At 69.5% G+C, this 57,671-nt stretch carries 45 protein-coding genes and 3 pseudogenes (2 of these 48 only partly in view); 23 read left to right on the top strand and 25 right to left on the bottom strand.

Annotated elements, in window-relative coordinates; translation table 11 throughout:
* The 5 genes from IE177_RS21840 to IE177_RS21825 all read right to left on the bottom strand — a co-directional run.
* Positions 1-2,009, bottom strand: partial view of an NAD(+) synthase gene (locus tag IE177_RS21840; RefSeq protein WP_190017049.1) — the 5' portion only. Its footprint begins 97 nt before the window's first position; the window shows 2,009 of its 2,106 coding nt (coding positions 1-2,009); its start codon is at positions 2,007-2,009; its stop codon lies beyond the left edge, outside the window.
* A gap of 209 nt (positions 2,010-2,218) precedes the next feature.
* The gene (locus IE177_RS21835) at positions 2,219-4,885 is read right to left on the bottom strand and encodes a tetratricopeptide repeat protein (RefSeq protein WP_190017048.1); all 2,667 of its coding nucleotides are present in this window, start codon (positions 4,883-4,885) and stop codon (positions 2,219-2,221) included.
* Positions 4,886-4,986: 101 nt separating this feature from the next.
* Complete coding sequence (locus IE177_RS21830; protein ID WP_190017047.1) at positions 4,987-5,865, bottom strand: hypothetical protein; 879 nt, start codon at positions 5,863-5,865, stop codon at positions 4,987-4,989.
* Between the two features lie 295 nt (positions 5,866-6,160).
* Positions 6,161-6,292, bottom strand: coding sequence for a DUF397 domain-containing protein (locus tag IE177_RS35140; protein ID WP_229816206.1), 132 nt, complete (start codon positions 6,290-6,292; stop codon positions 6,161-6,163).
* Positions 6,246-7,163, bottom strand: coding sequence for a helix-turn-helix domain-containing protein (locus IE177_RS21825; RefSeq protein ID WP_190017122.1), 918 nt, complete (start codon positions 7,161-7,163; stop codon positions 6,246-6,248). The genes IE177_RS35140 and IE177_RS21825 overlap by 47 nt, the downstream gene beginning before the upstream one ends.
* 179 nt (positions 7,164-7,342) lie before the next feature.
* On the opposite strand from IE177_RS21825, the gene IE177_RS21820 reads away from it, so the two are divergent.
* Together IE177_RS21820 and IE177_RS21815 are read left to right on the top strand one after the other, a co-directional pair.
* Complete coding sequence (locus IE177_RS21820; protein ID WP_190017046.1) at positions 7,343-7,807, top strand: ATP-binding protein; 465 nt, start codon at positions 7,343-7,345, stop codon at positions 7,805-7,807.
* 82 nt (positions 7,808-7,889) lie between these two features.
* Positions 7,890-8,963, top strand: coding sequence for a medium chain dehydrogenase/reductase family protein (locus IE177_RS21815; protein WP_190017045.1), 1,074 nt, complete (start codon positions 7,890-7,892; stop codon positions 8,961-8,963).
* Positions 8,964-8,993: 30 nt separating this feature from the next.
* Here the strand turns inward: IE177_RS21815 and IE177_RS21810 are convergent, their stop codons facing one another.
* From IE177_RS21810 to IE177_RS21795, 4 genes are all read right to left on the bottom strand, one after another.
* Positions 8,994-9,482 carry a hypothetical protein gene (locus IE177_RS21810; RefSeq protein WP_190017044.1) on the bottom strand — a complete coding sequence of 163 codons (489 nt, stop codon included), beginning with the start codon at positions 9,480-9,482 and terminating at the stop codon, positions 8,994-8,996.
* Between the two features lie 180 nt (positions 9,483-9,662).
* The gene (locus IE177_RS21805; protein WP_190017043.1) at positions 9,663-9,875 is read right to left on the bottom strand and encodes a DUF4287 domain-containing protein; all 213 of its coding nucleotides are present in this window, start codon (positions 9,873-9,875) and stop codon (positions 9,663-9,665) included.
* 51 nt (positions 9,876-9,926) lie between these two features.
* Entirely contained in the window at positions 9,927-10,499 is a 573-nt protein-coding gene (locus tag IE177_RS21800; RefSeq protein WP_190017042.1) for a dihydrofolate reductase family protein, read from the bottom strand.
* Positions 10,500-10,660: 161 nt separating this feature from the next.
* Positions 10,661-11,233: a dihydrofolate reductase family protein gene (locus IE177_RS21795; RefSeq protein WP_190017041.1), complete on the bottom strand. Its 573-nt coding sequence runs from the start codon at positions 11,231-11,233 to the stop codon at positions 10,661-10,663.
* 161 nt (positions 11,234-11,394) lie between these two features.
* On the opposite strand from IE177_RS21795, the gene IE177_RS21790 reads away from it, so the two are divergent.
* Positions 11,395-12,039: a TetR/AcrR family transcriptional regulator gene (locus IE177_RS21790; protein ID WP_229816205.1), complete on the top strand. Its 645-nt coding sequence runs from the start codon at positions 11,395-11,397 to the stop codon at positions 12,037-12,039.
* A 185-nt stretch (positions 12,040-12,224) separates the two neighbouring features.
* Here the strand turns inward: IE177_RS21790 and IE177_RS21785 are convergent, their stop codons facing one another.
* A complete protein-coding gene (locus IE177_RS21785) occupies positions 12,225-12,680 on the bottom strand; it encodes a tellurite resistance TerB family protein (RefSeq protein ID WP_190017039.1) in 456 nt (151 codons plus the stop codon).
* Between the two features lie 319 nt (positions 12,681-12,999).
* On the opposite strand from IE177_RS21785, the gene IE177_RS21780 reads away from it, so the two are divergent.
* Positions 13,000-13,869 carry an SDR family NAD(P)-dependent oxidoreductase gene (locus IE177_RS21780; protein ID WP_190017038.1) on the top strand — a complete coding sequence of 290 codons (870 nt, stop codon included), beginning with the start codon at positions 13,000-13,002 and terminating at the stop codon, positions 13,867-13,869.
* On the opposite strand, the gene IE177_RS21775 is transcribed toward IE177_RS21780, so the two are convergent.
* Together IE177_RS21775 and IE177_RS21770 are read right to left on the bottom strand one after the other, a co-directional pair.
* Positions 13,856-15,316, bottom strand: a complete 1,461-nt coding sequence (locus IE177_RS21775) for an FG-GAP-like repeat-containing protein (protein WP_229816204.1) — start codon at positions 15,314-15,316, stop codon at positions 13,856-13,858. The two genes, IE177_RS21780 and IE177_RS21775, sit on opposite strands and share 14 nt — an antisense overlap.
* A 238-nt stretch (positions 15,317-15,554) precedes the next feature.
* Positions 15,555-16,781 (bottom strand): esterase/lipase family protein, encoded by a 1,227-nt coding sequence (locus tag IE177_RS21770; protein ID WP_190017037.1) that lies wholly within the window; start codon positions 16,779-16,781, stop codon positions 15,555-15,557.
* A 271-nt stretch (positions 16,782-17,052) separates the two neighbouring features.
* Here IE177_RS21770 and IE177_RS21765 point away from each other — a divergent pair, with 271 nt between their 5' ends.
* Entirely contained in the window at positions 17,053-17,907 is an 855-nt protein-coding gene (locus IE177_RS21765; RefSeq protein ID WP_190017036.1) for a hypothetical protein, read from the top strand.
* A 217-nt stretch (positions 17,908-18,124) separates the two neighbouring features.
* Here IE177_RS21765 and IE177_RS21760 read toward each other — a convergent pair whose 3' ends face one another.
* On the bottom strand, positions 18,125-18,553 hold the full coding sequence (locus IE177_RS21760; RefSeq protein WP_190017035.1) for a hypothetical protein: 429 nt from the start codon (positions 18,551-18,553) through the stop codon (positions 18,125-18,127).
* A 106-nt stretch (positions 18,554-18,659) separates the two neighbouring features.
* On the opposite strand from IE177_RS21760, the pseudogene IE177_RS35615 reads away from it, so the two are divergent.
* From IE177_RS35615 to IE177_RS35605, 4 genes and pseudogenes are all read left to right on the top strand, one after another.
* Positions 18,660-18,803: pseudogene (locus tag IE177_RS35615) on the top strand (hypothetical protein); the annotation flags it as partial.
* Positions 18,804-19,127: 324 nt separating this feature from the next.
* Positions 19,128-19,694 carry a hypothetical protein gene (locus IE177_RS35130; RefSeq protein WP_229816203.1) on the top strand — a complete coding sequence of 189 codons (567 nt, stop codon included), beginning with the start codon at positions 19,128-19,130 and terminating at the stop codon, positions 19,692-19,694.
* A pseudogene (locus tag IE177_RS35610) lies at positions 19,684-19,833 on the top strand (helix-turn-helix domain-containing protein); the annotation flags it as partial. The gene IE177_RS35130 and the pseudogene IE177_RS35610, both read left to right, overlap by 11 nt.
* A gap of 357 nt (positions 19,834-20,190) precedes the next feature.
* On the top strand, positions 20,191-21,126 hold the full coding sequence (locus IE177_RS35605) for a hypothetical protein (protein ID WP_308431585.1): 936 nt from the start codon (positions 20,191-20,193) through the stop codon (positions 21,124-21,126).
* An 85-nt stretch (positions 21,127-21,211) separates the two neighbouring features.
* Here IE177_RS35605 and IE177_RS21745 read toward each other — a convergent pair whose 3' ends face one another.
* A complete protein-coding gene (locus IE177_RS21745; protein ID WP_190017033.1) occupies positions 21,212-21,802 on the bottom strand; it encodes a DUF4232 domain-containing protein in 591 nt (196 codons plus the stop codon).
* Between the two features lie 519 nt (positions 21,803-22,321).
* On the opposite strand from IE177_RS21745, the gene IE177_RS35125 reads away from it, so the two are divergent.
* Positions 22,322-23,647, top strand: coding sequence for a hypothetical protein (locus IE177_RS35125; protein WP_229816202.1), 1,326 nt, complete (start codon positions 22,322-22,324; stop codon positions 23,645-23,647).
* Between the two features lie 657 nt (positions 23,648-24,304).
* Here the strand turns inward: IE177_RS35125 and IE177_RS21735 are convergent.
* On the bottom strand, positions 24,305-24,679 hold the full coding sequence (locus IE177_RS21735) for a hypothetical protein (RefSeq protein WP_229816201.1): 375 nt from the start codon (positions 24,677-24,679) through the stop codon (positions 24,305-24,307).
* A gap of 322 nt (positions 24,680-25,001) precedes the next feature.
* On the opposite strand from IE177_RS21735, the pseudogene IE177_RS35120 reads away from it, so the two are divergent.
* A pseudogene (locus IE177_RS35120) lies at positions 25,002-25,210 on the top strand (site-specific integrase); the annotation flags it as partial.
* A 340-nt stretch (positions 25,211-25,550) separates the two neighbouring features.
* Here the strand turns inward: IE177_RS35120 and IE177_RS21730 are convergent.
* The 8 genes from IE177_RS21730 to IE177_RS21695 all read right to left on the bottom strand — a co-directional run bounded on the left by IE177_RS21730 (position 25,551) and on the right by IE177_RS21695 (position 37,975).
* Positions 25,551-26,231, bottom strand: coding sequence for a hypothetical protein (locus IE177_RS21730; RefSeq protein WP_190017032.1), 681 nt, complete (start codon positions 26,229-26,231; stop codon positions 25,551-25,553).
* Positions 26,228-26,788, bottom strand: a complete 561-nt coding sequence (locus IE177_RS21725; RefSeq protein ID WP_143665466.1) for a hypothetical protein — start codon at positions 26,786-26,788, stop codon at positions 26,228-26,230. Before IE177_RS21725 ends, IE177_RS21730 begins: the two co-directional genes overlap by 4 nt.
* An 82-nt stretch (positions 26,789-26,870) precedes the next feature.
* Positions 26,871-28,271 carry an MGMT family protein gene (locus IE177_RS21720; RefSeq protein WP_190017031.1) on the bottom strand — a complete coding sequence of 467 codons (1,401 nt, stop codon included), beginning with the start codon at positions 28,269-28,271 and terminating at the stop codon, positions 26,871-26,873.
* Positions 28,272-28,475: 204 nt separating this feature from the next.
* Positions 28,476-29,747, bottom strand: a complete 1,272-nt coding sequence (locus IE177_RS21715; RefSeq protein WP_190017030.1) for a TIGR02679 family protein — start codon at positions 29,745-29,747, stop codon at positions 28,476-28,478.
* On the bottom strand, positions 29,744-33,982 hold the full coding sequence (locus IE177_RS21710; RefSeq protein ID WP_190017029.1) for a TIGR02680 family protein: 4,239 nt from the start codon (positions 33,980-33,982) through the stop codon (positions 29,744-29,746). The genes IE177_RS21715 and IE177_RS21710 overlap by 4 nt, the downstream gene beginning before the upstream one ends.
* Positions 33,979-35,304, bottom strand: a complete 1,326-nt coding sequence (locus tag IE177_RS21705; protein WP_190017028.1) for a TIGR02678 family protein — start codon at positions 35,302-35,304, stop codon at positions 33,979-33,981. Before IE177_RS21705 ends, IE177_RS21710 begins: the two co-directional genes overlap by 4 nt.
* Positions 35,301-36,941 carry a TIGR02677 family protein gene (locus tag IE177_RS21700; protein ID WP_190017027.1) on the bottom strand — a complete coding sequence of 547 codons (1,641 nt, stop codon included), beginning with the start codon at positions 36,939-36,941 and terminating at the stop codon, positions 35,301-35,303. Before IE177_RS21700 ends, IE177_RS21705 begins: the two co-directional genes overlap by 4 nt.
* Positions 36,942-37,174: 233 nt before the next feature.
* Positions 37,175-37,975: a hypothetical protein gene (locus IE177_RS21695; RefSeq protein WP_190017026.1), complete on the bottom strand. Its 801-nt coding sequence runs from the start codon at positions 37,973-37,975 to the stop codon at positions 37,175-37,177.
* A 319-nt stretch (positions 37,976-38,294) separates the two neighbouring features.
* On the opposite strand from IE177_RS21695, the gene IE177_RS21690 reads away from it, so the two are divergent.
* The 7 genes from IE177_RS21690 to IE177_RS21660 all read left to right on the top strand — a co-directional run bounded on the left by IE177_RS21690 (position 38,295) and on the right by IE177_RS21660 (position 51,668).
* Positions 38,295-40,493: an N-6 DNA methylase family protein gene (locus IE177_RS21690; protein ID WP_190017025.1), complete on the top strand. Its 2,199-nt coding sequence runs from the start codon at positions 38,295-38,297 to the stop codon at positions 40,491-40,493.
* A gap of 5 nt (positions 40,494-40,498) precedes the next feature.
* Complete coding sequence (locus tag IE177_RS21685) at positions 40,499-42,139, top strand: class I SAM-dependent DNA methyltransferase (RefSeq protein WP_190017024.1); 1,641 nt, start codon at positions 40,499-40,501, stop codon at positions 42,137-42,139.
* Positions 42,132-43,304 carry a restriction endonuclease subunit S gene (locus IE177_RS21680; protein WP_190017023.1) on the top strand — a complete coding sequence of 391 codons (1,173 nt, stop codon included), beginning with the start codon at positions 42,132-42,134 and terminating at the stop codon, positions 43,302-43,304. The genes IE177_RS21685 and IE177_RS21680 overlap by 8 nt, the downstream gene beginning before the upstream one ends.
* Entirely contained in the window at positions 43,301-46,561 is a 3,261-nt protein-coding gene (locus tag IE177_RS21675) for a type I restriction endonuclease subunit R (protein ID WP_190017022.1), read from the top strand. Before IE177_RS21680 ends, IE177_RS21675 begins: the two co-directional genes overlap by 4 nt.
* Before the next feature lie 363 nt (positions 46,562-46,924).
* Positions 46,925-49,405 carry an AAA family ATPase gene (locus IE177_RS21670; RefSeq protein ID WP_190017021.1) on the top strand — a complete coding sequence of 827 codons (2,481 nt, stop codon included), beginning with the start codon at positions 46,925-46,927 and terminating at the stop codon, positions 49,403-49,405.
* A complete protein-coding gene (locus tag IE177_RS21665) occupies positions 49,402-49,836 on the top strand; it encodes a hypothetical protein (protein WP_190017020.1) in 435 nt (144 codons plus the stop codon). The genes IE177_RS21670 and IE177_RS21665 overlap by 4 nt, the downstream gene beginning before the upstream one ends.
* 146 nt (positions 49,837-49,982) lie before the next feature.
* On the top strand, positions 49,983-51,668 hold the full coding sequence (locus IE177_RS21660; protein ID WP_190017019.1) for a TIGR04141 family sporadically distributed protein: 1,686 nt from the start codon (positions 49,983-49,985) through the stop codon (positions 51,666-51,668).
* A gap of 60 nt (positions 51,669-51,728) precedes the next feature.
* On the opposite strand, the gene IE177_RS21655 is transcribed toward IE177_RS21660, so the two are convergent.
* Positions 51,729-52,901 (bottom strand): serine hydrolase domain-containing protein, encoded by a 1,173-nt coding sequence (locus IE177_RS21655; protein WP_190017018.1) that lies wholly within the window; start codon positions 52,899-52,901, stop codon positions 51,729-51,731.
* A gap of 71 nt (positions 52,902-52,972) precedes the next feature.
* Complete coding sequence (locus IE177_RS21650) at positions 52,973-54,316, bottom strand: NsdA family TPR-like regulatory protein (protein WP_190017017.1); 1,344 nt, start codon at positions 54,314-54,316, stop codon at positions 52,973-52,975.
* A gap of 254 nt (positions 54,317-54,570) precedes the next feature.
* Between IE177_RS21650 and IE177_RS21645 the strand changes: the two genes are divergently transcribed.
* The 5 genes from IE177_RS21645 to IE177_RS21625 form a co-directional block, all read left to right on the top strand.
* Complete coding sequence (locus IE177_RS21645) at positions 54,571-55,065, top strand: ATP-binding protein (protein ID WP_229816200.1); 495 nt, start codon at positions 54,571-54,573, stop codon at positions 55,063-55,065.
* 44 nt (positions 55,066-55,109) lie between these two features.
* On the top strand, positions 55,110-55,397 hold the full coding sequence (locus IE177_RS21640; protein ID WP_229816199.1) for a hypothetical protein: 288 nt from the start codon (positions 55,110-55,112) through the stop codon (positions 55,395-55,397).
* Positions 55,398-55,528: 131 nt separating this feature from the next.
* Positions 55,529-55,696 carry a hypothetical protein gene (locus tag IE177_RS21635; RefSeq protein ID WP_004939628.1) on the top strand — a complete coding sequence of 56 codons (168 nt, stop codon included), beginning with the start codon at positions 55,529-55,531 and terminating at the stop codon, positions 55,694-55,696.
* 94 nt (positions 55,697-55,790) lie between these two features.
* Entirely contained in the window at positions 55,791-56,987 is a 1,197-nt protein-coding gene (locus tag IE177_RS21630) for a JmjC domain-containing protein (protein WP_190017015.1), read from the top strand.
* A protein-coding gene (locus IE177_RS21625; RefSeq protein ID WP_190017014.1) for an aldo/keto reductase crosses the window boundary here: on the top strand, positions 56,921-57,671 show its 5' portion. It continues 107 nt past the right edge of the window; 751 of the gene's 858 nt are visible here — the first part of the coding sequence; the start codon lies at positions 56,921-56,923; its stop codon lies off the right edge, out of view. Before IE177_RS21630 ends, IE177_RS21625 begins: the two co-directional genes overlap by 67 nt.

Below are 57,671 nucleotides of genomic sequence, written 5' to 3'. Positions count from 1 at the left end.
TGCGCGTTGCCGTCGGACGGGGCCCGCCAGTCGCCGCGCGGCGAGAGGGAACCGCCGGCCGACACCTTCGGCCCGTTGGGCATGGCCGACCGCTTGAACTGCGAGAACGCGAAGAACCGGCGGCAGAACACCTCCAGCCAGTGCCGGATCTCCGCCAGGCGGTACGCACCCCGCTTCGCCTCGGGGAAGCCGGGCGGCCAGGCGCCGGCCTCCGGGTCGTGCCAGGCGTGCCAGGCCAGGAAGGCGATCTTCGAGGGCCGGAAGCCGTACCGGAGCACCTGGAAGAGAGTGAAGTCGTGCAGCGCGTACGGGCCGATCTTCGACTCGGTGGACTGCATCTCCTCGCCCGGCACCAGTTCCGGGCTGATCTCCGTGTCCAGGATCGCGGCCAGGATCCCGCCGGTCTCCGCGTCGAACTGCTCGCTGCTGATGACCCAGCGGATCAGGTGCTGGATCAGCGTCTTCGGCACGCCGGAGTTGACGTTGTAGTGGCTCATCTGGTCGCCGACGCCGTACGTGGACCAGCCGAGCGCCAGCTCGGACAGGTCGCCGGTGCCGAGCACGATGCCGCCGCGCTGGTTGGCCAGCCGGAACAGGTAGTCGGTGCGCAGACCGGCCTGCACGTTCTCGAAGGTGACGTCGTACACCGGCTCCCCGGCGGCGAACGGGTGGCCGATCTCCTTCAGCATCAGCCGCGCCGTCGGCGTGATGTCCAGCTCGGCCGCGGTGACGCCGAGCGCGCGCATCAGCTTGTGGGCGTTGTCCTTGGTGTGGTCGCTGGTGGCGAAGCCGGGCAGGGTGAAGGCGAGGATGTCGCTGCGCGGCCGGCCCGCGCGGTCCATCGCCCGGGCGGCGACGATCAGCGCGTGCGTGGAGTCGAGGCCGCCGGACACGCCGATGACGACCTTCGGGCCGCCGATCGCCGCGAGCCGCTGCTGCAGCCCGGCGACCTGGATGTTGTACGCCTCGTAGCAGTCGAGGGCGAGCCGCTCGGGGTCGGTGGGCACGAACGGGAAGCGCTCGACGCGCCGGCGCAGTCCGAGGTCGGTGACCGGAGGCTCGAGGTCGAAGGACACCGTGCGGAAGTCCCCGGTCCGCGCGGCGTGGGTACGGCGGTTCTCGCCGAACGTGCCCATCCGCTGCCGCTCCTGCCGCAGCAGGTCGAGGTCGACGTCGGCCACCGCGTAACTCTCGTCGAGCGGGAAGCGCTCGGTCTCGGCCAGCAGCACGCCGTTCTCGTAGATGAGGGTCTGGCCGTCCCAGGACAGGTCGGTGGTCGACTCGCCGAGACCGGCCGCCGCGTAGACGTACGCGGCCAGGCAGCGCGAGGACGCCGACCGGCACAGCAGCCGCCGGTCCTCGGCGCGGCCGACGGTGATGGGGCTGCCGGAGAGGTTCACGAGCACGGTGGCGCCGGCCAGGGCCGCCTCGGCGCTGGGCGGCACCGGGACCCACATGTCCTCGCACACCTCGGCGTGCACGACGAGTCCGGGCACGTCCGCGGCCTCGAACAGCAGATCCACCCCGAACGGCACGTCGGCGCCGCCGACCCGGATGCTCCCGCCCCGCTCGTCGTCACCGCCCGCGATCTGCCGGCGCTCGTAGAACTCCCGGTAGTTCGGCGGGTACGACTTCGGCACGACACCGAGCACGCGGCCGCGGTGCACGAGCACGGCGCAGTTGTAGATCCGGCCGCGGTGGCGCAGCGGGGCGCCGACGACCAGCACCGGCAGCAGCTCGGCGGACCCGGCGACCAGGTCGGCGAGGGCGGCCTCGACGTCGTCGAGCAGGGCGTCCTGCAGCAGCAGGTCGTCGACGGCGTACCCGGTGAGCCCCAGCTCCGGGAAGACGGCGACGGCGACACCCTCCTGCGAACACCGCCGCCCGTGCCGCAGGACCGCCTCGGCGTTGGCACGCGGATCGGCGATGACGGTGTGACCCGTGCACGCGGCGACACGCGCGAACCCGTGCTGATAGACCGACCAGAAGTTCGACGGGGCTTCCTTCATGACTCCCACCATGTGGCTGCGCGACTGCACGGACCTGGGAGAAGCGGGGCTCCTCCCGGTAGGAAGCCTAGATCTTCGGGGGGTGGGGGTGTCGGGGGGCGGGTCCCACCGCGGTGCGGACGGCGCACGGCCCGGTGCGGCGGGACAAGCACGAGCGAGTTTCGCCCGAAAAGGACGCGCTGTGCGTGGGAGTTCTGGGGAGGAGAGGGCTACGTGGAACAGTGCCGCAGGGTATGGGACAGATTTTCTCGGAAGATCCTAGTCTGCGGGCTGTCCTCACCCAGAATTCGCTCACTGTCGGCCAGGTTTCGCTCCATCAGAGGGATGGCCCGTTTCATATCGCCTACCTTGAGATAAGCGCAGGCGAGGTTGTTCCGGGAGGTCAGGGTGTCGGGGTGGTCATTACCCAGTACCCGCACGCTCTCGGCGAGGTTCTGCTGCAGTAGGGGGATCGCCCGTTTCAGGTTGCCTGCCGTCTGGTAGGCGCCCGCGAGGTTGTTGCGGGAGGTCAGGGTGTCGGGGTGGTCTTCGCCCAGTACGCGTATACGGGCGGCGAGGGTCTGCGCGTGCTGGGGGATGGCTCGTTCCAGGTCTCCTGCCGTCTGGTAGGCGCCCGCGAGGTTGTTGCGGGAGGTCAGGGTGTCGGGGTGGTCTTCGCCCAGTACACGTACACGGGCGGCGAGGGTCTGCGCGTGCTGGGGGATGGCTCGTTCCAGGTCTCCTGCCTGCTGGTAGGCGAGGGCGAGGTTGTTGCGGGAGATCAGGGCGTGGGGGTGGTCTTCGCCCAGTACACGTACACGGGCGGCGAGGGTCTGCGCGTGCAGGGAGATGGCTCGTTCCAGGTCTCCTGCCTGCTGGTAGGCGTAGGCGAGGCTGTTGCGGGAGGTCAGAGTGCTGGGATGGTCTTCGCCCAGTACGCGTATACGGGCGGCGAGGTTCTGCTGCAGCAGCGGGATGGCCCGGCCCGTATCCCCCATCGCTCGGTAGGCGTTGGCGACGTTGTTGCGGGCGATCAGTGTCAGCTGGTGGTCGCTGCTCAAGTGGGCGGTATATGCGTCGACAAGTAGTCCGTAGTCGTGTGCGGCGCTGGCGGGTTGTCCGCTCTCGTAGCCGTAGCGAGCCACGCTCTCCAGCAGCACGAAGCTTTCACCTATGTCGAGTTCCTCGACCAGGGCGCGGGCGTGAGGCATGACGTCGGCCACATCAAGCCTGCCAGGGATGTAGACGGACTGCATGAGGCGGATCGTGGCCTTCAGGGCTGCTCGGCGAAGAATGGGCCTGAGGGCCGCCGCATCGGGTTGCAGGGTCAGCGTGCGGCTCACCAGCGCGTGCACGAACCAGCTCGGTGGCTCGGTTCCGGTCTGACGGATGAGTGAGCGTCTTTGGGAGGCCGACAGCGCCCGCCGGTCCGCGCGCCGCGCCGACCGTTCGTCCCCAGGGCTTAGCGCGGAGCTGATACCCGACAGCAGGCGCTCCGGTAGCGGCGCAGGAGCGAGCAGTGCGGCCACCCGCAGCAAGGTCAAGGCGTGGTCGTCGAGGTGCTGCAGGCTGCGTTTGAAAGTGGCGGCGATGTCCCTGGTGTGGTCGGTGGGCACCTGCATGAACAGGTCGTCGACCAGCTCCTGGAAGGCGTCGCCGTCCTTGGTGTCGGCGAGCTGGTCGAGGAGTTCGGCGTACGTCAGACCGGGCTGGTCGGCGAGGCAGCCGCGGGCCAGGTCGACGGCCAGGGCGTGCGAGCCCAGGCGCTGGACCAGCGTCCGCGCGGCCGTCTCCTCGTCCGGCCCAGCGGGTGCGCGGGCGGTGGTGAGGAGGTGGTACGCCTCGTCGGCTTGCAGCACGTCCACGTCGACGACCGGTAACTGGTAGCCGCGCCAGCGCGAGGTCAGAACCGTCCGGCCCAGCGGATGCGGCGCGGCGAGCTCCCGCACCAGCTCGGCCGGGAGCTGACCGGGAACGTCGTCGACGATCCACAGACAGGGCTGGCCGACTTCCTCAAGGCGGCGGCGCGCGGCTTCCCGGACCTGCACCGGCTCAAGCGCGTTGGTGTCGAGGGCCAGCGCCGCCGCGACCTGCTGGTAGAACTGCGCGCGCACATCCACCTGCACCCCCTCGGAACCGTCCGCCTCCGGGGCGTGGCTCGCGGCCGAGGTGAACCAGTAGATGCCGCCGGGGTAGTAGGAGGCGAAGCGCCGGGCGTACTGCTCGACCAGGAGCGTCTTTCCCACTCCGCCCAGCCCGATGACGACGGCCTGGCCGGCCGAGGCCCCGTCCTGAGTGGCGGGGTACTCGAAGGCGTGCAGCGCGTGATGCAGCTGCCAGAACTCGTCCACCCGCCCGATGAACCGCTCGGACCCCACATGCTCCACCGGCCGCCACACCGGCCGCCGAGCCTCGATGGCATCCCCCAGACACCCGGGGGACTTCGCCGCACGCTCCACGACCCGCTCCACCAGCCGCGTCACGGACTCCGGCTCACCAGCGGTGCAGTACCGGGCGTCCCGCAACTGCACGGGCTGGACGTGATCCGGCGTGGGGTCCGGATTGACGACCAGGATGCGCTCGCTCGCCTGCCCCAGCGCGGTGGCCGCGCGGAACGCGGTCAGCAGCTCCCACTGGCAGGCCGGCCGGGTGGGATAGACGGCGGAGTAGTAGGCCACGAACAACCGTGCCCCCGCGAGCGCCGACCGGATCGTGTCGGTGATGCCCTCGAACTCGTCGATGCCGGACTCGTCGAGGAAGACGCTCAATCCAGCGGCCCGCAACGCCTCCACCAACGGAAGCACAGCGGCCCGATCCGCCCTGGGGTAACTGAAGAACACCTCATCCGCCCCGGCGTCGGCCGAAGCGCGAACACTGCTGCTGTCCGCGAGTCGCATGGAGCCCCCCTGCTCACCGCACACCGCTCATACAAGACGCGATGCGGCACAACCAGGCTATCCAGCCCGCGCTCACACCACACCGACAACGTACGACCGGCTCAGCCGGCCGCACGCCACCCTCCCCGGACGGCGTGGTCCCGGCAGTCCCGGCAGCGCCCCGGTTCCTGTGCGCGGAACGCGCGCTCGCAGCCGTCGCAGGTCTGGAAGGGCAGCACCGCCGGGCGGTCCGTGTGCCCGGTGAGCGCACGTGGGAGTGGAGGCGGTGCGGGCAGGGGCGTCTCGCGGAGCCGGAAGGCGAGGATGCCCGCCGGGCGGGTCAGGAAGCGGTCGGGGAGCCGTGCGGTCAGCAGCGCGGTGATCTGGGCGGGCGCGACGCCGGCCGTGAGCCACTCGCCGACGGCCGGGGCCAGCCGTAGGGCCTCCCGTTCGGACAGGATCAGACGTGGATCGACGCGGCGGAGCGAGGCGAGGACGGCGACTGCCTGGGGATCGGCGTCGGAGAGCCCGGCCGGTTCCGGTTCGTTCGGCTGGTCCGGAGGCGCGGTGGAGGCGGGCGTGATCGTCTCGACTGCGGGCGGCTTCCGGGGCCGGGGCGGCTCCGGCGGGCCGTCCGGGTCCGTTCCGTCGCCCCAGGGAACGTCGTAGAAGAACGTCCGGGTACGGATCTGCCCCGACGGCAACCGCTCCCGGCGGCGTTCCAGGTAGCCGGCGGCCTCCAGTTCCCGCAGTGCTCGCGAGATGAGGATCTCGCCCTCGCTGAAGTGCTCGCACAGGGCGGTGATGCTCACGGAGGAACCGTCGGGGAGGGAGGAGATGTACGCCGCGACGCCCACTGTGACCGCGCTGCCGCGCCGCTGGGCGAGGGCGTTGGAGATCACCGTGAAGTCGGCGGCGAGCCGGGTGCGGATGTGGATCACGCCGGTGGTCGGAGTTCCGGCGGCGGCGCGCAGGCGCGCGTTAGACTGAAGGTCAGCCATCGGGAAGGCGTTCGCTTCCTGATCGGTCAGGCCCTCGATCGGGATTGCCGTCCCGGCCGGGGGCCGAACTTGTCTGTGGTTGTTGCCGTGAACGTAACCGTCCGTATCCCGCCCCCGCAAGCTGGTCACTCGGACGGGTGAACTGGGCCTCCTGGCGGGGAGGGTGGGCGGGCGGGAAGTTCTTTCCCCCGGTTCTTCAAGGAGATCAGCGGCCGGCCGGACCCTCGCGAACGAGGCTCCGGCGGAACGGAATTACGCACCACGGCCGGGGCCTGGCCGACGCGGAGGCGGTGGCTTACCGCCCGGTCTTCAACTCGCCTATGAAGGCGGTCCAGGAGGCGGCTCGGAAGCACAGCGCCGGACCGTGCGGGACCTTGCTGTCACGGACGGGGACGACGGCTGCCCGGAATCCGCCGGCGACCTCCACGCAGTTGCCGCCCTCCTGATTGCTGTAGCTGCTCCTGCGCCACACGACGGCGTTCAGATCGGGACGGGACATTCGCTCCACGGTTGTATCCCTCCATCGCGGACCGGATCATGTCGAGCGACATGAGCGGGGGCAGGGCGTTCGCCCGCAGCCGATCGTAGGTCACTGTGTAGCGCCTGACTTCGGCTGGATCCTCGATGAGTTGGCCGTAATGCGCGCCCTCTGTGTAGGCGACTTCGGAGCCGTCCGGCAGTGTCAGCACCGTCAGTGAACCGCCCATTGCGTCGTGCTCGCCCTGGTCGAACGGCAGCACCTGAACCGTGATGTTGTGTCCCGCTGCCACAGAGAGCAACAGCTCCAACTGTGCGTGCATCACGTCGTGTCCACCGACAGGGCGCCTGAGCACCGCCTCGTCGAGCACTACCCACAACTCCGGCCGGGCGGTCGAACTGAGCCGTTCCTGCCGCGTCATGCGGGCTGCAAGCCGCTCTTCCAACTGCTCGTCACCGCTTAGTGTCAGGCCGACGCTCAGAACGGCTCTCGCGTACTCCCTGGTCTGCAGCAGTCCTGGCACTACGTGTGCCGCGTACTCGTGCATGGCCACGGCCCGCTCGGAGTGCGCGATGAATGCCCGCGACCAGTCCGGAAACGCCTCCCGGTACACGTACGGCCACAGCTCCACCAGCAGGTTGTCCGCCCCCAGCACCGCGTCCAGCGCACGCGCCAGCTCCAGCGTCGGTTTCGCCCCGGACGCCCGCTCGATCTGGGTGATCCGCGTGCTCACCACGTGTGTCCTGGCGCCCAGTTCGGCCTGGGTCAGCCCCGCCGCCGTACGCAGCCGGCGAACCCGTGCGCCGAACAGCGCGGCCATCGACGTGCTGGGGTCAATTCCGTTGGCCAAGGCGTCACTTCCGTTCCTTACGAGGTGAAAGGTAAGGCTGTGTCCTCTTCCGAGCGTAGGGCGGCCGGACGACGCTTGAGTACGGAACGTGACGACTCGCGTACAGCGCGGGTCGTGCGCAAGGCTCGACTCGCAAGGACGGACACGCCGTGCTGACAGGAACGACCACCTCGGCCGAGGACCCGCGACCCGTGCCCGTGCTCGCCGCACAGTTCGCCTCGACTCCCCGGGGCGCGAGCCTCGCCCGGCGTTCGGCCGTGCGGCGCATGGGGGAGTGGGGGTATCCGCCGGAGTCGGACACGTCGTGCGCGGTCGCCCTCGTCGTCGGCGAACTCGCGGCGAACGCCGTGCGGCACGGCCGGGTCGCGGGACACGACTTCCGGCTCCGCCTCGACCTCGACGAGACGCGTCGCCTGGTCCGGATCGAGGTCGCCGACGCCGCCGCCGCGAAACGGCCACCCGCGGCCCCGCCCTCGTCACACCCCGAGGGCGAGTCGGGCCGTGGCCTGCTCCTGGTGGACGTGCTGGCCTCGCGCTGGGGCTCGGCACCCCGGCATCCCCTGGGCAAGACGGTGTGGGCGGAGGTGCCGGCCGACGCGCCGCCGGGCTCGTAGCGGGCCGGCGGGCGGGGACGCGGACCAGTGGGGCCTTCCCCGCGAAATGCCCGATCGGTGCGTGTCCGCTTAGCCTGAGAACGTGAAGCGCGTAGTCGTCGATCACTTCGGCGGGCCCGAGGTGCTGAGGGTCGTGGAGGAGCCGGTTCCCCGGCCGGGCCCGGGCGAGGTGCGCGTCCGGGTGTTGGCCGCCGGGGTGTCGTTCACCGATGCCTTGCTGCGCGCGGGTACCTACCTCGGAGTGCCGGAGCCGCCGTTCACACCGGGTTACGAACTCGTCGGCGTCGTGGAGGAACCCGGCCCGGGCTGCTCGCGGCTGCGGAAGGGCGACCGCGTCGCCGCGCTCACGGTGTGGGGCGCCTACGCCGAGCACGTCTGCCTGCTGGAGGCGGATGCCGTCGAGGTGCCCGACGACCTCGATCCGGCGGAGGTCGTCGGTCTCGTCCTCACCTATGTGACCGCCTACCAGCTGCTCCACCGCATGGCGCAGGTGAAGGGCGGGGAACGGGTGCTCGTGCACGGCGCGGCGGGCAGGGTGGGCACGGCGGTCCTCGAACTCGGGGCGCTGGCCGGCCTGCGCCTCTACGGGACCGCGTCGGCGCGCGACACCGCCGCGGTCGAGCGGCACGGCGCCGTCGCGATCGACTACCGCGACGAGGATTTCGTGACCAGGCTGCGCGCCCTCCCGGGCGGGGGCGTCGACGTGGTCCTCGACGGCCTCGGCGGCGCCCTCTCGCTGCGCTCGTTCCGTGCGTTGATTCCAGGCGGAAGGCTCGTCGTGTTCGGCCACTACGCCATGCTGGAGCACGGGCGCGGCAGCTGGCGGGGCTGGGCCGAGTGGTACGGCGCGACGGCGGCCGTCGCCCTGTGGGGCCTGCTGTCGCCCCGTCGGCGGGTGCTCGCCTACCGCATCCAGAAGCTGCGCGACCGCCGGCAGGTGCTTCCCGTCGGCCGCCGGCCCCCTGCCTGCCCGGTCGGGGGAGGTCCCCGCTACCGGGAGTGGTTCCAGCAGGACCTCCGCACGCTGCTCGAACTGCTGCGTCGCGGCGCGATCCATCCGGTCGTGGCGGAGCGCGTGCCGCTGTCCGACGCCCGTCGCGCTCACGACCTGCTGGCGGAGTCGGCGTCCAAGGGCAAGCTCGTGCTGGTGCCGTGACGGCCGGGCCCGGGTGACCGGCGGCCCGCCTCAGGGGCCCGGCGGGATCCCCGTCCGATCAGGGCCGTCCAGCAACTGCCTGATCTCAGGCCCGTACCACTCGCGGGTCTCGGCCCATAACTGCTGCAACATGGGACTCGTGCCGTAGAGGTCCCGGAAGAACGCCTCCCAGGCGGTGACGTAACCCCCGGGGATCGTTCCTCCCTGCAACAGCGCCGTGTCCATGAAGTCGAGCAGCATCGCCGCCATGATGCGGACGCGGGCCTTGCCCCTGCCCCGACGGGGCGGCGGCTTCCCGTCGTAGAAGTAGGCCCGCAGCCTCGGCTCCCGCAGGAACATCCGGTTGATCTCGAAGAACTGCTGAGTGATGTTCTGGTAGATCGCGGCGTCCGCCGCTTTGGCCGCGTGAACGGACTGGCGGGCCGTCGCGCGCCACTGGAGCGCGGCGAAGAAGACGGCCGACGGGACCAGGACGGCGGAGAAGGCCACTGCCACGGCGGAGACCCATTCCGCCTTCATCGCGGCACCCGGTGAGTGCTGCCGCTGACCGTAAGACGCATGGACCCCCCAGTCCTCGCCGCGCACCGCCTCGTACTGGCCTCACCGAGGCGGAACCACGCTAGAGCGTGAGTGTGTCCGATGGGTCGGCGATGGGACAGCCTCTTCGGCCGCCGGACTCGAAGTCCCCGTCGGGGCGGTTCAGTTGCCGGCGTCCTCGGCGAGGGTGTGGGCGACCAGAGCGTTGGCGTGACCGTGACCCAGGCCGTGTTCGGTCTTCAGCCAGGTGACGAGTTCCATGTGCTTGGTCAGGGGTGAGGAGCGGATGAGGTCCTTCCATTCCGTGATCGGGCGGCCGTACTTCTTCTCGATCGAGGGGAAGTAGCTGGCAGGGCCTTTCGGCGTGGTGGTCATGCCGGGTTCCGTCCTTCGGTCGGTGCGTGCTCCGGGGGTGCGGGGGACTGGTCAGCGGACGACGTCGAAGACGTTCTTCTGCAGGCCGTTGGCGTACGCCTCGTGTTCGACGAGCCTCAGCTTCTGCGCGTCCTTGTCGGTGGTGCTGAACAGGCGCTTGCCGGCTCCGAGGAGGAGCGGGAAGACGAGGAGGTGGTAGCGGTCGATCAGGCCGGCGTCCGAGAGGGCCTGGTTGAGGGAGGCGCTGCCGTGGACGATGATCGGGCCGCCCTCGGTCTCCTTGAGCGCGGCGACGTCGTCGAGCGAGCGCAGGATCGTGGTCTCGCCCCAGTTCGTCACCAGGTCGTCGTCGGTGAGGGTGGTGGAGACGACGTACTTCGGCATCACCTTGTAACCGGCGAAGTCCGCCATGTCCGGCCACACCGGGCTGAACGCCTCGTAGCTGGTCCGGCCCATGAGCATGGCGGTGGCCTCCTCCTGCTCGCGGCCCTTGATCTCGAACGCCTCGGGCAGGAAGTCGATGTTCTTGAAGGTCCAGCCGGAGTTGCGGTAGCCGGGCTCGCCGCCCGGGGAGTCCACGACGCCGTCGAGGGAGATGAAAGCGGTGCTGATCAGGGGACGCATCTTCGAATTCCTCCGGTATGTCGTGTCTGGGTACAAGAAGCTTTAGCCGGTGCGCGCTTCGATCACACGCGCTGCCGAGGCGTACCCGCCGTGGTCTCTGGTTCTGACTGCCGGCCACGGCGAAACTCATCGGTCTCCGCCCGCCCGCCGGGGGAGGGGCCTCAGTGGGCGGTCCGGCCGGCCCGTTCGTGACGGAGGAGGACCACCTGGGAGTCGAAGGTCCGGGTCTCGGTCAGGGTGAGGTCGAACCGCTGCTGGGGGGCGGTGAAGACGCGGCGGCCGCCGCCGAGGACGACGGGGTGCACGAAGATCTGGTACTCGTCGATCAGCTGGTGCTGGGTCAGGAAGCCGGCCAGCGTGGCTCCGCCGAACAGCAGCAGGTGCGCGCCGCTGTCCTTGAGGGCGGTGAGCCGCTCGACCACGTCGGTGCCGATGACGCGGGTGTTCCAGTCGGCCTCGGTCAGCGTGGAGGAGACGACGACCTTGGACGCCTCGCGCCACAGGGGCGCGAACGCGAGGTCGTGCTCGTGGGTGGAGAACTCCTCGGCGCGGGGCCAGAAGCCGGACATCATGTCCCACACCTTGCGGCCGTACAGGAAGATGTCGGCGCTTCCGGTGAGGGCCTGCGAGTGGGCGGACAGCTCGCTGTCCATCCGGGGCCAGTCGAACTCGCCGTTCGGTCCTTCGATGAAGCCGTCCAGCGACTGGTGCACGAAGTGCGTGATCTTGCCCATGAGAAGCGGAATCCCCCTGGTGGAAGTACGTCCGGGCGGTCGGCGACCACCCCTTGTGTACGATGTCCACATTCGAGGGGCGTGGCGATCCACGTCCCCCGGACGAGCAAGCATGAGCCTAGACGACTAAGTGGATGCTGTCCACATTGGAGGCGGTAGCCGTGGCGTCAACCGGCAACGGCAAGTCGAAGCGGGACACCTACCGCCACGGCGACCTCCGCAACGCACTGATCGAAGCCGGTCTCGAACTCGCCCGCCAGGGCGGTCCCGAGGCAGTCGTGCTGCGCGCGGCCACCCGGCAGGCCGGGGTCGTCCCGAACGCCGCCTACCGGCACTTCGCCGACCGGGGCGCCCTGCTGCACGCCGTCTCCCAGGCCGCCATGGCCCACGTCGCCCACACCATGGAGGCCGAACAGGCCGCCCTGCCGCCCGCCGAGGATCCGGCGGCCGGCGCCCGCGCCCGCTTCCGGGCCGTCGGCACCGGCTACCTCCGCTTCGCCCAGGAGGAGCCCGGCCTGTTCCGGACGGCCTTCCACGTCCCCGGCGACATGACCCACGCCGCCGCCGACACCGCCGCGGGCCCCGGCGGCAAGACCCCCTTCGAACTGCTAGGCACCGCCCTCGACGGCCTCGTGGAGAACGGCCTGCTGCCCGAGGACCGCCGCCCCGGCGCCGAGTTCCTCGCCTGGTCCGCCGTCCACGGACTCGCCGTCCTCCTCATCGACGGCCCCCTGCGCGGCCTCCACCCCACCCAGGCCCACGACGCCGGCCAGCACGTCATCGACATGATCGAACGCGGCATCTGACCCGCCCGCCAAGCCCGAAGGGAACGTCTCGACATCCCTGACCCGTCAGACACGCCCTGACCTGCCCGGCCGCGCCATCGTCCCGACGGCGCGTGCCCCGACAGCTGTCGCGCGGGAGCGCGGGGCGGCCTCACTACGATGGCCGCACCGCGGGCACGCGGCGGTGCCCGGCAGTGCGGTCTTCGTCAGAGGTCGAACTCGTGCGGCGGCAGGTCGAGGGCGTAGCACGCCTCGCGGACCACGGCCTGCTCGTCCTTGTCGAAGTCGCCGTCGGCGCCGCCGATGACGATGCCGATCTGGATGACGGCACGCGCCTCGGCGGGCTTCTTCTTCGCCTTGGCGACCTCCTGCAGCACGCTGACCTTGCCGAAGGCGAAGTCGACGGTCAGCTTGTTCAGGTTCTCCTCGAACCGGCGGCGCAGGTCATCGGCGTCGAAGTTCTGCAGCACCTCGTTGGTGGCGATGAGCTGGGCGACGCGCTGCCGCTCGGACGGGTCGACGGTGCCGTCGGCGGCGGCGACCAGCGCGCACATCGCCATGCTCGCGTCGCGGAAGGCGCCGCTCTTGAGGTCGTTCTTCTTCGCCACGAGCTGGGTCTGCATCTGCGATGCGGATTCCCGGATGCGGTCCCACAGGGCCATGAGAACTCCATACGTCAGGTCGAGGGCCCGGACCGCCCCGACGGCGGCCGACCGGCCGATCACTTATGCAGCACCGTAGAAACTAGCGAGGGGCCGGATAAGTTCCGCACGTTCCCCGGACGTTCACCGGCGAGGCGGCGGACCGGCGAGGCGGCGGACCGGCGAGGCGGCGGACCGGCGGGGCGGCGCCTCGCTGGGGCGCGCCGGGGGACTGCCGCATATGGCAGCCGCCGATCCCGGAGTTTCACCCGGGCGGCCGCGGGTCACCCGGCTGCTCCCGGCCGCCGTGCGGCGGAGCCGGCTGGCGAAGGGTCCACTCATGGGACATGAGGAGACGGGACGCGAAGGGACAGCCGGCTCGGCGGTGGTCACCGGAGCGTCGTCGGGAATCGGCACCGAGTACGCCACCCGGCTGGCCCGGCGCGGCTGGGACCTGGTGCTGGTCGCGCGGCGCGCCGAACGGCTCGGCGCCCTGGCGGAACGACTGCGGGCGGAGACCGGCGCCGCGGTGGAGCCGGTGGTGGCCGACCTCGCCGAGGCCCCGGACCTGGCCCGGGTCGCGGAGCGGGTCGCCGCCGAGGACGTGACGCTGCTGGTGAACAACGCCGGGATCAACGGGTACGGCCCCTTCACCGAGGTCGATCCCGCCCTGCTCTCCAAGGTGATCGACGTGAACGTCGTGGCGCCTACGGTGCTGACCCGTGCGGCCGTCCCCCACATGGCGGAGCGCGGCCGCGGCGCGGTCGTCAACGTCGCCTCACTGCTGGCGTTCGCGGGCGCCCAGCCTCCCGGCCCCCTACCCCACCGGGCCGTCTACGGGGGCACCAAGGGGTACATGGTGACGTTCACCAGGACCCTCGCCGCGGAACTGGCCGGCACACCGGTGCGCGTCCAGGTCGTCTGCCCGGGCCTCACCGCCACCGAGTTCCATCTCGGCACGGGCGAGGCCCCCGTGCCCGGGGAGGCACGGGTCCACGACGAGGGCGGGATGCCTGCCGCCGACGTGGTCACGGCCTCCCTGGCCGCCCTGGAGACCGGGGAGGTGGTGTGCGTGCCCGGCCTGTCCGAGCCGGAGGCCGTGGCCCGGCTGGCGGACGCGGAACTCGCCGTGCGCGGCGGCTCGGCCGCCACGCTGGCCCCGCGTTACCGCGCCCACGAGGAGAGCCGGGGACGGGTCACCGGCCGTTGAGGTACCTGCCGTACGCGAGCGCGCTCGACGGGGAGGGCAGCCCCAGCTTGGCGGGCGTGAAGGCGGATGAGCCGTTGACGCCCGCCCGGGGCAGCAGCCACACGCCGCCCGAGCCGGCGTTCTCGCCGGGGGAGCCGACCGCGAGGTCCGCCCTGCCGTCGTGGTTGTAGTCGCCGGTGGCGACGGCGGCGCCGAAGGCGTCACCGGCCTCCGCGACGCCGGGCACGCGCGGGGTGTTCTGCTGGTACCCGACGGAGTGGCCCTCGCCCCACGCGTCGACGAGGCCGGTCGGGCCGCCGAACAGCAGGGTCGCGGCGCCCGCGCCCTCGCGGGCGCCGATCGCCTCGCCGGGGGCGCCGGCGATCAGGTCGTCGCGGCCGTCCTTGTCGACGTCGGCGACGGCGAGGGAGGCGCCGAAGTGGTCACCGTCCTCCGCGATGCCCGCGACGCCGACGGTGTCCTGGTTGAGGGTCTGCCGGCGGGATCCGAAGCTGCCGGGCGTGGCGCTGCCGTAGTGGACGTGGATGCCGCCGCCCTTGGCCGTCTCCTCGGGGCCGCACGGGTCGTCGATGTTCTCGTCGGCGATCTCACGGCACTCGCCGAGGGCCAGGTCGTCGTGGCCGTCGCCGTCGAAGTCGCCCGCGGCGAGGGCGGAGACGCCGGCATTGTCGGTGTTCCAGGTGTTGACCATGGCCTGCTCGGCCGCGTCCCACGCCCACAGGCGCACGTGCGACTGGGTGAAGGGGGTCTTCGACCAGTACCCGACCGCGAGGTCCGCCTTGCCGTCCCCGGTGAAGTCGCCGGTGGCGAGGACGGGGGCGCGGCCGCCCATGGGGGCGGTGACGACGGTGGCGACCATGCTGTCCTCGCCCTGGGCTACCCGGGCGACGACCTTGTCCCTGCCGCCGATCACGATCTCCTTGTTGCCGTCGCCGGTCAGGTCGGCCGCGGCGACCGACAGCCCGTACGCCGCCGACGGTGAGCGGCCGTCGAGGACGACGGACCCCGAGCCGGGGGCGTCCTTGCCGCCGCCCACCGCGAGGACCATGCCCACGTCCTTGCCGAGGCCGGAGATGTCCTCGCCCGGGGCGCCGACGAGGAGTTCCGCGCTGCCGTCGCCGTTCAGGTCCACCAGCGCCACGGAGGCGCCGAAGCGGTCGCCCGCCTCGGGGGTGCCGGGCACCTCGGGCGTGGACTGGCTGATGCGGATGCTGCCGCGGGTGCCGATCCCCTTCGGGCCGCCCCAGACGATGTTGACGTACCCGGCCTTCGCCTTCCCGCCGACCGCCCCGTCGGGCACGCCGACGGCGAGGTCCGCGTATCCGTCGCCGTTGAAGTCACCGACGGTCGGCGCGGGAACGGCGGCCGAGGCCGGCAGGGCCGGCCCGACGGTGGCCGCGGCGACGATGCCGGCTGCTGTGGCGTACATCCGTATCCGTGTGCGCACGGCGGCTCCAAGATGTTCGAGGTGTCCGGGGTCCGGAGTTCACCTGTGGGACGCCCGGAGGCCGCGGAGGGTTGTGCCGGCGCCGAGATCGCGCGCACCGACGCGTCGATCACCGTCTGGTGCGCGGATCTGCGGGCCGTGGGGGGGGAGGAGGAGCGGGCTGACCCGGCGCCGTGCGGCAGCCGACGGACCGCCCGCCCGGGGCAGGCGGCCCGTCGGTGCCCGGAGCGTTCGGGGATCAGTCCGGCAGGCGGTCCAGCAGCCAGGTGCACAGCTCCTCGGTGGCGACGGTGTGCCCGGTGTTGGCCGAGGAGCAGATGAAGTCGTCGACGTCGCTCTCGTCAGGGTTGAGGTCGTCGATGTCGGCGTAGAGGTCCTTCTGCTGGTCGAGGTCGCGGATGGAGACCGCGCTGACCGAGGGGACGAAGCAGACGTGCTCATGGCGCAGGTCGACCTCGGCGCCCAGCTTCTTCAGCGTGTCGGCGAGGATCCCGTACGACCGCAGGGTGCCGCCCGGAGCGCCGTCGATCTCGGGGAAGCCGCTGGTGGTGATGGTCTTCTCGGCCTTGGGGAAGCGCCGCTTGAGCTCGGCGACGACGACGTCACGGCCCTGGGCCTGGGTGGAGAACGTGGTGCCGGGGTAGATCCGCTGGACGCCGAGGGCGGTGTCGCCGGACTCGATCTCCAGTCCCGTGCCGTCGCCGCGGCCGTTGGCGAGGGCCAGGACGCGGGGAACGCGCGGCCACTGACCGACCTGCGCCAGCTTCTCGAGGAACTCCCTGCGCTCGGGGGCGACGCCGATCTCGCCGGTCTCGGGGTCGTAGTGGCGCCAGAGCATCTGCCGGGCCGCGGGGCTGTTCATCTGGCGGGCGAACTTGTTGGCGACCGGGATGAAGTGCGCGAACGCCTGGATCCCGACGGGGACGACGCCGCCGCGGTGCGGGCTGTCGTAGGAGAAGTACATCCGCGCGCGGTGGTCCATGCGCTGCGTCTCCATCTGGGCGAGCGCGTAGCGGGTGATCAGCCCGCCCATGCTGAAGCCGCCCACCGTCAGCGCCGCGTCGCCCAGCTGCTGGGCGTTCGCCCGCATGATGGCGGCCACCGCGGCCTGGGCGTTGTCCAGGACGGAGGCGGAGCGCTCCTCGAAGCCGAGCAGGATCACGTCCCGGCCCCGTCGGCGCAGCTCGCTGATCAGCGGGTAGCCGCCGTCGGCTCCGTTCAGGCCCTGGTACAGCCAGTCCAGGTCGCTGCGGCCGAGGTTGAAACCGTCGGCCATGATGACCGGTCGTGTGATGCCCTGTGGGTGGCCCTCGCCGTAGTAGACGTGGGCGAAGCCGTTCGGCAGCGGCCACTGCTCGTCGGCCTCCGGGACCTCTACGGTGGCCTTCGGCGCGGTGGAGACCCGGGCGCCGAGGGTGAACTCACCGGCCTGCTGCTCGGCCGTCTCTTCCGACTGTGGGGACATGGGTGCGCTCCTCATGTACGTGGGGGGACGCGAGGGACGCCGCCGGCACGGGTGTGTCACCGACTGCCGACGGCGGGGGACACCGAGATGATCACCGGAGCCGGAAGCTTTCATCGCAGGACAGGGGCGGTTTCACCCTTTCGGTGACGGGGGTGGCCGCTCGCGTCCGGCGAGATATCGCACCGCGGGTTGTGTCTGGGCTGTGCTCGGGGGGCCGCCTGGATCGGGTGACCGGGCGAGGATGTCAGTGGCGCGATGTTCACTGAGCATCATGGAGACCTCGGAGTTCGCCGCCGCGATCCGGAAGACGACCGACTCGTCCCTCGCGGGCGGATCGCCGGTCGTTCTCGATGCGCCGGAGGGCACGGTGCTGAAGGAACTGCTCGCCGAAGTGGGCCGGTGGGCGGGCGCGCCCCGCAATCTCGCCATGGGCGGTTTCACCGACCCGTCACTCACCGAGCGCACCGGACTGCCGCTCGTCGAGCCGTTCGGGGACGAGCTGCAGGAGATGCGGGGCTGGCCCTGCGAGTCCCACTGGATCGGCTGCGGCACCGTCGGGACCCCGCACGGGGAACGCGTGGTCGCGGTGATCGCGCATCGTGAGGAACCCGCGGTCACCGGGTTCCCCGAGGGTTCCTCGTGGGCCGAGAGGCTGTGCGTCCTCACCGGCTGGGAACCGGTGCCGCGGCCGGCCGTCGACTGGCGAGCCGCAGAGGCCGAGTTGGGCACACCGCTGCCGAGGGACTACAAGGAGATCGTCGACCTCTTCGGCACGGGTACCTTCGACGACTACGTCGACCTCCTCGTCCCAGGGGCCCGGGGCATGGACATCGTGGTCTGGGCCGGCCTGGGCGGCGACGGCACCGACCTGTACGAGCCCTACGCCGCCTACCCGGCGCCGGGGGGCCTGCTGCGGTGGGGATCCTCGGAGCAGGAGCTCGACTTCGTCTGGCAGACCGGGGCGGCCGATCCGGACGACTGGCCCGTCCTCTGCGGGGAGTACGGCGACTGGCGGCGATTCGACTGCGGTCTGGGCGAGTTCCTCGTCCGCATGCTCACGGACGTGCGGTACGGATTCCCCACGAGCCACCAGCGAACGCACTACTTCGAGAGCTACGACCTGTGATCCGCCGGGACGTGGCCCGGCCGCCCGCTCCTCGCACCGGGCCGGACCGGTGAACAGGCCCTTGAGGCGGGCCGGACCCGTGAACAGGCCCGTGAGGCGGGCCGGACCCGTGAACAGGCCCGTGAGGCGGGCCGGACCCGTGAACAGGCCCGTGAGCCTGGCCGGACCGGTGAACACGCCCGTGAGGCGGGCCGGACCGACGTGACCCGCCCTCGCCTCAGATCCGCCCGCCGGTGAGACGGGTGATCGGACCGAGCGTACGGCGCCCCGCACGACGGCCCGCCAGGTAGGACGTCGCGCTCACCGCCGACAGGCCCGCGCCCACACCGGCGGCGACGAGCTTTCGCTGGGCGATCACCGTCCACGCCGTCTTGGCGAGGGTCACGGCCTGTCCCGAGGCGGTGACGACGGCCTGCCGGCCCGCTTGGACACGCTCGACCGCGCTGTGCACGACCGCGCTGCCCTTCGCACCCGCGCGCTCCGCCGTGTCCGCGGCCGCCGACGCCGCGGCGCCGGACTTCTCGGCCGCCTTGTCCGCGGCCTGCGACGCGGGCGCGGTCGCCTTCGCCGTGGCCCGCCGGGCCTTGGTGGACGCACTCCGCTTGGAAGCGGAACTCTGACTCGTGCCGCTGCTCGATTGACTCATGGAACTTCGCGTTGCCGCTCAAGTCGACGACAAACACGCGCCGTCGGGCCGCTCCGCGCCGTGACGGGACCGGACAGCCCTCCCCGAATCGGCAAGGCCCCCCGACCTGCCGCCGACGCCGGCACACGGCGACCACGCCCATCTCCGGCGTACAACCATCGGGCGTCCGTACCAGTCCAAGGCCGAGAAGGGCGACGACTGGGGAGCCGCTGCCGCCACCGCGGACCTCGACCGTGACGGCTACGCGGACCTGGTCGTCTCCTCGCCGGGCGAGGACGCCGGAGGCGTTTCCCGCCGCGGCGGGCTGACCGTCGTCTGGGGCGGCGCCAAGGGCCTCGGTTCCGGCACCGTCCTCAACTCCCCCGTCGCCCCGGAGTACCCGGGCCAGGGCGACTCGTTCGGGGTCGACGTCGCGACCGGCGACTTCGACGGCGACGGAGACCAGGACATCACCGCGATCAGCAGCAGCCAGACCGGCGTCGTCCTGCTGAAGGGCCCCTTCACCCGCACCGGCGGCCACGGCGGCTGGCAGTCGCTCGGCAGCGGCCACGGCTACCTGGACGCTTCGCAGCTGGTGGCCGGCCGGGTCACCGCCGACGCCGCCACGGACCTGTACATCCTCGGTCGCGACCTCACCGACAGCGACGTGGACCTGCGGGCCTACTTCCACCGCGGCGGCAGCGGCTTCGCCGACGTCGCCGGCCGGCTGCGGGTGCCCGACGACGGCGGGCACCAGATCGGCGGCGGCCCGATCACCGCCATCGGCGACTTCGACAAGGACGGCGACGGCGACCTCGCCATCGGCCGCGGCTACGAGCGGCCGGACGGGGAACGGGGCTACGTCACAGTCCAGTACGGCGGCGCCACACGGCGCGCTAGCCGCTCAGTTCACGCAGAACACGGCGGGTGTACCCGGCTCCTCGGAGAACGAGGACTACTTCGGTGCCGCGGTCGTCGGTCGTGCGGCTTCCGGCGGGGCGGCGCGACCGTGGAACCATCCCGACCGTACCGACGTACAGGTATGGGGGTGCCTGGGCGCCTGGCTTGTCTGGGGCGCCGTCCGGAGGGGGACATGACCGCACAGGGCGACGGACGGATGCGAGTACGGACCGACATGGACGCAATCCACGATGACCGATGACGTAGCGGAGTTCGCGTCACTGCTGAGTCGCCTGAAGGAGCGCACGGGCCGCAGCTATGCGGCGCTGGCCCGCCGCATGGACGTGAACGCCTCCACGCTGCACCGCTACTGCGGCGGAGAGACGGTCCCTTCGGACTTCACCGCGATCGAGCGGTTCGCCGCACTCTGCGCAGCCTCCCCCGAGGAACGCGTGGAGTTGCACCGCCGGTGGATCCTGGCAGTAGCGGCACGGCGCCGAGCACGCCGATCCGATACCCGGCGGCCACCGGCGCCCCACGACACCACGAGTACCGCGAGCACTGCGGCACCGGCCGCATCCGCGAGCCACCGCGGCCCGGCCGGCGAGACACCCGAGCCCCCCACCCCGCCGGCCGACGGACACCCGGAGCCGACCTCGCCGCCGGACGAACGGCCCCACTCCGCACGGCCGCACTCCGGAGGGCCCCACTCCGGAGGGCCCCACTCCGGACGTCCCCGACGACGCCCCGTGCGATCGATGGCACTGGCGGCCGCGCTCGCCGTCACGCTCGCCGGCCTCATCACATCCGCTGCCGGACCCTCCTCCGGCGGCGGTGTACCGTCGGCCGCTGCCCGCACCACGCCGATGCCCTCCGCCCAGGCCGCGCACGGCGGAGGCGACCCGCGACCCACGGCCGGGCCTCCTTCCGGCGAAGGTGAGCCGTCGGCCACTGCGCACACGACACCCAAACCCTCGGCGCCGGCCACGCACAGCGGCGGCAGCCCGCGGGAGCACCGAGCGGACGCCGGCACGGTCCCACCGCCGGCCCCGCTCAGCTGGACGGCCAACTCCCACATCTGGCGGCACGATTGCGACCATGACTACGTCATAGCCAAGCCCCCGCGGCAGGTCCCGCCGCCGCCGACCCCGCAGGACGCCGAGGCGTGGGCCGTGTCCCAGCGGGCGGTGCACGGGCGCAGCACCGATCTGCGGATCTCGGTGCAGGGACGCGGCTCCGCCGCCGTCGTCCTGGAGGCACTGCACGTACGCGTGGTCAACCGCGCCACCCCCGCCGCCGACCGGGGCATCGCCTACTCCATGTACGAAGGCTGTGGCGCGGCCCTCATCCCCCGCCACTTCTCCGTGAACCTCGACGCCCGACGGCCCCTGGCGCGCTCGATGCCCGGCAACGAACCGGACCGGCCGACCCCCGCGATCGACTTCCCCTACCGGGTGTCCCTGCGGGAGCCGGAGGTCCTGCTGGTCTCCGCGCGCACCGGGACCTGCACCTGCGACTGGTACCTCGACCTCGACTGGGCCTCCGAGGGCCGGACCGGCACGGTGCGCATCGACGACCACGGCCGCCCGTTCCGCACCACCACCACCAAGGGACTGCCGCGCTACTGGTACCGCAACCCAAGCGGTTGGATCCCCATGACCACCGCCTACGACGAGGCGGAGACGGGCGACTGAGGAAGCGACGGCCGCACAGGCCGCCCGAAGGACCGGTCGGCCGCTGGGAAGCGGCCCGGAGCGGAGCTGCCCGGAACGGGGTTGGTCACTTCGACATGATGAAGTCCAGGGCGAAGCCGGGGGCGGTCGTCCAGTAGGTGACGAGCTGACCGTCGTCCGCGTACAGCGTGTCGACGGGCATGGGGACATCGATCGGCTTGCCCGCGCTGCTGCCGGGCTTACGGCCCTGGAGACCGAGGGTGATGCTCTTCGCCTCGTACTCGTCCCTGGCGCCGCCGGCGACGAGCAGGGCGGCGTACGCCTCCTCACCCGGAGCGAGGGTGACGGGCACGCCCGGGTTCGGGTCGCTCTCCTTGATCACGGGCACCGTGGTCCGGGCGTCGGCACCGAGCCGCACACGCGGGTAGCGGTAGAGGTTGCACGCCTTGTCGCCGGCGTTCTGGACGGTGATGAGGAGGTGCCTGGCGTCCCTGCTGTCCGCGGGCTCCTTCGTGGCGGACACCCCGAGGACTTCCTGGGAGCAGGCGGCGACGGTGCCCTTGGCGCCGCTGCCACCCGAGCGGTGCGTCACCGAACCGGCGGCGGAGGCCTGAGCCGACACACCACACCCGAGGGCCAGGACGAGACCCGCGGCCACGGCCGCACGACGGCCCACGGTGAAGGACTTCACGTTCATATGCGTGTTCCTTTTCTGATCACTATGAGGTCGCACGTCCCCGTGGCTCGGCACGGTGACCCCGGCACGGATGACCCGGGGCGCTGTGCCCCTGCCGGGCGGTCGGCCACTTCAGCCGGTGCGACGACCACAGCGTCGGACGCCCGGCAGGCCTGGGACAACAGCCGCCCCCGCCCTGCAACGACGGGACGATCCCACCCCTGACGACCTGCGGAAACAGGAGATCCTGGGATACCTGTCCGGGACGGGGCACCGGCCGGACACCCGCCACACCCAACGCCGCCCGCACCGGCGCGCCCACCGCCTCGTCGGCCGACGCCGGCGCCCCGCACGAACCCCGCCCGAGGCACCCTCGGCCGGCGCGAACCGTCGTTGCGTTTGGCCCCCGTCCGGCACTCCGTAGGAGTCCTGTGTTGCTCCTGTGACGTATGCGCCCGCAACACCGCTGTACCTACTGAGCAGCCGTTAGGACAGCCTCGCTGCCGTGGAGTCCACGGCAGCCCTGGAAAGGATGCAAGAGTGGCACCTCAGGCAGTACGTCACCGGCGTTCGGCAAAACGCCGCCTCATCGGCGCAGGCGCCGTGGCGGCCGTGGCCGGAATCGCGCTCACCGCGACGCTCGCTGTGAACGCCGACGCCGCGTGGACGTCCACGTGGAATGTCACCGCGTCCGGCTGGTCCGGCCAGGACGACCCCCAGGTCTCCATCGACCGCTCCGGCGACGCGCTCCTCGCCTGGGCGGCCATGGACAATGCGAACAGCTCCTACTTCCGTGTACAGACCCGGGTGAAGTATGCAAACGGCACCCTGGGTGCGACCCGCACCCTGTCCCCGGACGGCCGCGCCATCAGCTGGGTGCAGGCCGATTCCGATGACACCGGCGACTCGTCGGTGGTGTGGCAGCAGGACAGCACCGTCGTCGGCCGCCGGGTCGCGTCCTCCGGCAGCCTCGTCGGCTCGCTGCAGATGCTTTCCACCCCTGGGTCGCCCGCAACCACGCCCTCGGTCGCCGTGACGCCCGGCGGTAGCTCGATGGTGGCGTGGACGGAGATCCGCGACGGCAGCTGGTACGCGGTGGCTCGTCGGCTGAAGCTCGACGGGACGCTCGGCGCGGTGCACACACTCGGCTCGGGCTCGGCGGAGCCGCCGGCCATCGGTGTGGACCGCAACGGCCAGTTCGTCGTCGCCTGGGTGCGCGGCTCCGACGTGGTGGCCAAGCGGATGACCGCAACCTCGATCTCTGCGGCGAAGGTGCTCACCACGCCGATCGCGGCGTACGGCGGCTTCGGCATGGTTCGGGTCGGCGTGGACCGGGACGGTGACGCGGTGATCAGCTACCGCTCCGGCGGCGGCGACCGCTCGCAGGTCTGGGCCTCGCGCTGGAGCCACACCGGCACGCTGTCAAAACCGCTGCGTATCTCGACATCCACGGAGAACGTGGACGTCCATCACACCCTCGGGACGGATCTGGACGGCGACTCGGTGGTCGTGTGGGTACGCAACAACGCCGGCAAGCGTGAGCTGTACGGCCGCAAACTCTCCGCCGGCGGCACCCTCGGTGCCATCACGTCGCTGGGCGCCGGCGACCGCCCCGACCTCGCCCTGGACGACGACGGCGACGGCATGCTGGTGTCGCAGACCACCACGGCCATCTCCACGCCGCCGTACAGCGTCACGAAGGCCACCGCCCGGCTGATCAGCCGCTCCGGCACCTTCGGCAGCGCGAAGACGCTCACGACGGACGGCCGCGTGCCACAGGTCGCAGCGCGTCCGACGGCCGTGTTCACGGCCACGTGGCAGCAAGAGTCGTACCCGTACACGATCAAGGCGATCACAGGCCCTTGATCTGCCCTGGTCGCAGACCGGTGGCCGCCCGGGTCAGAGTGCTCCCAGCCACATGGACCACGTGCTCAAGCTGCGACGCGCCAAGAAATGATCACTGCGGCTGATGCCGGATCCGGATGCCGAACGCCCCGAAGCATGATCGCTCCGGGGCGTTCCCGCGGCTTTCGCAGCTCGGCTGGTTGTCCGCCACCGAGTAGGTGGGGCCGCTCCCTGGGATCAGCAGCTTCGGCCGGTTGTCACCTGGGGCGGAAGCCAAGCCATGGACGTGATCTCTGCCCAGCGTCGTGAGGCGACCGCCTGCGAGGCCTGATCGGAATCCGTTGGCCCCCGGTTCGGCCCCGAAGCACGCCAGAGGGCCTGGTGCAACTTGCACACCAGGCCCTCTGACCAGCGTCGGGGTGGCGGGATTTGAACCCACGACCTCTTCGTCCCGAAGCAACTTACCCAGGCGTTCGACCTTGGGCTGGTGTGTCTCTCACCTGCTGCGATGGTCCTCAGGTGTGCGCGGTCGTCCGTCGCTGCCCATCGGCGTTGTCACGCAGTCAGACACTCACCGTTCCCTATGGCGGTTCGAAGGATTTGAGTAGTGGCACCGGCCGCCCAGAGATGGCCCAGGGTCGGCTGGCACCAACGCCGGTCGCACCAGGCCTTCCCGTGCTACTCGTCGGTCGGGCGCACGAATTCCAGGGTCCACGTCTGCTGGAACTCCGGCTTAGGTGGGGTGAGTTCGATTTGCGCGCCGCGGTGGCTAGCGGACCAGGCGAGGCCCTTCTCCGAGAGGATCTTGACGCCGCCGAGAACCGGCTCGAAGGTGAACCTCGCCCGCTCGCTGCTGGGGACGCTGTTGACCCAGAGTTTGTCCTCGGCGATCACCAGCCCCGCGATCTCGTGGGCGGCGAGGCGAATCATGTAGGGCGCTCCCGGCTCGGGCTCGACGGGCTCGATGACCCACTCCTGTTCGATCGGGAGGGGATTGAGGCGGTCGGTGATGACGGGGGCGCCGTACTTCACGGCGTACTCGGTGGCAGTCACCAAGGAGCTCGGGCCAACGATGTGGGCGTGAAGCTTGTAGACGCCAGGTTTCAGTGGGATCGGAGGCATGGGCAGGATTCCCTCTCTCACGCTGGGCTGTGAATCAGTGACTTACTGCCACCAATGCAGTCCCAACGTCACCATGCATCCAGCGCCGATGCACGAGGGGGTACGCCATGCTGGGTACGGGCTGCCCAGGAAGAGGCGCCCGACCGTGGGTGATCGCCCCCGTAGACGTCAAAGGCCCCGGACCGTGGGCGGATTCCAGGGGCCTTTGCCCTGGTGCCCCCTGCAGGATTCGAACCTGCGACACCCGCTTTAGGCGTTCGAGTGGACGCCCCGGGAGCTCCGGCACAGCTTCGTGTCCCTGCTGTCCGACCGCGGCGTCCCGCTGGAGTGACCTCCCGGCTCGTCGGACACTCCGGGACGGCCGTGACCGAGGAGGTCTACCGGAAGCAGATCCGACCCGTGATCCGGACCGGCACCGTGGTCATGGACGGGATCTTCGGCGCTGATCCGCAACGGTCGTAGACACGCGGGAACCGGTAGTCACGCAGATAGACACGCAGACGAAACAGGTGAGGCACCTACTCAATTGAGTAGGTGCCTCACCTGGTACTTCTCTGTCGGGGTGGCGGGATTTGAACCCACGACCTCTTCGTCCCGAATGAGGTTCGGTTGGTGAGGCTGCCAGCTTCGATGATGTTTCCGCAGGTCAGATGGGTGGGCTTGGTTGGTGTGGCGTGGCCTGGAAGGGGCTCGGGGAGCGGGTTGGCTCCCAGATGGCTCCCAGCCGCAGTAGCTGAGGCTGCCTGTCCCGCCGTATTGGCCTGGCGCCGGATCTGGTGTGCGCGACGCTCTTCCAGGGGGCTCAGATCACCGTCGAAGGAGCGTGCTTGCTCAGGTAACTCTTGAAGGTCTTCCTGATCTCCGCCTGGAGATAGCCTGCCTGCGGTGAGTGGGGTACCACGTCGGGCTCGAAGCCTCTCTTTCGGGCATCGAGGTACCGCACGATGCTCGACGATCTGGTGTTGGCGACGAAGAGTTCGTTCTGGGTGCGGATGTCGGCGCGCAGTCCCTCGAAGTTCCGCGCAAGGCCGATGCCGAGGTTGGAGACGTAGTACTTGCACTCGACGATGAGGACGCTCTGACTGCCCCGTGGTGCGATGCCCTGCGCTCGGCTCAGAGCGGCTTCCTCGGCTGGTAGCACCAGCACGTCGCACTCATGCAGGACGCCCGACGAGCCGGTCACGTAGACGCCGAGGTGGACTTCAAGGGCGGGAGCGCCGTCGAACTCGATCACGGCGTGGGTGAAGGGCTGGCTGTTGCTGTACAGGTGACCAGGCCCGGTACGGAAGACGAGGTTGCTGGCCTTCGCCCCGTAGACGTCTTCGTAGGTGACAGTGGCGCCATGCCGACTCGCGGTCGCGACGATCAGGGAGAAGATGAAGCCCTCGTAGACGTCGGACGGCTTCGAAGCGGAGTCGTACGACACCGTCCCCGCAGCCAGCAGGCTCTTGATCTCGTTGACCAGGTGATCGACCGTGCTCAACTGGCTACCTCCCTCGTCACTTCGGCCAGTAGTTGACTGACGCGTGTACGTTGCTCAGTTGGGACCCGATCTCCCCGGAACTCAGTTCGGCTGCGGCGCGATCGAGTGCTTTCGTCCGGCTCGAATACGACACCCTCAACCATGCTCCGGCTGCCGGCGTCGCCCTCGGGCTCGGACCGGAGCGTCTTCAGCACCTCCAGTTCCATTTCAGGCAGGTCGACGAGTACGCGCTTTACCGCATCGAGGAGGAGCTGCACACGTTCTTCGTCTGTCATGGCTCGCGTGGCGATGACCAGTGTCCCTCCCTTGCGGGAGGACTCGTACTCTCCGAGGCCAAGCATGCTGCGGTCCACGACCTCGTATCGAGCCGCTGCCGCCGCCGGACTCGTGGCAGGGGAGTCATCGCCGCGGCGCTGCTGGCGTCGGCGGAGGATCTTCTCCTCAGGTACTCCTGCGGCGATTGCCGCGTCGACATCGTCGAGCACCCAACTCAGGGTGGTGTCTTGCAGCGCTTCGCGGAGCTGCTGTTCCAAACGGCGCAGTTCGAACGGATTCATGTCCCCCTCGCATCAGTAGCCTTCGTCTGACGTAGCCGATCGCTTCACGGTCTTCCCCGAGCTGTGTTAGAAGGAACCGCAGTCAGCCGTCGAGCAGACTCCGGAGCACCTCAACCGAAAGGCGGGCTTCCGGGACGGCAGCTCCACCGTCGAATCGGACACCCTCGCCCACCAGGACATCCGCGGGTGCGTCCGTGCGGGACGGATCGGTCCACTGGAATCCTGCGCTGACGCGACCGGACGCAGTGAGGACCCGCCACGCGTTGGGGCACTGGTCGCAGGTGGCCAGGTGGGTGCCGACGGGAACGGCGTGGCTGCCGATGACGGATGCCACGTCACCGTAGGTCGTCCATCGCCCGGACGGGATGGCACTCAGCAGGGTGTGGAGAATCGTCCAGTCCTTGCGGGCGCCACTGAGCTGCTTGGCCAGGTCCGCGAGGCTTGACCCTGCCAACGCCGCCCATTCATCGGGATCGACCGTGTTCGGGACGTCGGTGGTGTCGACGTCCCACCAGGTCGTCCCCTGTATCCCGTCAGGTGTCCGGCCGGTCACGCTCTTGAAGATGTGGTTGGCGAGTCCGGTCGGCGTGTACGGCATGCCGTCTGCACCCCAGGTCAGGGGTTTGGCGGTGTTGTTGTTCCAGACGGCCGTTGCGCGTTCATCATCTTCGCCCACCCAGGCAACGATGGCCTCACGGATGGATTGGGGAGCGCCGTGCCTCGGCGTCAACCGCAGTCTTGTCCCGTCCGGCAACAGGCCAGCGGCGACGAGAACGTGAGCGGCGTTGCGGGCCCGGGAGCGCTCTTCCAGTTTTTTGGCGGCGGCCTTGGCCTCGACCCGGGCAGGAGCGAGGGTGAACTCCTCCACTTCCGGTGTCGGATAGACCTTGGTGAAGCCGACGACGAGGTGGCCTTCCACCTTCCACAGACCTACCTGGACGAGGTCGATGTCAAGGTTCATCTCCGACAGCCACACCACGGTGTGAGTCACCTGCTTGGGGAAGTCAGCAGCGATGATCACCTGCCGGGGGCGCTGGAGCAGTTCCGGACTCCAGTCCCCGTCCACATGGTCGAGGAGACGCTGCCTGCACGCGTCGAATTCGACTGCCTGACCCCTGCCGGTCAGGAAGTCGCGGTGTGCCTGTGCCAAGGTGTCGAGGTCGAACCGGGACACGAGGGCAGCGTAGGTGATCGCCTGGAGATGTACATCCCGGTCGGCCGTTCCCCGCTTCAGCTCGACAACCACGAGACGGCCGGTGGCGTCCAGCCCGAGGACGTCCAGTCGGTCCCGTGCCGGCACACCGTCAGTGTCGGCCCACCGGTCGAACTCGGCGGTGATCACGAGTACCGAATCGCCCAAGACCTGAGGGTTGTCGATCACCCATTCCTGTAGGTGTTGCCGTTCGAGGAGCCCCTCTGCGGCTAGCCCTGTTGGTGAGATTGGTGTTGCCGACCGGCCCGCAACGGCGAAGAGATGATCCATAAGCTCCCCCTCATGCGCCCAGCAATGTCAGATCGGGCGCCCAGAGCCTATGCGCAGGTGAGCCACTTGGGCAGTCGGTTTCTTGGGATTGGACGAGGTCCGGTTGTTCTCATGCGGCCTGGATGCTTTTCGAAGGCCGGCTCCCAAGCGGCTCCACGGACAGGTGCGGTGACTTGAGTAACTGCCGCGCGTCCCGAAGCCTTCCTACGTCCGACCGGAGAGGTCGTCCACCAGAAGGTCGAGGGTGACCTCCTCATGGAGTGCGAGCCCGAGAGCGGTCATCGCAGGGGCGAGACCCGGGTCCCAGGCGGCGCTGACGGGCTGGCCGTCGAGCGGCAGCTGCGGGATTCCCTCGGCTTGGCTGCGAGCGGCCAGATGCTCGTAGTCCTCGGCGCCCATGCGCCATGGCTGGGCTTCGTAACGGAGGATGATCCGGTTCGCGAGAGCGATGCCCGGCCAGTCAAAGTCGCCGTGGTACGCGAAGCGGCAGCCGGTGGCGGCGAGGGCATCGAGGAGGGTGATGACCACCGTGGCGGCGCTGCCGGAGGTACACACCACGGGCCGGACGCAACCAGCGTCCGCAGCAGCCTCCACCACGCGCGGATTCTCACAGATGTGGATCACTATCCCGGCAGGCAGTTGCGGCTGCAGGTCGTGCAGATCGCGCGGCGTGAGGTGAGCTTCGGCGTGATGGTCGGCCCGCTGCCTCAGGGCCTGCTCCCGCCAGCCCTCACCGACGGGCCGCAGCCCGTACGTCAGCACTGTGCTGGAGACCTCGTCCGGTGTGACAGACACCAACCGCCAAAGTGCGCGCCGGCCGGCCGCGTCGCCGGGAAACTCGGTGCCGTGGGCGAGAGCGATGCCTCGTTGGACGAGGCGTGCGAGCCAGGTGCCGTCGTCCAGGCCGTGTGCGGACCCGGTCGCCAGGGCGGCGAGTTCTCCTCGGCCTCGGGCGCCACCCCGTTCCGGGCCGAGCAGTACGGTGAGGACCTGCACTGCCTGCTGAAGCGTGCGTACCGCTGTTTCGGGTGTGACTCCTCTCGGTACGCCGGTGCGGCGCAGCAGGTCGTACCACTGCCCGGTCCAGTCCTGTCCGGCGAGCGGAGAGGCGTCCAGCGCCGAGGCGAGCGACGACCAGACCTGCTCGCGCCGTGCCGCGATACCCGCGCGGACGGCACGGCGGTCGGTGAGCGGAGGGCCGAGTTCCTCCAAGACGTCCCTGAGCCCGAGTCCGGCCGCCGAGGCGCGCAGCCGCGTGTCGAGCGCATCGAGGCGCACAGTCACGTCAGCACGTGTGACAGGTTTGCCCAGCAGGAGCGCCAGGTCGTTGCGTTCCTGGGTGCTCACCGAGGTCAGCCGGAGGGAACCGGTGGCCTGCACGCCATTGCTTTCCAGGCGCTTGCGTACCACTTCCCAGAGCCTGGTCAGCCCGGGACCGGCCAGCCAGTCCCGTGTCGCCGCGGGCAGCTTGCTCATACGGACACCAGACGCCGGTGCCGACCGTTCCAGGTGTAGTGCAGGGTGGCCACCCCGCGCACATGGGGATCGCGGAGGCACTCGTAGATGTGCAGGGACGGCACCTCCGGCCAGTTGCCCATGAGTCGTTCACTGGTGAGGACGAAGTCGAGATCGAGATCGACGAGGATCCGCCCCAGCCTCCCGTGGGTGGGTTCGTCGACCTTGGCGAAGGCGTCGTCGAGCAGGATCAGCCGCGGAGCGTCGGGTGCCGACTCGGCGAGGCTGGTGAAGTGGGCGGCGGCTGCGGCGAAGAGCACGAGGTAGGAGAGCACTCGCTGCTCGCCCTGGCTGAGCCCGGTGCGGCCGGTCAGTTTCCGCCGCCGTCCCGGAGCGGCGTCCTCGACCACGAAAGTGTGGAAGCGGAACCAGTCGCGGTAGTCGAGGGCGGTCCGCAGGTGGGCAGCGTAACCGGCTGACGGATCGGCCCGTCGCGCATCCTCGATCCGGCGTTGCAGCACCTCGCGGAGCTGCTCGGTCTGCTCACGCGTGCGCAGGCTCGACGGACTGCGCAGCAGCTCGACAGCCGCCCGCACGTCCGCGTCGACGTCCTCGTCCAGCTTCCACAGCAGTTCCACGCCGAGACCGTGGGAGGTGCGTACGGTCCGCAAGGTGTTATTGAGAGCCGCCACCAGGTGCGCCGCGGTGATGACCTGGGCCGAGAGATGGTCGCCGAGCTCGCCGGTCAGGAACCGCTGGAACACCTCACGTTCGCGCTCGGTGAGCCGTCCCCGGGCCTCTGCCGCCTGGACAGCGATCCGCTCGCCCACGGCCGCGACGTCGTGGGAACCGTGGTCGTCGATCAGGCGGCACACCTTGATCCCGTCGCGTTCCTCCAGTTGCGCGTCGTAGCCGCCGGCCAGCTGGTCGCGCAGTTCGGTGTGCCGGTTGAGCAGGGTGCTGTCCGACACGTCGCCTTTCGGACGGGCGAGGGACTGCTGTATCGCGTCGGCCAGTGCCTGTAGCGCGCGCAGACGGCTGCGGACGTCCGAGCCGGGATCGTCCACCACGTTCTCGGGCAGTGCGGACCGGTCCAGCCCGGCGCCGCGCACCACCTCCGGCCGGCCGAGTGCGCCGCGAAGGGCGCCGCCGGTTGCGATGACCGCCGTCTCCTGGGCGGCCAGGTCCTCGCGCAGGCGCTTCTCCTCTTCTTCCGCGCGCACGCGCCGGTCGTGCAGATCGTTCCGGATACGTTGTGCTGCCGGGAGGGCCTCGGCGGCGTGCGCGATGCGCTGTCTGGCTTCCTGCTCGCGGGTGAGGATCTCTTCTGCGGTCGCCCCGATGGCCTCCTCGCGGGCACGCAGGTCCTGTTGCGCGGTACGCAGCCCGGTGAGGCGAAGCCGGTAGTTCTCCTCCGCAGCCAGGCGTTCTGCACGGGCGCGTTCGTACTGCTCGGCATCGGCGTGATGGGTGCCGAGCCGCTCGCCCGTGCTGCCGATCGCTCGGCGAAGATGCCCGATGCCGGTGAGAAGGGCAGCCAGCGCGGTGCGTACGCGTTCCAGCTCGGCGGGGTCGCTGGGCAGGTCGTGGGCGGTGGCGGTGGCGTCTGCCTCGGCGCGTGCGGTTACGGCGAGAGCGCGGGCTTCCTCGGCCAGCCGTGCCGCGCGGGTCGCCTTGGTGGTCAGGTCACGCAGTGTCCTCTCGTCCGACTCGGCTCTGCTCCAAGCATCGGCGAGACCGCGTGCCCGGGGGAAGTCCTGCTCCGCGAGTCTGAGGGCCCGACGCCGGGCGTCGGCCTCGGTGAGTTCGTGACGGGCGTCGGCCAGCCGCTGCTCCGTCTGCGTGAGCCGCTGTTCCAGCTCCGCGAGGATGCGCCGCCGGGTCTCGGCGCGTACAGCGGCTCCCACGTACTCGGCGTCACTCTTGTGGTGCCGGCCGCTGAGGATGCCCAGACGCCAGCTTCCGTCGTAGTACACGGCGTCATGAGCGGTCGTTTCCTCGGCCGGTGCGAGCGCGATGGCGGTCAGCAGGTGTTCCACCTGGGCGGACGTGACTCCACACCCCGGTTGCGGCGCTGGGCGCAAGGCCGAAGCGAGGGTCGGCCCATCCGGCAGCGCGGGGCCGGGACGCAGCAGAGTGTCACGGGTGCCGGGATCGACAAGAGCACCGTCCGCGCCGACCCACGCGTCCAGGATTCCGCTGGCCTCAAGCGCTGCTTCCAGACCGGTCCGACGCGCGGGGCTCAGATCATCCGTGAAGTCCACCAGCCGGTAGAACGGCGCTCCGGTGCCCGGTGTCCTTTCGGCGACGCGGTGGTGGGGGACCGGCGGTTCGGGATCTGTACGTTGCTCCCAGTCACGCTTCTGACTCGCCAGGCGGCCGACTTCCTCATCGAGTCGGCCTACGGTGAGTGCGAGGGCGTCGCGGCGTCTGGTGAGTTCCTCGCTGTACGGCTCCAGTGCGGCATGGGCGGCCTGCCACGCCTGGCTGTCGGTGTCGGGCGGGAGCGTGCGGTCCACGAACGGGGCGTCGGGGGAGCTGTCGTAGGCGACCGTGGTGTGGACGGCATCCAGCGGCGGGCAGTCGGACCCGACGGCGGCCCGCGTGCGGGTGACCCACTCGGCGACCCGGCGGGCATAGGCACCGCTCTCCTCGGCGACCTTCTCGCGGCCGACGTCGAGACGGCCAGCGGCCTCTTCCGCCTCGCCCTCCAGCCGTTCCCGCTCGGTGTCGGCCTGCTCCGCCCGGTTTCGGGCCTTCTCGGCCTGCGCGGTGAGGCGCGTCACCTCCTGGACCATCCGGGTCCGGTTCTTCACGACCGTCTCGGCGTCGTCCAGCTGCCCTTGCCAGGACAGCAGTCCGTCCTGCACCACCGTCGTGTCCAGGCGGACGGCCGACCGGTGCTGCACGGTGTGCCTCTCCCCGTCCGGAGCGGTCAGCTCGGTCTCGCCGGCCTGGGAGCGGACCGTGCGGGGCAGAGCGACCGCCTCGCCGAGATGGCCGGGGGAAAGCCCGGCCTTCTCCGCCTGCGTCAGCAGCTCCCGGTGTTCGGTGCCCAGTTCGGCGAGCCGGCTTCCGAGGTGTTCGACACCGCCGGCCAGCCGCTCGGCCGCACCCTCCTCCGCGCCGTGTGCGTTGCTGAGGGCGGTGAAGGCGGCCACGGCAGCGGTGTACAGCGCCTCGACCGTGCTGCGGCGTTCCGACAGTTCGCGCAGGCTGCGGTAGGCGTGGCTGGCGTGCAGGGCGGCGAGGTCGGTCCGGGCGGCTTCTTCCTCTTCGCACAGGGTTTCCAGCCGGGCTTCCGACTCCTCCTCCTGCGCCTTCAGCTCGCTGGTCCGCTGTGCGGAGTCTCCGGCCGCCCGGCGTCGTTGGGCAAGGACGCCCAATTCCCGGCTCACCGCCTGCGCGGAGGTGCGCAGGACTCCCATCAGGTATGTGCGGTAATCGGTGAGGAACGTGCGCAGCGCCGTATCCGTGCGCTCCAGGCGGCCGAGCTCGTCGCGTACGGCGTCGAGATCGTGGAGGTTGCGCGCGACCTTCTCGACGACGTCCTCGTCGAGGCCCGGCAGGGTCTCGCTCAGCAGGGAGGCCAGTCCACCGTGCTCGATCCGGTCCCCGACCGTGGGCCGCCGCAGCCGGTGGAGGAGCTGGGTGAGGTTGCGGTAACGGGTCGCGTCGGTGATGCCGAACAGTTCCCGGGCCACCCGCGAGCGGTGGACGACCGCGCGGTCGGTGACGTTGTCGGCACCGACGATCTCCTTGAGCCGGTCGACCGGCAGGGGCCTTCCGCCCTCGACCAGGGTCAGGTCCTTACCGACGCGCAGCGGGGTGACGAAGAACGTGGGCAGCGCCTTCTGCGTCGACCTTGAGGCGCGGATGGCGGCGCCGAGGGTGAGGTGGCGATGGTCGCCGCCCTCGGTCGCGCCCCGGAATTCCACCCACAGGTAGCCGAGACGGTTGGTCTGCTCGAACCCGTCCAGCATCAGCCACGCGAGCGTGGTCCGGCCGGTGCCCGTCGCGTCCAGTGCCCGTGAGTCACCGTCCAGCAGGTACGGGAGCAGCATTTCCAGGGCCTTGGACTTGCCCGCGCCGTTCTTGCCGCGCAGCAGCAGCCGTCCGTCGCCGAAGGCGAACTCCTGCTCGTCGTACTGCCAGACGTTCTGGATGCCTGCGCGGTGCAGCCGGAAGCGGGTGCCGGCGGTCGTGGCGGGGCCGGAACGCGGCAGCGGGACGAGGCCACGCGCATCGGTGGTCACAGCGGCAACTCCTCCTGAACGTCAGTGCTCTTGCCGACTGCGGTGGCCGGGCGCACGGTCACGTGGGTGGCGTAACGTGCCGCCGCGGCCAGCAGCACCCAGCCGTCACCGCCCGGACGTGCCCCGCGGACATCGGTCACGGTGCGCCCCTCCGGCGCCTCTTCGACGTATCCCTCCGGCAGTCCCTCCCCCTCGGCGCGCAGCCGCCGGGTCCGGGCCAGCAACCGCATGCGGGCCAAAAGGTCCAGCACGGCCTCGCGCAGGGCGGGTATTTCCTCCAGGTAGCCACGCTGCCAGTTGCTGCGCTGTCCGTATTCGGCGACCAGTCCGGCCAGCAGCTCGTCCACCAGGCCGTCCGGGACGGCTACGCCGATGACGAGCGTCCCTCCGGTCGCCGGGTGTCCGGGCTCCTGCGGCCGAAGCCGCTCCACGAGCCGTTCCACCAGCAACAGCGCGGCCTGGGCGACCGTCCCCGTGCCCGGCAGGTGCAGATCCGTCAGTTCGTCCTCGGGATCCGCCAGCGCCACCCCCTCGGCGCGGATCTCCATCTCCAGGCCCAGAAGTTCGGAGAACGCCTGCGCTTCGCGGCGCTGCCGGGTGCGCAACCAGTCGCGCTCGGCGTCGGTCAGCTCGTCGAGGTAGACGACGGGTGTCTCGACGAGCATCCGGCGCACATAAGTGCGAGGTCCGCCGAATCCGGGGTCTGCTGCCCGCCGGACCAGGTCGGCGCCGTCATGGGCCTGGGCGAGCGGGCCGGCGACGACGACGCGGGCCAGCTCGCGGTCCACTGTGATCAGGGCCTCTCCACCCGCATCCTGTGCGAGGGCGGCCACATGCCCCTCGGTCTCGATGAGGACGCCCCACTCGACCAGCAAGCGCAGAGCCGCTACCAGGGTCCGTTTCCCCGCCGCCCTGCCTGTCTCCTCCAGCTCGATCTCCGCGTCGGCCGCGGCTGCCCTGATGTCGGCCGCCAGCTGCGACAGCAGCAGTTGTTCGGGTGCGGTCACCAGCACGGACAGGGCCAGTGCGAGGCAGGCGTACGTGTGTGGGGTGAACGGGGTGCCGGTGGAGCGCTCCAGCCGGTGGCCCGCGCCTGCTCCCAGCCCCGTCTTGAACAGCCGGGCGTAGGAGCTGTCGACCAGCAGGCGGTAGCCGAGAACCTGCTGGAACCGTTTGCCCAGCCAGTCCGCATGCCTGCGGATCAGTGGGAAGAGGTCGGCGTGCGGGCCGTCCGCGGTGACCAGCGGATGGGCGAGCAGCAGTCGGGCGGCGCTGCGGCGCTCGGCGGCCAGGGCGACGTCGTGTGTCGAAGGGAGGGTCATGACACGTTCACCTCCGCGTCGCTGTCGGTAGCGCCGGGGGAGGTACGGCCGACGTCCAGTTCAAGGTCTTCCAGCAGCAGGTCGCCGTCGGCCGAGTGCAGGACGCACCGGGCGCCCGCCGTGCGTCGCACGGTGAGCCGGATGCCCAGCTCGGCGTCCTCGCTGTGCGCCTGGTCGAGATCGAATTCGGTCGCGCCCTCCCCGTCCGTGTCGGCGCGATGCCTCAGCTGCGCGTTCCCGAGTGCGGTGGCCAGCAGCTCCAGGAGCAGACCGAGCGCTGCAGAGGTGAGACGCACCTCGGCGAACCGGCCTGAGGCACTGCGCAGTTCGTCCGCCGCCGCTGCCCTGGCCGCGGCTCGCTCACGGGCTGCCTCCCGCAGCCGCTGCTTCTGCGCGGAGTGGTCCTCCACCGTGGCGGTACGGCCCCGCTGGGCGCGGCTGCCCCTTTCCCGCAGCGCCACCGGCACTTCAACCACCGGCCCGGTCCACCAGCTCGTGTAGGCGGGCACCACCTCGTCGGGGGCCGGGGGTATGCCCAGATGACGGGCGCCGTACAGCCCGAAGGCGGCGACGGCGATGTCGTGCGCATCCTGCGGCGCCGCTTCCTCGAACCACCGGGCCAGCCGTAGCAGATCCTTGCGCCGGGACATCTCCCCGGTGGCAGACCGCAGCATCCGCTTGGCGTTGGCGAGTAGCGACTGCAACGCGCGCAGGGTGGCGTCCCGCAGTTGATCGACCTGGCTGCCCTGCCCGTCGGTGTCGCTGAACCAGCCGCGCAGGCCCTCCCAGTCCGCGAACTCGCGCCCCCGGCTGCGCTGCACCCGTGTCTCCAGGCGGCCGTCGCTCTGCGGTGACAGGCCGGTGAGCCCCTGTGCGTGGGCGTCCAGCCGGGCGAGCAGATCCGGGATGTGCGGCCACAGCTTTTCCAGTGCCGCCGAGATCCGGGGCGCGCGGAACGCCACGTCTTCAGTGATCGCCTCGACGTAGTCGAGGAGCAGCTCCTTGAAGCCCTGGTACTCGGTGCTGTCCAGGTCGTACCGGGCCAGAACCTGGCCAAGGTAGGCGTAGAAGTCCCGGATGGAATCCGCGAACTCGGTGAACTGCACGAACAGCGTGCTGACCCGCTCCAGCCCGTCCTGCGGTTCGATGCCGCCGGGCGCGGTCACGTGCCCGACCAGCTCCCTGAGCCCGCGCTCGACCAGGGCGAGCAGCTCGTTGCTCACCTCCCGGGCGGCGTCCGCCTCGGCCAGGACGCCATCGGCGTCCCGCTGGATGCGCTCGCCCAACTTCGACAGCTGATAGCGGGTACGGGACCGCTGGTACTCGCTGATGCTGGACGCCTTGACCGTGTGGCTGCTGCGCAGCAGGTTGCCCCACTTCACCAGCTGTTCGAGCCGGACGGTGAGGGTGTCGGCGTCGAGCCCGGCGGCAGGGCCCCCGGCCTGGCGCAGCTTCGCCAGGATGTCCGGGACGGCCAGGTCCGCCAGCAGGGTCCCGCAGAAGACCCGCATGATCGCCAGGTGCTCCAGCCGCTCGGGGGCGCTGAGGTAGGTGTAGGCGTCCAGCCGGCGGCGCGCTTCGTACTGGACAGCCTGCGTTGCGGCGTTTTGCGCTGCGCCGGGCGCGGGTGCCTCCATGCCTGCGAGATTACGCGGCGCATCCGGCCGCCGCCGGTGTGTGGCCGAAAATGCCACGGACACCGTCAGGCAACGGCTCTGCTCCCGCTCACGAACCGGATTCGGCTACTCCCGTCGGCGATCGGCCATGTCAGGCACTGTGGGTCGCAGTCTGGGGCTGGGGGGAGGCCCCTGGTGCTGAGCTGGCCGGGCCGGTCTCCAGGGTTGGGGAAGTCAGACGCATCTTGCGCTGATCACTCAGCCTTGGGCGCCCTCAACCATGTCTCGAAGTCGCTCACATACTCGCCCATGGCCCCGAGAGACATCGGCGACGACTCGTACTGCGCTGAGAGGTTGACCTCGTACAGCTTGTAGGCGGGCTCAGTCTCACGTGCCGCGGCCCACGCAGCCGACAGCGCTCGGACAGCGCGCTCGCGGTCGCCGGCTTCCACTGCCTCGACGAGGTCGGGCCACAGCGTGTCACCGATGTAGTCGACGAGTTCCTCGATATGGGCAGCCGCCCGGCGGGCACGGTCCTTGATCGCTTCCCGCTCAGCATCGGCGCGATGCTCGGCCCGGTGGGACTCTCGTTCGTTCGGATCCTCCCAGGTGTCGTCGCCCCAGATCTCTTCCCAGCGCTGATCCGCTCGTGCCAGGACGGCCTTGAACTCGCGGTCCAGATCATCCTGCGTGAGGCGGGGATACTCACCGGCGTCACTGTTCTCGAACGCCGACAGCGGCAGAGTGAGATCAGGAACGGCTTCGTCGTCGCGCAGTGTGGTGAGCAGGCAGACGGTATCGATCGCGGGAAGGACCTCCGCCGGGTTCACCAGTCCTCGCAGGGATGCGGCGGACTGTTCAACGGCCATGTAGTCGTACTCGGCGATCTGGTTGTCGAGATCGCCGTGGAGATCGAGGATGGCGCCGCCGATCGTCTCGATCTCCTCCATGCGTGCCGCGATCTCCATGTCAAAGCGCTCGACGATCTTCCGCAGCTCGCGGACGTCCTCGACCTGCTCTTCAAGCCGCGCCACCGCGTTGGCCAACTCACCCATTACGTGCCCCCTGTCTCGGCAGTCACCGCGTATCCCCGGGAGGCACCCTAATGACGAGGGCGGTCATGCCCTCGTCATTTGGTCATGTGGTCAGGTGCCTCCTCGGCTCTGGCGCATGATTCTCTTTCCACGGGGTGGTCCTGTGGGCTGTGTGTTATCGATAACCCGGCTTATCAAGAACACAGCGCATGCGGACTGGCAACCGTCGTATCGTTCTGTGGCATCGGGCGAGGTGCAACGAGCTTCGGCGCGCCAAGGGGACCGACCTGACGACTGGGACAGCCGCGCTTACTGGAGCGGGAAGGGGGGAGTGCTCCTGATGACCACTGGTCCGCTCAACGTGAGCCTAGGCACTCACGAACCTCTGCTGGTGTCCCTGTCCGATATCGCCGCTTTCGCTCGCGTGAAGCGCCCCGTGGTCTCCACCTGGCGTCGCCGACACCCGGATTTCCCCGCCGCCGTGTCCGAGGACTCAGGACGGCCGCTGTTCGACGGCGCCGAGGTGGCCGAGTGGTTGATCGAGTCTGGGTTGGGCAACGCCGCGGCGGCGGAGCTCCGCTCTGAGGTGGCTCTGTTCGGCATCATGGCGCTGCGAGAGCGGTTCACGCCATGGCAGCTGGTCGAGACGCTGGGAAGTCTGCTGTGCCTGCGCCGGCTCGACGGCAGGCCGCTGACCGACGCCGCGATCGAACCGCAGGGCGGCACGGAAGCGGACGACGCTCTTTGGTCCGCTCTGCTGCGCCGCGCCGAGCGGATCGATGTGGAGGATGACTTCGTCCTCCGGGAGCTGCGCGCCCTGGATGCCACCGCGGCCCCGCTCGCGCGCCTCGCCGAGGACCTTGTCGAGGCCGCCTACGACGAGCGGGGCGCATATGAGTGGCTGCTTGCAGCCCGCTCCCGGCTCGGTCTGGACTCCCTCGCCGCCGACGCAGTAGCCCCCGAACTGCGCCGCCTGATCAGCCAGCTCACCGACCTTCGCCTCCGGCTGGAGCAAGGCGAATCTCTCACCGTCGCCGACCCACATGCGCGCGCCGGCGATCTGCTCGCTGCGCTCCTTGACGACACGGAGGACCGCGAGCACATCACCATCCTTGCCGCTGACCCTGACGCACGGCTGGCCCGCATCACTCGCCGCCGCCTTCTTCTCGCCGGGGTCGGCGAACTTGACCTCGACGTCCAAACTGGCCCGGATCTGGAGGAACGTCTCGCAGACCCGGATCTCGTTATCACCCAGCTCCCCTACCGACCCGGTGAAAACCGCTCCGTGATCGCCGCCCTGGCAGAGGTCGAGCAAGTCGCCGACCTCCTCCGCCCTGGCTGCACCGCCGTTGTCCTGGGACCGGCCGACGCGCTTGTGGACGAGCTCAAGGACACAGGGGCGTCCCAGCTCCGCTCGGCCCTCCTGCGCGGCAACGTCATCGAGTCCGTCATTGCGCTCCCTGGCGGCGTCCTGCCCTTCCGCCCCGGCTACCGTCCCGCCCTGTGGACGCTCACCCGCGGCCCCGTCCCCGAGGCAGAGGGCAAGGTCTTACTGGCCGACATCAGCTCCGAGCAGCTCACGGCAGGTGTGCGCACGCGACTCGCCGAGGACGTCCTCCTCTGGCGGGCAGAGGGTTTCCGGGAACTCGGCGGCCACGATCCGGCCTACGGCCGTGCGGTTCCCGTCGCTGCCCTGGAGCGAACCTTCGGCGGTCCGCTGACTCCGCCGGCGCCGCCCGCTGCCGCGATCTGGTCCGACAAAGTCAAGGAGCGCCCGGCCTTGATCGCCGAGGCCGAAGCGCGCCTGGAGCGTGCGACGGCCGACATCCGCACGTACGAGAACGAGCGGGGCCCCTACCGGGGCGGCGTACTGCGTCGCGTGGGGCTACTGCCCCGGCGCACCACCCTCGGCAAGTTGATCGCCGAACGCAGGGTAACCCGGCTACCCGGCCACCGCATCGATGATCGGCACCTCACTGGCAAGGCTGATGGTCACCACGCCATACTCGGCCCTGAGGAGATCGTCGGTGAGCGGCCCGTCGGCGTGCGTCGCATCGACCGGCTGGTTCTGGCCAGCGAGTATGACCGAGTGGCACTCACCGAGCCGGGCGACGTGGTCTACACCCTTACACCTCGCCTCGGTCTGTACGTCGACCATGACGGCTTCTCGGTGGTCGCCTTCCCGGCACGCATCCTCCGCGTCGAGCTCGAGGCCGCCCGGCCGCTGACCCCGCGCGTCCTGGCTGCTCTGCTGGGCGCGGCCCGGGGCACCGCCCGCAGCCCCGGCGCGGTACGCCCCGCTCGTCGGATCGAGGACTACCAGCTCCCTGACCTCGACCCGGCCGAGGTAGTGACCTTTGATGCTTTGCTGGCCGAGACCGAACACCGAGAACGCCTGCTGCGTGCACAGGCCGATGCTCTCGCCGAGGCCCGCAGCCTGACGATGGCCGGCCTGGCGGACGGCACGCTAACCCTCGCCGATCCGACGGCACTACCCGCCACCGTCCATAGCCCATTCACCGACCGGAACCGGAAGTAGGAACGATGCCTCCGCGCAAGCGAGCCGCGAAAGCCGCCGGACAGGGCGAACTGCCCGGCGTCTCCAGCACCAAGGAGATCCAGGACATCCTGTGGAAGGCCGCGGACAAGCTCCGTGGCTCCATGGATGCCGCGCAGTACAAGGAATTTGTGCTTGGCCTGGTTTTCCTGAAGTACGTCTCGGACGCCTTCGCCGAGCGCCGCGAGGAACTGGCGGCCGACCCGGAGCTGGCCCAGATCCCCGAGCATCGCCGTGCGGCCTTCCTCGAGGAGAAGGATGAGTACACCCGCAAGGACGTCTTCTGGGTACCTCCGACCGCCCGTTGGGACTACATCTCGGAGAATGCGGCCAGCGCGGAGGGCGGCGTCGGCAAGCTCCTCGACGCGGCCATGGACGAGGTGATGAAGGCCAACAAGGCCCTCACCGGCGTCCTTCCGAAGATCTTCAACCGCGACAACGTCGACCAGAAGCGCCTGAAGGAACTCGTCGACCTCATCAGCGACGCACGCTTCACCGGCCACGGTGACCGTCCGGCGCAGGACGTGCTGGGCGAGACGTACGAGTACTTCCTGGAGAAGTTCGCCCGTGCCGAGGGCAAGCGGGCCGGTGAGTTCTACACCCCGGCAAGTGTCGTCCGGCTGATCGTCGAGGTGCTGGAGCCGTACGAGGGGCGGGTGTACGACCCGGCGTGCGGCTCGGGTGGCATGTTCGTTCAGAGCGGCAAGTTCGTCGCGAAGCGGCGCGGCAAGGACCACACGCACGACATCGCGGTGTACGGCCAGGAGGCTAACGAGCGCACCTGGCGCCTGGCGAAGATGAACCTCGCCATCCACGGCATGGACCCCAAGGGCGTCGGCGACCGCTGGGCGGACACGTTCGCGGACGACAAGCTGCCGGATCTGAAGGCCGACTTCGTGATGGCCAACCCGCCGTTCAACATGTCGGACTGGGCCAGGAAGACGGACGACCGCCGCTGGAAGTACGGGGTCCCGCCCCAGTCGAACGCCAACTACGCCTGGCTACAGCACATCGTCTCCAAGCTGGGCGACCGGGGCAGCGCAGGCGTGGTCCTGTCCAACGGCTCGATGTCGTCGAAGCAGTCAGGCGAGGGCGAGATCCGCGCGGCGATGGTTGAGGCGGACCTGGTCTCCTGCATGATCGCGCTGCCGGGCAATCTGTTCCGGACAACGGCGATCCCGGCGTGCCTGTGGTTCCTGACGAAGGACAAGTCCCCGCAGGGCGCGAAGGCAATGGAAGACCGACGGAGCCGGGTGCTGTTCATCGACGCCCGCGCGATGGGCACGATGGTCGACCGCACGGAGCGGATCCTCACGGAGGAGGACCTGGAGAAGATCTCTGACACGTACCACGCGTGGCGGGGCACGAAGTCGGCGAAGGACAAAGGTCTTACGTACGAGGACGTCCCGGGGTACTGCTACAGCGCGACGATCGAGGAGATTGAGAAGCATGACTATGTGCTGACTCCGGGGCGGTACGTGGGTGCGGCGGAGGCCGAGGAGGACCCGGACGCGGAGCCGGTGGGGGAGCGGATCGCCCGGCTGACGAAGGAACTGTTCGAGCAGCTGGACGAGTCGGCTCGGCTGGATGCAGTGGTGCGGGAGCAGTTGAGGAGGATCGATGGCTGAGTGGCCCGTTCGTGAGCTTGGTGATCTTTGTACGCGAGTCACTGTTGGACACGTCGGCTCGATGGCATCGCGCTACGTATCCGAGGGTATCCCCTTTTTGCGGTCGCAGAATGTCAAGCGGGGTCGTCTTGACCTTGCTGGTCTCAAGTATATCGATGATAATTTCCATCGAGAGCTAGCCAAATCTCAGTTGAATGCTGGTGACTTGGTTATCGTGCGCACTGGAGAGCCAGGAGTTGCTGCAGTAGTTCCAGACGGCATTGGACCGTTGAACTGCTCAGACCTTGTCATTGCCAGGCCGGCACCTGGAGTGGATGTTCGCTTTATGTGCTATGCCATCAATGAAACTGCTGAGGAGTTCGTCCGGGCTCATACGGTCGGAGCCGTGCAGCAGCATTTCAACGTTGCGTCGGCAAAGAAGCTGGCTCTAAAGGTGCCATCTCTGCCGGAGCAGCAGGCTATTGCCGCAGCCCTCGGGGCGCTGGATGACAAGATCGCGGCCAATGAGCATATTACGGCCATTGCCGACTCTCTCAGGTCGGCCTGCTATCTGGGTGCGCATGCAGAGGCTCCCAGCGAGTTTCGCCAAGAGGCGCTTTCCGATGCGGCAGAATTCATCAATGGGCGTCCGTTCACTAAAGATGCAACCGGTACGGGACGCATGGTTGTCAGGATTGCTGAGCTTAATTCTGGCCCGGGGGTCTCCACGGTCTACAACGACATTGAGGTTTCTGAGAAGCACCTCGCCCGCCCTGGCGATGTTCTTTTCGCTTGGTCGGGATCCCTCACCGTGGCGCGATGGTTCCGCCCTGAAGCGATTGTGAATCAGCACATCTTCAAGGTAGTACCGAAAGGTGATCGCCCGATGTGGCTTGTTGCGGAGCTTCTCAGGATGAAGCTCGACGAGTTCCGTGCGATTGCCGCCGACAAGGCAACCACCATGGGGCACATCCAGCGTCGTCACCTTGATGAGCCGGTTCTAACTCCGAGCGCCGCGATGACGCAGAAGCTCGACGCTCAAATCGGCCCCCTCTGGAATAGGGCGCTTTCCGCAGAGCAGGAGTCGCTCAAACTAGCTGATCTCCGCGACACTCTCCTCCCCCAACTGATGTCAGGCAAGCTCCGTGTCCGCGACGCCGAGAAGATCGTGGAGGACGCCGTATGACCACCGAAGGCGGTAGCGGGCACACCCCCGCCCACCTCGACGCCAAGATGACCGAGTCCACCTGGGAGCACCTCGCCCTCGACGAACTCGTTGAGCTTGCCTGGGAGAAGAAGGCCGGCAAGGATCTCGCCCCCGGCACCGGCCACCGCCGTGACTGGGACGACCTGATCCTGCACGACGAGCTCCAGGCGGCCATCGAGAAGCTCAACCCTGAGCTGACCTCCACCGCCGTCCACGAAGCCCTTCGCATTGCCACCGACCCTGCCTCCCGCGAGGCATACCCGGAGAATCGGCAGGCGCACAAGTACCTCACTGACGGCATCCGGCTGACCTACACAGATGAGTTCGGTGCCGAGCAGACCCCGACCGTCCGCCTCATCGACTTCACGGACCCTGACGCGAACAGCTACCTCGCCGTCAACCAGGTCACTGTCCGGGAAACCGATGGCAGCCACCGTCGCTTCGACATCGTCCTCTACGTCAACGGCCTGCCCCTCGCCGTCATCGAGTTGAAGAGCGCCTCTGACGAGAACGCGACGCTCAAGTCCGCCCACGCGCAACTCCAGACCTACGTGTCGGATTTCCCGATCGCCTTCCGCTACAACGTGCTCTGTCTCGTCTCGGACGGCATAACCGCCAAGTACGGCACAATCTTCACACCGTACGAGCACTTCGCACCCTGGAATGTCGACCACGAGGGCAAGCCCGTCGACACCAACGAGCCCGGCTACGACGGCCTCGACGCCCTGAACCTGGCCCTACACGGCCTGTTCACCCAGGACCGTTTCCTCTCCCTCACCCGCAACTTCGTCAACTTTCCGCCGCCCAAGCCCGGCGAGCCTCTCTCAGGCAAGCGCATCGCGAAGCCGCACCAGTACTTTGCGGTCAACAAGGCGGTGGACGCGGTCGTCGAGGCGTCACAGTCGACCGGTCAGGCCGGCGTCGTCTGGCACACGCAGGGCGCAGGTAAGTCGGAGGAGATGGTGGAGACGGCCGCGCTCGTCTCCCGCCACCCCGCTCTGAACAATCCCACCATCGTCGTCATCACTGATCGCAATGATCTTGACGACCAGCTCTACGACACCTTCCAGGACAGCAGGACCCTTCTCGGGCAGGAGCCCACCCAGGTCAACTCGCGCGAAGATCTGCGCACCGAACTGAAGAGCCGCACCGTCGGCGGAATCGTCTTCACCACCCTCCAGAAGTTCGGCCTGAGCAAGGAGGAGAAGGCCGCCGGCAAGTCGCACCCGCTCCTTTCCGAGCGCCGCAACATCCTGGTGATCGTCGACGAGGCGCACCGCTCGCACTACGACAGTCTCGACGGCTACGCCCGCCACCTGCGCGACGCCCTCCCGTACGCCACCTTGCTCGCCTTCACCGGCACGCCGATCTCAAAGGCCGAGGCCGACACCCGTGCAGTCTTCGGCGACTACATCGACATCTACGACCTGAAACGCGCCGTCGACGACGGCGCCACGGTCCGCGTGTTCCACGAGCCGCGCGTCATTGAGGTCGACCTACCGAAGGACGTGGACCCGGGCAAGATCGACGAGCAGGCCAACACCCTTACTGAGGGTATGGACGACGCTGAGCGGCGCCGCGCGATTAAGTTCGCCACGGCGATGAACACCGTCTACGGCGCCCCCGACCGGATAGCGAAACTCGCCGATGACCTGATCGCCCACTGGGAGGAGCGCCGAGAACTGGTCAAGCCGGACCTCGGCGGTCCCGGCAAGGCGATGGTTGTTTGCATGACGCGGGACATCTGCGTGGCGCTCTTCGACGCGCTGGCCGAGCGGCGGCCGGGCTGGGTCGGTAAGGAAGCCGACGAGGGCGTCATGAAGATCGTCTTCCACAGCGACCCCTCCGACGAGAAGCACCTGCGCAAGCACGCCCTGCGGCCGTCCCAGCAGAAGGTCGTACAGGCCCGCGCCAAGGACCCGGACGACGAGCTGGAACTGCTCATCGTCCACTCGATGCTGCTCACCGGCTATGACGCGCCGCCGATCCACACCCTGTACATGGACCGCCCCATGCAGGGCGCGAACCTGATGCAGGCCCTGGCCCGCGTCAACCGCCGCTTCCGGGGCAAGCAGGACGGCCTTCTGGTCGGTTACGCGCCCCTTACCGACAATCTCACCAAGGCCCTGCGCGAATACTCGGACCAGGACCGCAAGGACCAGACGCTCGGTGCGGACATCGAGCGGGCCATCACCGAGGTCAAGAACGAACTGTCAACTATCAAGGGACTTCTGGTCGGGTGCCATTGGAGGGAGTGGCTGGCCGACACGGGGCGACCAGACCCCCGTAGGCGCGCACTGCGCCTGACCGCTGACTTCCTGCGCGACCCGAAAAACCCGGGCAACCAAGTCGAGCCCGGCGCCAGGCCGCTCTCCGTCCGCTTCAAGGACAGCGCCGCCCGCCTCGACCGCTTCTACCGCGTCTGCGCGATGAGCCGAGAGATCGCGGAGCGCTGCGAGGACCTGGACGACTGGCGTCGCGACATCGCCTTCTTCAGCGAGGTTCGGGCTTGGATGATCAAGCTCGACGCCGCTCAGCGCGAGGCGAGCGGGCAACCGCTCAGCGCCGAGGTCCAGCGCTACCTCCAGGCCCTGGCGGCCTCGGTCGTTGATGCCGACGAGATCACCGATCTGTACGCGGAGGCCGGCATCGGCCGGCTGGACATCACTCGCCTAAACGAGGCGCAGCTCCGCAAGCTGGAGGACTCGGAGACCCCGCACTTGGTTACCGAGGCACTACGCCGCATGATCCAGCAGAAGATGCGCGAGGTTACGAAGCACAACGTCGTCCGGAACGAGAGTTTCTCCAAGCGCCTCGACGACCTGATGAAGCGGTACATGCTCCAGCAGCTCACCAGTGCCCAGGTGATTGCCGAACTGGCCGCCCTGGCCAGGGAAGTGTCGGCGGAGGCCCGCCGCGGCGAACAGTTCGATCCGCCGCTCACCCACGCGGAGCTGGCCTTCTACGACGCGGTCGCCCACCGTGACATGGCCGAGCTGATGGAGGGAGGCCAGGAAACGCTCGCCAAGATCGCCCGAGCCTTGGTGAGTGATATCCGGAAGAACCTCTCCGTCGACTGGCTCTCCCGCGAGCCTGTCCGGGCGAAGCTGCGCACGCGCATCCGCCGGGTGCTGGCGATGTTCGACTACCCGCCGGAGGAGGAGCGCGAGGCGGTCGACCTGGTCCTCAAGCAGATGGAGATCGTGGCAGCCCTGTGGGCGCCTGCCGCGAAGTAGGCCGGAACGTGGGCGGCGGGCGGACCGAGTCCGGGCCGCCCGCCCGCGCCCGCCACGGCCAGGCGTGCTGGATCCGGTCGCGTCGGTGATGTTCTGACCCGGCGTCGAGGATCGGAGACTCGTCGTCCAGTCGGCAAGGCTGTATGGGTCGACGTGCCGGTTCGCCATCAACTCCTCTGGCAAGTACGCAACTTGCGATAACCCTGGTTATCGCCGAATCAATGGAGTACGGCACTCCTCCGTCCCTAACGTCTGTTCCATCGCACCGGGCTCGCGAATCGCCGGAGGCTCATCCCCTCTCGCTCACCGCTCCTGCCCGGCCGACTTCCCACCGGAACGGACCAGGAGAGGGCGGAGAGCGCCATGACGGAAAACCTCAAGCACCACGAGCCCCCGGAGCCCGTCGAGCAGACCGGACAGGCCCCCGGCAGCGGCGGCCCCTCGACGCTCTCCCAGCTGACCGGCCGCCTCGAAGCGTCCACCGTCGCCGAGGGAGTCAAGGCGATGCTCCGCGAGGCGCTGGGCGGGCCGGGAACTGGCGCGGGCGCGTCAGCCGGCCCGCACCCGGATCAGCGGGTGTTCCTCGAATGCATCAGCGTCAGGGGCTTTCGCGGCATCGGCCGCAAGGCCCGTCTGCCGCTGACCGCGAAGCCGGGTGTCACCCTCGTGGTGGGGCGTAACGGTTCGGGGAAGTCCAGCTTCGCAGAGGGCGTCGAGACGGCGTTCACCGGCCGGACAGCCCGTCTCGACAAGCAGCGCGGCGAGGTGTGGCGCCGACACTGGCGCAACCTGCACGACGGGACCGAGCCGAAGGTGGAGGTCCGCCTCTCCACCGCGGGCGACGCCAAGCCGTCCACGCTGACGTGCACCTGGCCGGGCGGCGATGTCACGGCTCCCGAGGTTGAGTTCAAGCGGCCGGGTCAGGGGCGGCGGCCCTTCAGTGAGGCCGGCTGGGAGCGGGCGCTGCACAACTACCGGCCCTTCCTGTCGTACTCCGATCTCGACAAGGTCATCAGCGGCAGGCCCAGCGAACTGTACGACTCGGTAGCCACCATCCTCGGACTCGGCGAGCTGGCAGCCGCGGACGAGCGGCTCCAGGCCGTCGAGAAGGAGCTCAACTCGGCGGTGAAGGCGGTCGAGGCGGAGCTGCCCGCCCTCGTCGAGGCGCTCTCCGCGCTGGACGACCCACGGGCGGCACGCGCGCTCGCGGCCGTCAGTGCGTCTGGGGCTCCCGATTTTGGGGTGTTGGACGCCCTCGTGACCGGACTGCCCGACGCGGACGACGAGCGTCTGCGGGAGCTTCGCGCGACCGTCGAGCTGTCGGGTCCCGACCTCGGCGCGATCGGCGCGGCCGTGGACCGGCTCCGCGAGGCCGTCGCCGTATTGGACGACGTACGCGCCTCGGGTGTCGAAGACGCCCACCAGCGTGCTGAACTGCTGTCCAAGGCTCTGGACCACAGCCGGCGACACGCGGACGAGGCCGCCTGCCCCGTGTGCGGATCCGACCGGCCGCTCGACGAGGCATGGGCTGAGGGGGCTGCCGAGCAGGTGGCGGCCCTGCGGCGCGAGGCCGCCGCCGCGCAGGAAGCCCGCACCGAGCTGCGGGAGGCGATGGACGCCGTCCGTTTCCTCGTCACGCAGGTCCCGGCCTGGCTGCCCGCTCCGCTGGTCGTTCCGTGGGAGGAGTGGGCGGCCTGCCAGGCGATCGACGACGCCGAGCGGCTCGCCGCCCGTGCTGAGACCGCCGCGCTCGTCCTCGCCGATGCCTGCACCGCCCTGCGCGAGGAGGCCGCCCGGGAGCTGGAGAAGCTCGATGAGGAGTGGCGGCGCTGCGTCACCCGCCTCGCCGCCTGGCTCGTACGGGCCCGGACCGCGCATGTGGGCAAGCCCCGGCTGCGCCAGGTCAAGGCGGCCCGCAAGTGGCTCAAGGAGGCGTGTGCCGAGCTGCGCGGGGAGCGGCTGCGGCCCTTCGAAGAACACTCGCAGGGTATCTGGGAGGAACTGCGCCAGCAGAGCAACGTGGACCTGCGTTCCGTGCGCCTGACCGGCAGTGACAAAGCCGCCGTGCGCAAGCTGGTGATGGACGTGTCCGTGGACGGTACGGAGGCCGCCGCGCTGGGCGTGATGAGCCAGGGCGAGCTGCACTCCCTCGCGCTCTCGCTCTTCTTGCCGCGTGCCGCCGCACCGGACAGCCCCTTTGGGTTCGTTGTCATCGATGACCCCGTACAGTCCATGGACCCTGCTAAGGTCCACGGCCTCGCGAAGGTCCTGCATGACCTCGGCGAGACTCGCCAGGTCATCGTCTTCACCCACGACACTCGGCTCCAGCGGGCCTTCACTAACCAGGAACTCCCGGTGACGGTTCTGGAGGTGGAGCGAGAGGAGCGCTCGACGGTGACCGTGCGCCGGGTGACCGACCCGGTCGGCCAAGCGCTGAGCGACGCACACGCCCTCGCCCGTACGCCGGACCTGCCGCCGCCCGCGCTGACCCACGTACTGCCCGGCCTCTGCCGCACCGTTCTGGAACGCGCCTTCTCCGAGGCGGCCTGGCTGCGGCTGCACCGCGCCGGACTGACCGAGCACGAGGCGGAGAAGACCGTTATGGCTGCCGTCAGGCTGAAGGACATCGCTGCCCTGGGACTCTTCGGGGACCCGTCGAGGACGGCGAGCGACGTCTACCGCGAGCTGCGCAGACGCTGTGGTCCCGCGGCGGTGGACCTCGTCCGGCGGTGCCAGGAGGGTGCCCACCCGTCCGGCACCCTGATGCCGGAGCCCTTGCGGTTCGTGAGGGACATCGAGGCTGTTGCCCAGACCGTGCGCAAGCTGGAGGTGGCCGACCAGTGAACCCGACGATTCGTGAGTTGCTGGACACTGCCGACCGTCTCGTTGCGGGCGACGCCGATCCTGTCTCCGGTGGGCTCCACGTTGCCGAGGCCGGAGCAACCGTGTCCGACCCACCCACCGTCCTTACCGCCACTGCGGCGAGCCGATGCCGCGGTGCGGCCTTCGCTCTCCGCGCCGCGCTGGAGAGCGCGGTCGCCGCCTGCCTCACCGCGCACGGCGCGCCCCGTGCGATTCGAGAAGGCAGCATGCGTGCCGCGTTCCTCTGGCTTCGCGGGTACGCCGAAGCCGGGACCGCCCGCCGGGCCAAGGCCGCCTGGAGCCAGCTCTGCCTCGGCTGCCACTACCACCAGTACGAGATCGGCCCCACGGAGGACCAGGTTCGCGCCTGGCGCGGCGAAGTCGCGGCGCTGGTCTCACTGATGGGTTGCTGACTACGAGCCGACCGAGCCACCAGCCGGTTCGGCAACAGGGCAGCCTCTGATCCACTCGGCACAAGGGGCCGCTGCCAGGAGGGGGGAAGCACGTGAGAACGAAACCACCAGGGCGGTTATCGCCGACCTGCACAAGGAGAGGCACCATGGCAACCCGTACGTCCAAGCGAACGCTGTACCGCCTCAGGGGCGTCGCTCCCACCGTCGACTCGATGTTCGACTCCCTGGACCCGAACCAGCTGGAGAGGGTCCGCGCGGATATCGGCTTCCCCGAGAACCTTGGTGCACCGGCGGTCCTGGTCACCGGCAGCTTCGAGCAGCCCGTCGCGAGCTGGTGCGACGAGATCTTCCTCACGACGGGTATCGAGGTGTCACGACCGGTCAATCGCTCAGCCGGACTGCTGATGCTCGCCGTCGACGGCGAGGTCTACGCCATCGGCTACGACCAGGGCTTCCGTCTGGTCCCCGACCGGCTGAAGGACCACCGCTTCGGGCTTGGCTTCGCGTCCCGTCGGGTGGACCCCGGGAGGATCCGGGACCTGGTTGCCCACACCCCGGGGGGAGGGCGTACCGACATCACCCTGATCCCGGGTGGCGCCTCCGTGTGGAGCCTGGGCATCGTCGAGCACGCCCAGATCGTGCGCCGCCTCGGCGGCCACCTGGACGACATTCCGCTCACCATCTCCCGTGACAACCCGGCGAGAATCTCCAGCGTCGAGGGCGGTGCCGGCCTGCGTCTGCGGCTCGGTGTGGAGGGCGGCGACCTCATCGCCGACATCCGTGCGATCGCCCGTATGCTGCGTGAGGAGAGGCCGAGCCCGGAGCTGGAGTTCGTCGAGCACGTCGTACCCGTCGACGATCCGAGTCTCCTTACCTCCCTGGAGGCCGCCCTTGACGACCTCTTGGGGCGGGAGCCCGACGGGAGTATCAGCGCTGCGGTCCCCGCCGATCACTGGGACGACTACACGGCCTCGCGAGCGTTCAGAGCGAGGATCAACAGCGACACAGCCGGCCGATCGACCGACGACTTTAACCTCGATTACGTCCTCAGCCGGGCCCGTGTCCAGAGACCGGGTAGCCGCGTAGCCGCCCTCCGGGAAGGAACCGTGACCCTCTACCGGCACAGTCGCGCCGACCGCGCCGACGAAATCTGGGCGTCCGGGGCGCTTCGGTGGATCGAGGCGGAAGTATCTCTCGGCTCTCGCCGCTTCTTCCTGATGGACGAGCACTGGTACGAGATCGACCAGGGGTACCTGCAGACAATCCGCACGCACGTCGAGAGGCTGATTACCAGCTCCCCATCTGTGGACCTGCCCCCGTGGGTCCTCGGAGAAACGGAGCGCTCTTACAACGAGTCCGTGCCGGACCAGCGGCCCGGGTACGTCTGCTTCGACCGCAACAACGTCCAGACCGCGCTGCACCGCGGGAACGGCGTGGAGATCTGTGACCTGCTGAGCCCGGACAACGTCCTGGTCATGGTTAAGCGTGCCAAGGGCTCCGACGCACTGAGCCATCTCTTCAGTCAGGCACTTGTCGCGGTCCAGACGCTGCGGAACTCCCCGGAGGCGAGAGAACGGTTCGCCGAGAAGGTGGCCGCGGTCCGAAAGGGGCGCGGCCTGCCGGAGAACTACCGGCATACGAAGGTCGTCTTTGCGATCCTGCTGAAGGATGGCACGGAACTCACCGCGAACACCCTCTTTCCGTTCTCGCAAGTCACCCTGGTACAGACGGCGAGGACACTCGAAACGTGGGGTGTTCGGGTAGAGGTCATCGGCATCACCTCCGCTCCAGCGGTTTCCACCTCGGCTGGGCACCGGCGGCTGGCGGCGTAGCCGCCGCGACCGTGCTCCGGGCGCTCATGCTCTCCGGCGGAGCCATCCCGGATCTTGCCCTCACACGAGCGACCTTCGCACCGCGTCGACCAGAGATGCCGCGCGGACGTCGTCCGTACCCCCCATGATGTTGTTCATCACGTACCCAAAGGCAACACCGTGCTCCGGATCGGCGAAGGCGAGCGACCCTCCTCGGCCAGTGTGGCCGAAGGCGTCTGGCCCCGTCATCGGGTTGCTCTCGGTTGGCAGCATGTACCCGGCGCTGAAGCGGCTGGGGATCAGCATGACCTGGTCCTTCCCGCGGGCCTGCTCCTCGGTCGCTGACGCCAGGGCGTCCGGGGAGAGTAGGCGCACGCCGTCCACCTCGCCGATCAGCGCGGCGTACATGCGGGCAAGAGCGCGTGCGGTGCCGATGCCGTTGGAGGCCGGGAGCTCCGCGGCCTGCACCTCCGGTGAGTCGAAGTCGATCTCGGGCGGGTCGGTGACGGCGTATGCCCTGTTGCTGAATGAGTTCGGGTCCCGCCAAGCGGCGACCTGCTCGCGGAGTTCCTCGGGGACCGACTCGGTGGGCAGGGTGGTGAGGTCGACGTTCGGCCGTTGGTACACCATGCGGCTGACTCGGTTGCGTTCGCTGGCGGGCAGGCCGATGAAAAAGTCCAATCCCAGTGGGGCCGCGATCTCGTCGGCGAAGAAGCGGCCCGGTGAGCGGCCGGACACCCGTCGGATCACCTCGCCGACCAGCCAGCCCCAGGTCCGGCCGTGGTATCCGTGCGCTGTGCCCGGAGTCCAGAGGGGGCGTTGAGCGGCCAGTGCCGCCGCCATCGGGTGCCAGGCCAGCGCCTCCTTCAACGGCACCGGCTGATCCAACGCGACCAGGCCGGCCTGGTGGGACAGGAGCCAGCGCACAGGGATGTCAGCCTTGCCGTTCGCGGCGAACTCCGGCCAGTACTTCGCGACGGGCGCGTCCAAGTCGAGCGCTCCGCGCTGGACCAGCATGTGCGCCATGGTCGCCGTCGCGCCTTTGGTCGCCGAGTAGACCAGCTGCAGCGTGTCCCGCGTCCAAGGACCACCGGTTTCGGCGTCGGCCACGCCACCCCACAGGTCCACCACCGGCCAGCCGTTCCGGTACACGCACACCGCCGCGCCGAGGTCCCCGTGCCGGGTGAAGTTCTCCATGAACGCCGCCCGCACCGGCTCGAACCCTGATGCCACCTCACCGTAGATCGTCGTCATATCGGCCATCCTGGCAGTCTTGCAGCCCTCTTCACCGAGACGGGCTCACCCTGGTGGTGAGACGGTCGACGTCAAACGGCGACGGACAGTTCCTGCAGGCGCTCCCGGAACTCGCACACGGAGGGGACGGACTTGTGCGGCTCCAGCCGTGTGGAGAACTCCTTGAGGCGGTTCAGGGCCCGAATGGAGCTGACGCTGTCCTCCAGGAGTTCGGCGCCGTAGTTCGCGGCGTCCAACGCACCCTCCAGGTCGCCGCCGGCGAGCCGCGCCTCAGCGAGACGGCTTGACCGTACGGCCTTGTCCCGGGGGGCGGCTCTCGTCACGGAAGTCTCCAGGGAACTGGTTGCGCGTTCCACCTGCCCCGAGCGCAACAGGACCTTTCCCTCGGTCGACCGCAGTTGTGCCTCGCCGAACCAGTCGAGCCAGTCGGGGTTGTCGTCCGTCACCTGGCGCTCCCACAGGGAGGTGGCACGGTTGAGGGCCGTTCCTGCCTCGCGGTGGTCGCCGTCGCGTGAGAGGGCCTCTGCCTTGTGCAGGTAGAGGAAGGACTGGGTGCAGGGCGACAGAGAGCGTGGCGCGTTGTCAATGGCGGTCGAGATGAGGTCCACACGCTCGGCGGTGCGCCCGGCCTCGGAGACGTGCACGCCCATCTCGGCGAGGATGAACGCGCCGAAGGCGTCGTCGCCGGCGGTGCGGGCGCTGCGCAGGGCACCGACGTAATAGCGCTGGCCTGCGGATCGTAGGCCAGCGTCGTAGGCCATCCATCCGGTCAGGTGCGACACGCGGGCCGCCAGCGCGTAGAGCCGGATCCTGACTTTGTCGGAGTAGCGGCCACCGTCGAGGAGACCGGTGACCAGAGCCAGGTCGCCACGCGCCTGTTCCAGCAGTCGAGCGCCGCCAAGCTGGTCGTCGAGCGTGCGGAGGGTGCTGATGCGCTGCTCGATCGTCGAGACCATCGTGTCCGTGACCCGGTCGCCGTTGAGCGCCGCGGCCATGGCGGAGGGCGCGTCCACCCAGCTCGCCGCGAGACCGGTCAGGGCGGCTCCTGTGATGGTGAGGAAGCCTCTGCGGTCCATCCGTCCACTCCCCACCAGATCGGACAATGCCTCGACGGTACCGGCCTCTGTCCACGGAGCGGTGAGTCCGGTCACCTCCCAGACAGGGAGCCAGCGGGGCCATCCCTCCGCACGCGCCTGCTCGTACGGGACGCCCAGCAGGTCGGCGAGGACGCGCTGGGCGTCCGCGTCCGGCTCCTGACCCTGTGCCCACTTCCATACAGTCGTCCGGTTGGTCGCGAGCGGGATCCCGAGCTTCCTCCCGTGGTCTTGCATGAGCCGGGCGAACTCGGCCTTGCCCCATCCACGCGTCTGGAGGAGGAAGGTCAGGGGGTGGACTGCTAACGGCTCGGTAGGCACGTCATCACTCCTGTCGTCCGCTCAAGACGTAGGTGGAAGGCTACTTCGCGTGTCCGAGTACGGGGAGGGCGTCCCCAGGAGAAACCCCCTAGAAACGTTCCGGTGTGCCGGGGCACCGCCGTTGACTGAGTATCAGCCGCCCGCGAGCGAGTTCAGTTGAACGCTCGCGGAGCGGCTCCTCAGATCGGCGGCTCCAATCCTGTGCCCCCCCGTCGGGGATGGAGCCGCTCTCCAGTTCTTCGGAGGCGTCCGACATGCCCACGCTCGTCCATCGGTTCGTCCTCGCGGGTATCGAATCCGAGGTGCCCCCGGCTCGGCGCGAGATCGTCGACAAGGTACGCGCATGGGGTGTGCCGCTGGACGAGGAGACTGCCGACGCCATCCGACTCGTCGCATCGGAACTCATCACCAACGCCGTGGTCCACGGGGCGGGGCCGGTCACCGTCACCCTGTTCAACCGGCCCGGTCGCTTGGTGATTGATGTCCTGGACGGCGATCCGTCGGTTCCGCGGACACGGGGTGCCCAACCGGACGACGAGAACGGGCGCGGCTTGGCGTTGGTCCGACTGCTCTCGGCGCGCTGTGCCTGGGAGCCCGTCGGCGCCGGTAAGCGGGTATGGGCCGAGATGGCGCTGCCTATGGCGGTGGAGACGAGCACGGCTGCCGCTGGACCGCGTGGCTTATTCGCGATGTGGGCCAAGCACCGGGATGGGGCCGAGCCCAAGTCGCTGACAATGGGGGTCGCCTGATGGGGAGGCACGCAGTACGAGCGGCTCTGTCTCCAGAGCGCGATGTGGTCTTCCGCCCCACCCGCCGCGACATCGACCCCGTCACCGGCGAGCCGACGGCCTATGCGCTGTGGGACAGGCATGAGTGGCAGACGCATGGCGAGTGCTGGCTGTGGTGTGGCCGTGACGACGTCGAGGTGACGTGGATCGGGCCCGTCCGGTCGAGCGGCATGCACGCGGCTCTCTTCGCGTGCCGGGCGTGCCTATACGAACTGGACCAGCGCGTCCTGGAGGCCAACATGCGTCAGGACGCGGCCGTTCTGCCGATGAGCGGTCAGTCCATGCGGACGTAGGCGCAGAGCTGCGGCTCACGGGGCCGCCCAATGACCGCCGCCTCACGGAAATCCATCTCTCCCACGGCCGTGAGGCGGCCCTGACCTTCCGCCGGAGTCCCGGCGGGAGACCCAAGAGGAAGGAGCACGAGGTGGAAGAGCGCACGGCACCGCCTCCGGCCCGTAGCGGCCTGCTGATGGCGGTCGAGGAGCTGACCGCCGTCCACGACCGGTACGACAGCCTCCGGTCCGACAACGCCGGAAGCTCCGGCGACGCGCCGTGGCCGGGCGGCGACGGCAACCTGCACGACAGCGAGTAGGCACGCGCGCACCAAGCGGCTGGGGCCGGCACGTCTGGCCGTGCCGGCCCCAGCCGTGTCCACATCAGGCGACCACACCCTTGGAAGGACAGCGATGGAACATCGGTTGATCAACGCGATCGAGACAGCACTCGGGTGGAGCGGGGCCGAGGAGCTGGGCAAGGGTTTCGCGCGGGGCGGTCTGGAGGACCCCGCGCTCCTCTCCCGCCTCCTGACCCCCAACCGGCTGCTCGACATCGCCATGCGCAGGAGCCTGAACCGCCCGCAGTTCCGGTGCTTCCAGAAGGGTGTGGAGGTGCACCCGGCTGTCTACTACACAGACAGCGTCAGCCCCCGGGGCCAGAGCATCCCTATGGTCAACATGCGAAGCCTCGGAAACCTCCTGCGAGAAGGCGCGACGCTCATCCTCGACCAGGCCAACGTCTTCGACCCGACGATGGAGGTCGCGTGCCGGGCGTTGCAGTGGTGGTCCCATGAGCGTGTGCAGGTCAACGCGTACCTGACGACGAACGACGCCGCTGGCTTCCCCCTGCACTGGGACGACCACGACGTCGTGATCGTGCAGCTGGCTGGCGAGAAGGAATGGGAGGTGCGCGCGGCTTCCCGCAAGGTCCCCATGTACCGGGACTCCGACCCCAACACCATCCCGAGCGACGAGATCATCTGGTCCGGAGTGATGCGGACTGGTGACGTCATGCACATCCCCCGAGGCCATTGGCACCAGGCGACCAGGACCGGCAGCGGCTCGGGGAAGAGCCTCCACGTCACGTTCGGCATCACCAAGCGCACCGGCGCAAGCTGGCTCGCCTGGCTAGCCGACTGGAGCCGGGAGCACGAGATCTTCAGGCACGATCTGGACCGCTGGCACGTTCCCGACAGCGCGGCTCTGGCCGAGGCCGCCACGGCACTGCTCGGCGAGCGCTCCCCGGCCGACTATCTGGCCGCGTACGAGCAGGAGACGACCCTGCCCAGGCATGTGCCGTTCCTCGACATCCTCGGGCCGCTCGACGCCGTCGTGTGCACCACCCACTTCCATCCCGGGATCCGGGAGAGCGGGGAGACCGTCGATGTCCTGGCCTCGGGGAAGAGGCTGACCCTCGCGGCCAAGGCCCTGCCGGCGCTGCGTCTGCTGTTGAGCGGCAGGCCGGTCGTGCTGGAACAGGCCGCGGCCGTCGCAGGGGCCGAAGTGGTGGAGGTCGCCGAGATCCTGGTGAAGGAGGAGCTGTGCGCGGTCCTGACCCCCGAGTTGTCCTCGGGCTACACCGGTCTCGTCACGAACGCCGGCTCCTGACCGGGGCGCTGGACCTGGGCGTCACCGCGCTCGACACCAGCACCAACTACCTTGGCTTCCGCTCGCACCAGGTCCTGGCTCGGACAGCCGGTGACCTGCTGCCGAAGTTCACGGTCTCCACGAAGGTCGGCTACTTCCCGGGGTCCGACGGGGCGGAGCACTCCCTGGATCCCACGCGGCTGTTTTCGGCCGTGGAGGAGGCGGCCAAGAACCTGGGGCGGGAGCCGGACCTGGTGTTCCTGCACAACCCGGAACACTCGCTCCGGAAAGCTGTCCCGCACGACAAGGATCTGCTTGCAGCGGCGTGCACCGCCCTGGATGACGCCAAAGCTAAGGGGCTGTGCGGCGCCTGGGGGGTCGCGTCGTGGGATCCGTCACCGGTGCTGAGCGTGGTCGACCTGACCGTGCCGAGGCCATCGGTTCTCATGGTGCGCGCCGGCTTGCTGGTCGGCACCAGAACGCTGGCCGCGGCGGACAACCTCATCGATGCGTGGAATCTGGGTTGTGGCGAGGTCTGGGGGATGAGCCCCTTTGGGGGCAGCACCAGTGCCTCGGTGTGGGCCAGGTTGGACCCGCGCCTTTTCCTCCGGGACGGCCGTCGGCTCTCCCGCGTCCAGGCAGCATTCAGAGTCGCCTACCATCTCCCGCGGGTCGGCTCCATCGCCGTGGGAACCGACGAGCCGA

It is taken from the genome of Streptomyces lucensis JCM 4490, from assembly GCF_014650035.1.
In the GTDB taxonomy this organism is placed as follows: domain Bacteria; phylum Actinomycetota; class Actinomycetes; order Streptomycetales; family Streptomycetaceae; genus Streptomyces; species Streptomyces lucensis.
The sequence above is the reverse complement of the archived record's forward strand: the minus strand, read 5'-3'. Positions and strand labels throughout refer to the sequence as shown.

What these genes read in the sequence shown, in the direction of transcription:
- IE177_RS21680 (WP_190017023.1), top strand. Translation starts at nt 42,132, where the DNA reads ATGGCTGAGTGGCCCGTTCGTGAGCTTGGTGATCTTTGTACGCGAGTC.
- IE177_RS21780 (WP_190017038.1), top strand. Translation starts at nt 13,000, where the DNA reads ATGGGACATGAGGAGACGGGACGCGAAGGGACAGCCGGCTCGGCGGTG.
- IE177_RS21785 (WP_190017039.1), bottom strand. Translation starts at nt 12,680, where the DNA reads ATGGCCCTGTGGGACCGCATCCGGGAATCCGCATCGCAGATGCAGACC.
- IE177_RS21675 (WP_190017022.1), top strand. Translation starts at nt 43,301, where the DNA reads ATGACCACCGAAGGCGGTAGCGGGCACACCCCCGCCCACCTCGACGCC.
- IE177_RS21700 (WP_190017027.1), bottom strand. Translation starts at nt 36,941, where the DNA reads ATGGAGGCACCCGCGCCCGGCGCAGCGCAAAACGCCGCAACGCAGGCT.
- IE177_RS21670 (WP_190017021.1), top strand. Translation starts at nt 46,925, where the DNA reads ATGACGGAAAACCTCAAGCACCACGAGCCCCCGGAGCCCGTCGAGCAG.
- IE177_RS21835 (WP_190017048.1), bottom strand. Translation starts at nt 4,885, where the DNA reads ATGCGACTCGCGGACAGCAGCAGTGTTCGCGCTTCGGCCGACGCCGGG.
- IE177_RS21725 (WP_143665466.1), bottom strand. Translation starts at nt 26,788, where the DNA reads ATGAATCCGTTCGAACTGCGCCGTTTGGAACAGCAGCTCCGCGAAGCG.
- IE177_RS21720 (WP_190017031.1), bottom strand. Translation starts at nt 28,271, where the DNA reads ATGGATCATCTCTTCGCCGTTGCGGGCCGGTCGGCAACACCAATCTCA.
- IE177_RS21795 (WP_190017041.1), bottom strand. Translation starts at nt 11,233, where the DNA reads ATGGGCAAGATCACGCACTTCGTGCACCAGTCGCTGGACGGCTTCATC.
- IE177_RS35605 (WP_308431585.1), top strand. Translation starts at nt 20,191, where the DNA reads ATGGCACTGGCGGCCGCGCTCGCCGTCACGCTCGCCGGCCTCATCACA.
- IE177_RS21760 (WP_190017035.1), bottom strand. Translation starts at nt 18,553, where the DNA reads ATGAGTCAATCGAGCAGCGGCACGAGTCAGAGTTCCGCTTCCAAGCGG.
- IE177_RS21715 (WP_190017030.1), bottom strand. Translation starts at nt 29,747, where the DNA reads ATGAGCAAGCTGCCCGCGGCGACACGGGACTGGCTGGCCGGTCCCGGG.
- IE177_RS21770 (WP_190017037.1), bottom strand. Translation starts at nt 16,781, where the DNA reads ATGTCCCCACAGTCGGAAGAGACGGCCGAGCAGCAGGCCGGTGAGTTC.
- IE177_RS21745 (WP_190017033.1), bottom strand. Translation starts at nt 21,802, where the DNA reads ATGAACGTGAAGTCCTTCACCGTGGGCCGTCGTGCGGCCGTGGCCGCG.
- IE177_RS21690 (WP_190017025.1), top strand. Translation starts at nt 38,295, where the DNA reads ATGACCACTGGTCCGCTCAACGTGAGCCTAGGCACTCACGAACCTCTG.
- IE177_RS21655 (WP_190017018.1), bottom strand. Translation starts at nt 52,901, where the DNA reads ATGACGACGATCTACGGTGAGGTGGCATCAGGGTTCGAGCCGGTGCGG.
- IE177_RS21825 (WP_190017122.1), bottom strand. Translation starts at nt 7,163, where the DNA reads ATGGCCGCGCTGTTCGGCGCACGGGTTCGCCGGCTGCGTACGGCGGCG.
- IE177_RS21645 (WP_229816200.1), top strand. Translation starts at nt 54,571, where the DNA reads ATGCCCACGCTCGTCCATCGGTTCGTCCTCGCGGGTATCGAATCCGAG.
- IE177_RS21830 (WP_190017047.1), bottom strand. Translation starts at nt 5,865, where the DNA reads ATGGCTGACCTTCAGTCTAACGCGCGCCTGCGCGCCGCCGCCGGAACT.
- IE177_RS21660 (WP_190017019.1), top strand. Translation starts at nt 49,983, where the DNA reads ATGGCAACCCGTACGTCCAAGCGAACGCTGTACCGCCTCAGGGGCGTC.
- IE177_RS21685 (WP_190017024.1), top strand. Translation starts at nt 40,499, where the DNA reads ATGCCTCCGCGCAAGCGAGCCGCGAAAGCCGCCGGACAGGGCGAACTG.
- IE177_RS21765 (WP_190017036.1), top strand. Translation starts at nt 17,053, where the DNA reads ATGGAGACCTCGGAGTTCGCCGCCGCGATCCGGAAGACGACCGACTCG.
- IE177_RS21810 (WP_190017044.1), bottom strand. Translation starts at nt 9,482, where the DNA reads ATGAAGGCGGAATGGGTCTCCGCCGTGGCAGTGGCCTTCTCCGCCGTC.
- IE177_RS21805 (WP_190017043.1), bottom strand. Translation starts at nt 9,875, where the DNA reads ATGACCACCACGCCGAAAGGCCCTGCCAGCTACTTCCCCTCGATCGAG.
- IE177_RS21705 (WP_190017028.1), bottom strand. Translation starts at nt 35,304, where the DNA reads ATGACCCTCCCTTCGACACACGACGTCGCCCTGGCCGCCGAGCGCCGC.
- IE177_RS21630 (WP_190017015.1), top strand. Translation starts at nt 55,791, where the DNA reads ATGGAACATCGGTTGATCAACGCGATCGAGACAGCACTCGGGTGGAGC.
- IE177_RS21695 (WP_190017026.1), bottom strand. Translation starts at nt 37,975, where the DNA reads ATGGGTGAGTTGGCCAACGCGGTGGCGCGGCTTGAAGAGCAGGTCGAG.
- IE177_RS21800 (WP_190017042.1), bottom strand. Translation starts at nt 10,499, where the DNA reads ATGCGTCCCCTGATCAGCACCGCTTTCATCTCCCTCGACGGCGTCGTG.